This window comes from Mycoplana sp. ABR4_002, from assembly GCF_056159645.1.
The window spans coordinates 2,792,077-2,846,364 of record NZ_JBSWVO010000001.1 but is presented as its reverse complement, the minus strand read 5'-3'; the positions used below and the strand labels follow the sequence as shown (position 1 = coordinate 2,846,364).

At 66.1% G+C, this 54,288-nt stretch carries 56 protein-coding genes (1 of these 56 only partly in view); 28 read left to right on the top strand and 28 right to left on the bottom strand.

Annotation, left to right across the window (positions count from 1 at the left end; genetic code table 11):
* The 4 genes from ACXAGF_RS13635 to ACXAGF_RS13620 form a co-directional block, all read left to right on the top strand.
* Window positions 1-79, top strand: partial view of an accessory factor UbiK family protein gene (locus ACXAGF_RS13635; RefSeq protein WP_475017844.1) — the 3' end only. It extends 182 nt beyond the left edge of the window; the window shows 79 of its 261 coding nt (coding positions 183-261); its start codon lies beyond the left edge, outside the window; it ends in the stop codon at window positions 77-79.
* A gap of 390 nt (window positions 80-469) precedes the next feature.
* Window positions 470-970, top strand: a complete 501-nt coding sequence (locus ACXAGF_RS13630) for a type III secretion system chaperone family protein (protein ID WP_475017843.1) — start codon at window positions 470-472, stop codon at window positions 968-970.
* 2 nt (window positions 971-972) lie between these two features.
* Window positions 973-1,791, top strand: coding sequence for a pyrroline-5-carboxylate reductase (gene proC, locus ACXAGF_RS13625; protein ID WP_475017841.1), 819 nt, complete (start codon window positions 973-975; stop codon window positions 1,789-1,791).
* 91 nt (window positions 1,792-1,882) lie between these two features.
* On the top strand, window positions 1,883-2,224 hold the full coding sequence (locus ACXAGF_RS13620) for a tRNA-binding protein (RefSeq protein WP_475017839.1): 342 nt from the start codon (window positions 1,883-1,885) through the stop codon (window positions 2,222-2,224).
* Between the two features lie 94 nt (window positions 2,225-2,318).
* Here ACXAGF_RS13620 and ACXAGF_RS13615 read toward each other — a convergent pair whose 3' ends face one another.
* Genes ACXAGF_RS13615 through ACXAGF_RS13605 form a run of 3 tightly spaced genes read right to left on the bottom strand, consistent with a single transcriptional unit; the run spans window position 2,319 to window position 4,911 of the window.
* Window positions 2,319-3,704 (bottom strand): ATP-binding protein, encoded by a 1,386-nt coding sequence (locus ACXAGF_RS13615; protein ID WP_475017837.1) that lies wholly within the window; start codon window positions 3,702-3,704, stop codon window positions 2,319-2,321.
* A 44-nt stretch (window positions 3,705-3,748) separates the two neighbouring features.
* Complete coding sequence (locus tag ACXAGF_RS13610) at window positions 3,749-4,450, bottom strand: response regulator (protein WP_475017835.1); 702 nt, start codon at window positions 4,448-4,450, stop codon at window positions 3,749-3,751.
* A 26-nt stretch (window positions 4,451-4,476) separates the two neighbouring features.
* Window positions 4,477-4,911, bottom strand: coding sequence for a MarR family winged helix-turn-helix transcriptional regulator (locus tag ACXAGF_RS13605; RefSeq protein ID WP_475019293.1), 435 nt, complete (start codon window positions 4,909-4,911; stop codon window positions 4,477-4,479).
* A 299-nt stretch (window positions 4,912-5,210) separates the two neighbouring features.
* Here ACXAGF_RS13605 and ACXAGF_RS13600 point away from each other — a divergent pair, with 299 nt between their 5' ends.
* Window positions 5,211-6,086 carry a branched-chain amino acid aminotransferase gene (locus ACXAGF_RS13600; RefSeq protein ID WP_475019292.1) on the top strand — a complete coding sequence of 292 codons (876 nt, stop codon included), beginning with the start codon at window positions 5,211-5,213 and terminating at the stop codon, window positions 6,084-6,086.
* A gap of 43 nt (window positions 6,087-6,129) precedes the next feature.
* On the opposite strand, the gene ACXAGF_RS13595 is transcribed toward ACXAGF_RS13600, so the two are convergent.
* The 3 genes from ACXAGF_RS13595 to hppD all read right to left on the bottom strand — a co-directional run bounded on the left by ACXAGF_RS13595 (window position 6,130) and on the right by hppD (window position 8,167).
* Window positions 6,130-6,465, bottom strand: a complete 336-nt coding sequence (locus ACXAGF_RS13595; RefSeq protein ID WP_475017834.1) for a hypothetical protein — start codon at window positions 6,463-6,465, stop codon at window positions 6,130-6,132.
* 71 nt (window positions 6,466-6,536) lie between these two features.
* Window positions 6,537-6,806, bottom strand: a complete 270-nt coding sequence (locus tag ACXAGF_RS13590; RefSeq protein ID WP_475017830.1) for a hypothetical protein — start codon at window positions 6,804-6,806, stop codon at window positions 6,537-6,539.
* A 251-nt stretch (window positions 6,807-7,057) separates the two neighbouring features.
* Window positions 7,058-8,167, bottom strand: coding sequence for a 4-hydroxyphenylpyruvate dioxygenase (gene hppD / locus ACXAGF_RS13585; protein WP_475017826.1), 1,110 nt, complete (start codon window positions 8,165-8,167; stop codon window positions 7,058-7,060).
* A 94-nt stretch (window positions 8,168-8,261) separates the two neighbouring features.
* Here hppD and ACXAGF_RS13580 point away from each other — a divergent pair, with 94 nt between their 5' ends.
* The 3 genes from ACXAGF_RS13580 to ACXAGF_RS13570 all read left to right on the top strand — a co-directional run bounded on the left by ACXAGF_RS13580 (window position 8,262) and on the right by ACXAGF_RS13570 (window position 9,773).
* Entirely contained in the window at window positions 8,262-8,762 is a 501-nt protein-coding gene (locus ACXAGF_RS13580) for an Lrp/AsnC family transcriptional regulator (protein WP_475017825.1), read from the top strand.
* A gap of 123 nt (window positions 8,763-8,885) precedes the next feature.
* Window positions 8,886-9,014 (top strand): hypothetical protein, encoded by a 129-nt coding sequence (locus ACXAGF_RS13575; RefSeq protein ID WP_475017823.1) that lies wholly within the window; start codon window positions 8,886-8,888, stop codon window positions 9,012-9,014.
* Between the two features lie 117 nt (window positions 9,015-9,131).
* Window positions 9,132-9,773 (top strand): MBL fold metallo-hydrolase, encoded by a 642-nt coding sequence (locus ACXAGF_RS13570; RefSeq protein ID WP_475019291.1) that lies wholly within the window; start codon window positions 9,132-9,134, stop codon window positions 9,771-9,773.
* A gap of 77 nt (window positions 9,774-9,850) precedes the next feature.
* Here ACXAGF_RS13570 and ACXAGF_RS13565 read toward each other — a convergent pair whose 3' ends face one another.
* The 6 genes from ACXAGF_RS13565 to ACXAGF_RS13540 form a co-directional block, all read right to left on the bottom strand.
* A complete protein-coding gene (locus tag ACXAGF_RS13565) occupies window positions 9,851-10,258 on the bottom strand; it encodes a BA14K family protein (protein ID WP_475017821.1) in 408 nt (135 codons plus the stop codon).
* 139 nt (window positions 10,259-10,397) lie between these two features.
* Window positions 10,398-10,613: a cold-shock protein gene (locus ACXAGF_RS13560; RefSeq protein WP_475017819.1), complete on the bottom strand. Its 216-nt coding sequence runs from the start codon at window positions 10,611-10,613 to the stop codon at window positions 10,398-10,400.
* 453 nt (window positions 10,614-11,066) lie between these two features.
* A complete protein-coding gene (locus ACXAGF_RS13555) occupies window positions 11,067-11,966 on the bottom strand; it encodes a DMT family transporter (protein ID WP_475017817.1) in 900 nt (299 codons plus the stop codon).
* Between the two features lie 132 nt (window positions 11,967-12,098).
* On the bottom strand, window positions 12,099-13,259 hold the full coding sequence (locus ACXAGF_RS13550; protein ID WP_475017815.1) for a PQQ-dependent sugar dehydrogenase: 1,161 nt from the start codon (window positions 13,257-13,259) through the stop codon (window positions 12,099-12,101).
* Window positions 13,260-13,356: 97 nt separating this feature from the next.
* Entirely contained in the window at window positions 13,357-13,752 is a 396-nt protein-coding gene (locus tag ACXAGF_RS13545) for a hypothetical protein (RefSeq protein WP_475017813.1), read from the bottom strand.
* A gap of 234 nt (window positions 13,753-13,986) precedes the next feature.
* Window positions 13,987-14,937, bottom strand: coding sequence for an EAL domain-containing protein (locus ACXAGF_RS13540; protein ID WP_475017811.1), 951 nt, complete (start codon window positions 14,935-14,937; stop codon window positions 13,987-13,989).
* A 296-nt stretch (window positions 14,938-15,233) separates the two neighbouring features.
* Between ACXAGF_RS13540 and ACXAGF_RS13535 the strand changes: the two genes are divergently transcribed.
* On the top strand, window positions 15,234-16,436 hold the full coding sequence (locus ACXAGF_RS13535; protein ID WP_475017810.1) for a pyridoxal phosphate-dependent aminotransferase: 1,203 nt from the start codon (window positions 15,234-15,236) through the stop codon (window positions 16,434-16,436).
* A 198-nt stretch (window positions 16,437-16,634) separates the two neighbouring features.
* Here ACXAGF_RS13535 and ACXAGF_RS13530 read toward each other — a convergent pair whose 3' ends face one another.
* The 5 genes from ACXAGF_RS13530 to trxB all read right to left on the bottom strand — a co-directional run bounded on the left by ACXAGF_RS13530 (window position 16,635) and on the right by trxB (window position 21,777).
* On the bottom strand, window positions 16,635-17,579 hold the full coding sequence (locus ACXAGF_RS13530; protein ID WP_475017808.1) for a lytic transglycosylase domain-containing protein: 945 nt from the start codon (window positions 17,577-17,579) through the stop codon (window positions 16,635-16,637).
* Between the two features lie 219 nt (window positions 17,580-17,798).
* Window positions 17,799-18,917, bottom strand: coding sequence for an alkene reductase (locus ACXAGF_RS13525; RefSeq protein WP_475017807.1), 1,119 nt, complete (start codon window positions 18,915-18,917; stop codon window positions 17,799-17,801).
* A 52-nt stretch (window positions 18,918-18,969) separates the two neighbouring features.
* Window positions 18,970-19,263, bottom strand: a complete 294-nt coding sequence (locus ACXAGF_RS13520) for an ArsR/SmtB family transcription factor (protein ID WP_475017805.1) — start codon at window positions 19,261-19,263, stop codon at window positions 18,970-18,972.
* A gap of 524 nt (window positions 19,264-19,787) precedes the next feature.
* A complete protein-coding gene (locus ACXAGF_RS13515; protein ID WP_192246320.1) occupies window positions 19,788-20,684 on the bottom strand; it encodes a LysR family transcriptional regulator VtlR in 897 nt (298 codons plus the stop codon).
* 118 nt (window positions 20,685-20,802) lie between these two features.
* Window positions 20,803-21,777, bottom strand: coding sequence for a thioredoxin-disulfide reductase (gene trxB / locus ACXAGF_RS13510; protein WP_475017803.1), 975 nt, complete (start codon window positions 21,775-21,777; stop codon window positions 20,803-20,805).
* 228 nt (window positions 21,778-22,005) lie between these two features.
* On the opposite strand from trxB, the gene ACXAGF_RS13505 reads away from it, so the two are divergent.
* Window positions 22,006-22,473, top strand: coding sequence for an Lrp/AsnC family transcriptional regulator (locus ACXAGF_RS13505; RefSeq protein WP_475017802.1), 468 nt, complete (start codon window positions 22,006-22,008; stop codon window positions 22,471-22,473).
* Window positions 22,474-22,477: 4 nt separating this feature from the next.
* Window positions 22,478-23,374 carry a glycosyl transferase gene (locus ACXAGF_RS13500; protein WP_475017800.1) on the top strand — a complete coding sequence of 299 codons (897 nt, stop codon included), beginning with the start codon at window positions 22,478-22,480 and terminating at the stop codon, window positions 23,372-23,374.
* 35 nt (window positions 23,375-23,409) lie between these two features.
* Here the strand turns inward: ACXAGF_RS13500 and ACXAGF_RS13495 are convergent, their stop codons facing one another.
* Together ACXAGF_RS13495 and greA are read right to left on the bottom strand one after the other, a co-directional pair.
* On the bottom strand, window positions 23,410-24,486 hold the full coding sequence (locus ACXAGF_RS13495; RefSeq protein ID WP_475017798.1) for a glycosyltransferase family 4 protein: 1,077 nt from the start codon (window positions 24,484-24,486) through the stop codon (window positions 23,410-23,412).
* A gap of 11 nt (window positions 24,487-24,497) precedes the next feature.
* Window positions 24,498-24,974, bottom strand: a complete 477-nt coding sequence (greA, locus tag ACXAGF_RS13490) for a transcription elongation factor GreA (protein ID WP_475019290.1) — start codon at window positions 24,972-24,974, stop codon at window positions 24,498-24,500.
* Between the two features lie 288 nt (window positions 24,975-25,262).
* On the opposite strand from greA, the gene ACXAGF_RS13485 reads away from it, so the two are divergent.
* Entirely contained in the window at window positions 25,263-26,111 is an 849-nt protein-coding gene (locus ACXAGF_RS13485) for a DMT family transporter (RefSeq protein ID WP_475017797.1), read from the top strand.
* Here the strand turns inward: ACXAGF_RS13485 and carB are convergent.
* The 5 genes from carB to ACXAGF_RS13460 all read right to left on the bottom strand — a co-directional run bounded on the left by carB (window position 26,102) and on the right by ACXAGF_RS13460 (window position 32,504).
* The gene (gene carB / locus ACXAGF_RS13480; RefSeq protein ID WP_475017794.1) at window positions 26,102-29,584 is read right to left on the bottom strand and encodes a carbamoyl-phosphate synthase large subunit; all 3,483 of its coding nucleotides are present in this window, start codon (window positions 29,582-29,584) and stop codon (window positions 26,102-26,104) included. The genes ACXAGF_RS13485 and carB overlap by 10 nt on opposite strands.
* 342 nt (window positions 29,585-29,926) lie before the next feature.
* Window positions 29,927-30,445, bottom strand: a complete 519-nt coding sequence (locus tag ACXAGF_RS13475; RefSeq protein WP_475017792.1) for a DoxX family protein — start codon at window positions 30,443-30,445, stop codon at window positions 29,927-29,929.
* Complete coding sequence (locus ACXAGF_RS13470) at window positions 30,435-31,250, bottom strand: HvfC/BufC family peptide modification chaperone (RefSeq protein WP_475017790.1); 816 nt, start codon at window positions 31,248-31,250, stop codon at window positions 30,435-30,437. Before ACXAGF_RS13470 ends, ACXAGF_RS13475 begins: the two co-directional genes overlap by 11 nt.
* A complete protein-coding gene (gene bufB / locus ACXAGF_RS13465) occupies window positions 31,237-32,151 on the bottom strand; it encodes an MNIO family bufferin maturase (protein ID WP_475017788.1) in 915 nt (304 codons plus the stop codon). The genes ACXAGF_RS13470 and bufB overlap by 14 nt, the downstream gene beginning before the upstream one ends.
* A gap of 29 nt (window positions 32,152-32,180) precedes the next feature.
* Complete coding sequence (locus tag ACXAGF_RS13460) at window positions 32,181-32,504, bottom strand: BufA1 family periplasmic bufferin-type metallophore (protein ID WP_475017786.1); 324 nt, start codon at window positions 32,502-32,504, stop codon at window positions 32,181-32,183.
* A 184-nt stretch (window positions 32,505-32,688) separates the two neighbouring features.
* On the opposite strand from ACXAGF_RS13460, the gene ACXAGF_RS13455 reads away from it, so the two are divergent.
* The 3 genes from ACXAGF_RS13455 to ypfJ all read left to right on the top strand — a co-directional run bounded on the left by ACXAGF_RS13455 (window position 32,689) and on the right by ypfJ (window position 34,915).
* Entirely contained in the window at window positions 32,689-33,222 is a 534-nt protein-coding gene (locus tag ACXAGF_RS13455) for a sigma-70 family RNA polymerase sigma factor (RefSeq protein WP_475017784.1), read from the top strand.
* A 2-nt stretch (window positions 33,223-33,224) separates the two neighbouring features.
* Window positions 33,225-33,863, top strand: a complete 639-nt coding sequence (locus ACXAGF_RS13450; protein ID WP_475017782.1) for an NrsF family protein — start codon at window positions 33,225-33,227, stop codon at window positions 33,861-33,863.
* A gap of 119 nt (window positions 33,864-33,982) precedes the next feature.
* The gene (gene ypfJ, locus ACXAGF_RS13445; protein ID WP_475017780.1) at window positions 33,983-34,915 is read left to right on the top strand and encodes a KPN_02809 family neutral zinc metallopeptidase; all 933 of its coding nucleotides are present in this window, start codon (window positions 33,983-33,985) and stop codon (window positions 34,913-34,915) included.
* Between the two features lie 100 nt (window positions 34,916-35,015).
* Here ypfJ and ACXAGF_RS13440 read toward each other — a convergent pair whose 3' ends face one another.
* The gene (locus ACXAGF_RS13440; protein WP_475017778.1) at window positions 35,016-36,014 is read right to left on the bottom strand and encodes an aldo/keto reductase; all 999 of its coding nucleotides are present in this window, start codon (window positions 36,012-36,014) and stop codon (window positions 35,016-35,018) included.
* A 120-nt stretch (window positions 36,015-36,134) separates the two neighbouring features.
* On the opposite strand from ACXAGF_RS13440, the gene ACXAGF_RS13435 reads away from it, so the two are divergent.
* The 3 genes from ACXAGF_RS13435 to ACXAGF_RS13425 all read left to right on the top strand — a co-directional run bounded on the left by ACXAGF_RS13435 (window position 36,135) and on the right by ACXAGF_RS13425 (window position 40,019).
* Window positions 36,135-37,040, top strand: a complete 906-nt coding sequence (locus ACXAGF_RS13435; RefSeq protein ID WP_475017776.1) for a LysR substrate-binding domain-containing protein — start codon at window positions 36,135-36,137, stop codon at window positions 37,038-37,040.
* A 131-nt stretch (window positions 37,041-37,171) separates the two neighbouring features.
* Window positions 37,172-38,422: a TCR/Tet family MFS transporter gene (locus ACXAGF_RS13430; RefSeq protein ID WP_475017774.1), complete on the top strand. Its 1,251-nt coding sequence runs from the start codon at window positions 37,172-37,174 to the stop codon at window positions 38,420-38,422.
* Between the two features lie 184 nt (window positions 38,423-38,606).
* Window positions 38,607-40,019 (top strand): MATE family efflux transporter, encoded by a 1,413-nt coding sequence (locus tag ACXAGF_RS13425; RefSeq protein WP_475017772.1) that lies wholly within the window; start codon window positions 38,607-38,609, stop codon window positions 40,017-40,019.
* Here the strand turns inward: ACXAGF_RS13425 and ACXAGF_RS13420 are convergent.
* Window positions 40,001-40,321, bottom strand: coding sequence for an antibiotic biosynthesis monooxygenase (locus tag ACXAGF_RS13420; RefSeq protein WP_475017770.1), 321 nt, complete (start codon window positions 40,319-40,321; stop codon window positions 40,001-40,003). The genes ACXAGF_RS13425 and ACXAGF_RS13420 overlap by 19 nt on opposite strands.
* Before the next feature lie 210 nt (window positions 40,322-40,531).
* On the opposite strand from ACXAGF_RS13420, the gene ACXAGF_RS13415 reads away from it, so the two are divergent.
* From ACXAGF_RS13415 to ACXAGF_RS13405, 3 genes are read left to right on the top strand one after another with little or no spacing between them, the layout of a single operon-like run.
* On the top strand, window positions 40,532-40,852 hold the full coding sequence (locus tag ACXAGF_RS13415; RefSeq protein ID WP_475017768.1) for a hypothetical protein: 321 nt from the start codon (window positions 40,532-40,534) through the stop codon (window positions 40,850-40,852).
* Window positions 40,853-40,887: 35 nt separating this feature from the next.
* Window positions 40,888-41,610, top strand: a complete 723-nt coding sequence (locus ACXAGF_RS13410) for a hypothetical protein (protein WP_475017766.1) — start codon at window positions 40,888-40,890, stop codon at window positions 41,608-41,610.
* 13 nt (window positions 41,611-41,623) lie between these two features.
* Window positions 41,624-41,971, top strand: coding sequence for an SH3 domain-containing protein (locus ACXAGF_RS13405; protein WP_475017764.1), 348 nt, complete (start codon window positions 41,624-41,626; stop codon window positions 41,969-41,971).
* 11 nt (window positions 41,972-41,982) lie between these two features.
* Here ACXAGF_RS13405 and carA read toward each other — a convergent pair whose 3' ends face one another.
* Window positions 41,983-43,191 (bottom strand): glutamine-hydrolyzing carbamoyl-phosphate synthase small subunit, encoded by a 1,209-nt coding sequence (gene carA / locus ACXAGF_RS13400; protein WP_475019289.1) that lies wholly within the window; start codon window positions 43,189-43,191, stop codon window positions 41,983-41,985.
* Between the two features lie 339 nt (window positions 43,192-43,530).
* Here carA and ACXAGF_RS13395 point away from each other — a divergent pair, with 339 nt between their 5' ends.
* Together ACXAGF_RS13395 and ACXAGF_RS13390 are read left to right on the top strand one after the other, a co-directional pair.
* Complete coding sequence (locus ACXAGF_RS13395; protein WP_475017762.1) at window positions 43,531-43,980, top strand: GatB/YqeY domain-containing protein; 450 nt, start codon at window positions 43,531-43,533, stop codon at window positions 43,978-43,980.
* Between the two features lie 45 nt (window positions 43,981-44,025).
* Window positions 44,026-44,358 carry a hypothetical protein gene (locus ACXAGF_RS13390; RefSeq protein ID WP_475017760.1) on the top strand — a complete coding sequence of 111 codons (333 nt, stop codon included), beginning with the start codon at window positions 44,026-44,028 and terminating at the stop codon, window positions 44,356-44,358.
* Here ACXAGF_RS13390 and ACXAGF_RS13385 read toward each other — a convergent pair.
* Window positions 44,334-45,245: a hypothetical protein gene (locus tag ACXAGF_RS13385; RefSeq protein WP_475017758.1), complete on the bottom strand. Its 912-nt coding sequence runs from the start codon at window positions 45,243-45,245 to the stop codon at window positions 44,334-44,336. The two genes, ACXAGF_RS13390 and ACXAGF_RS13385, sit on opposite strands and share 25 nt — an antisense overlap.
* A 201-nt stretch (window positions 45,246-45,446) precedes the next feature.
* Between ACXAGF_RS13385 and dnaG the strand changes: the two genes are divergently transcribed.
* From dnaG to rpoD, 5 genes are all read left to right on the top strand, one after another.
* Window positions 45,447-47,444, top strand: coding sequence for a DNA primase (dnaG, locus tag ACXAGF_RS13380; RefSeq protein WP_475017757.1), 1,998 nt, complete (start codon window positions 45,447-45,449; stop codon window positions 47,442-47,444).
* Window positions 47,445-47,575: 131 nt separating this feature from the next.
* The gene (gene recQ / locus ACXAGF_RS13375) at window positions 47,576-49,444 is read left to right on the top strand and encodes a DNA helicase RecQ (RefSeq protein WP_475017755.1); all 1,869 of its coding nucleotides are present in this window, start codon (window positions 47,576-47,578) and stop codon (window positions 49,442-49,444) included.
* 124 nt (window positions 49,445-49,568) lie between these two features.
* The gene (locus tag ACXAGF_RS13370; protein ID WP_475017753.1) at window positions 49,569-50,756 is read left to right on the top strand and encodes a glycine C-acetyltransferase; all 1,188 of its coding nucleotides are present in this window, start codon (window positions 49,569-49,571) and stop codon (window positions 50,754-50,756) included.
* Between the two features lie 33 nt (window positions 50,757-50,789).
* A complete protein-coding gene (tdh, locus tag ACXAGF_RS13365; RefSeq protein WP_475017752.1) occupies window positions 50,790-51,824 on the top strand; it encodes an L-threonine 3-dehydrogenase in 1,035 nt (344 codons plus the stop codon).
* 399 nt (window positions 51,825-52,223) lie between these two features.
* Complete coding sequence (rpoD, locus tag ACXAGF_RS13360; protein ID WP_475017750.1) at window positions 52,224-54,281, top strand: RNA polymerase sigma factor RpoD; 2,058 nt, start codon at window positions 52,224-52,226, stop codon at window positions 54,279-54,281.
* Window positions 54,282-54,288: the final 7 nt, after the last annotated feature.

Sequence of the window (54,288 nt, the reverse complement as noted above, 5' to 3'; positions counted from 1 at the left end):
GATGGCGCGCGAGGAAAACGACGCGCTGCGCAAGCGCGTCGAGGCGCTCGAGGAGCGCCTTGCCGCGCAGCCGAAATAGGCCCCATCGGTTTTCCAGGTCACGTTACGGGAGGCCGGCGCGATCCGTTTCGCGGCCGGCCTCTTTTTTCGACATGTTTTTTGGCCCTGTGGACATCGTTAAAAAAGCCTTATCGCAGAGTCGGTTAAGGTGCCGGGCTGAATCGTTTTGACAACCGCTGTCCACAACGACTGCGACAAAATCGGCCTCGGGGGCTGGTGTCGGGACTCTGCCATTATAGACTGATTTTAAATGATGATTCGAGTTCGCAACGCCAGCTTGGGGCAGGGTTAGTAAGTCAGGCTGCTGGCGGTATCGAGCAATCATTCAGTGATGTTTCCGGGTTGGGTTGCTGCATCCGTGTCGTGCGTGATCGCGATGACGTGCGCCTGCCGGGCGAGAGGGTGACGGATGAGCCTGATGGAATTGGAAATCGCACGCCAGTCGAACCCGGTCGACATGATCGAGTTCGTCGCGGCGAACAACGACTGGTCGTTCGAGCGTTCCGGCGAGGATGAAATCGCCATGACGGTCGAAGGGCAGTGGGCCGACTACCATGTCTCCTTCTCGTGGATGGAGGAATTCGAGGCGCTGCACCTTGCCTGCGCCTTCGACATCAAGGTGCCCGAAAGTCGGGTTAACGAGGTCATCCGGTTGCTGTCGCATGTCAACGGCCAGGTGCTGATGGGGCACTTCGACCTGTGGCGGCACGAGGATGTGGTGATCTTTCGCCAGTCGTTGCTGCTGGCCGGCGGTGCCGAGCCGACCAACAGGCAGGTGGAAGTGCTGCTGTCGAGCGCGCTGGAAACCTGCGAGGCCTATTTCCAGGCATTCCAGTTTGTCGTCTGGTCGGGTATGGAAGCGCAGGCCGCGGTCGACGCGGTGATGTTCGAGACAGTCGGAGAAGCCTAGTCATGAGCACGGATTCCGCCGGCCCCATCGTCCTTGTCGGCGCCGGCAACATGGGCGGCGCCATGCTCGCCGGCTGGCTCAAGAGCGGTGTCGCCGGCTCGTCCGTGCTTGTTCTCGATCCCGGCCCGTCGGCGGCCATGCAGGCGGTGATGGCCGCCAACGGTGTGCGCCACGAGACGGTCGCCCCGGCGGGCCTCAAGGCCGGCGTCATCTTCGTCGCGGTCAAGCCGCAGGTGATGGACGCGGTGCTGCCGCCACTGAAGGGCCTGATCGGCCAGGACACGGTCGTCGTGTCGGTGGCGGCGGGCAAGACGATCGCCAATCTCGAGGCCCATCTCGGACCGGCGGCGATGGTGCGCGCGATGCCGAACACACCGGCAATGATCGGCCGTGGCGTCACCGGCGCCTATGCCAATACCGGCGTAAGCGCGGCCCAGCGCGACCAGGTGCACGCCCTGCTGAAGGTCAGCGGTCCGGTCGAATGGGTCGCCGCCGAGGCCGACATCGACGCCGTCACGGCGCTGTCGGGCAGCGGCCCGGCCTATGTCTTCTATCTCGTCGAGTGCATGGCCGAGGCAGGTCGCAAGGCCGGCCTGCAGGCGGACCTCGCCATGCGTCTCGCACGAGAAACCGTCTCGGGGGCTGGTGAACTGTTGCACCGGTCCCCCGATGACGCCGCGAAACTACGCCAGAACGTGACCTCGCCGGGCGGCACCACAGCCGCGGCGCTGGCGGTGCTGATGGCCGATGACGGCATGCAGCCGCTGTTCGATCGCGCCATCGCCGCAGCGCGCAAGCGCGCCGAGGAACTCGCGGGGTAAAGCGGGCGACCGCCCGATCGTCGGAGCCCGCAACGTCAATTCAATCCTGCGCGTCCGAAGGGGCGCGCACTTCGCATTTGTGGGGTACCTGATGTCTGAGACCATTTCCTATGCCGATTTCGAGCGGGTCGACATTCGCGTCGGCACCATCGTCGAGGCGAGCGAGTTTCCCGAAGCGCGCAAGCCGGCCTACAAGCTGGTGATCGATTTCGGCCCAGAGATCGGATTGAAGAAATCGTCGGCGCAGATCACCGTCCATTACGCGCCGGAACGGCTGGTCGGACGCCAGGTGCTGGCTGTCGTCAATTTCCCGCCACGGCAGATCGGGCCGGTTCGCTCCGAGGTGCTGACGCTGGGCTTCACCGACGAAGGCGGGGCGATCGTGCTCGCCGCCACCGAACGGCCCGTTCCGAACGGCGCAAGGCTGCACTAGGCGGCCCGGACAAGCGTTCGCAGTCCGCTGCTGCACGCTTTGACAACGGCCGGTGCGGGCCAAACGGTCCGCATCTCCGGCGCCAGCCCGATCCTCAGGCGGGAATTCGCACCGTCGCCCGCAGGCCGCCCAGCGGGCTGTCGGACAGCGTTACGTTGCCGCCGTGGCTGCGGGCGATGTCGCGCGCGATCGCGAGCCCCAGACCGGTGCCGGAGGCATCGAGGTTGCGCGCCTCGTCGAGCCGGAAGAACGGCTTGAAGACGTCGTCGCGCGAGCGCTCGGGAATGCCGGGGCCGTCGTCGTCGACCACGATCGTCAGCCACTTGGCGCTGTGGCGCGCCTGGAGATGGACCTTGCTGGCGTAGCGCAGCGCGTTCGAGACGATGTTGCCGACGAGGCGGGCGAAGGCGTTGGGACGCACCAGCACCTCGTCGTCGCCCTCGATCTCGCTGCTCAGTTCCTTGTTGTGCAACTCCGCTTCCATCCCGAACTTGTCGAACAGCTCGCTCAGCCGCAATTGGCCGACGTCCTCCTCCGACTCGCCACGGGCGAAGGAGAGATAGCCCTCCAGCATGTTCTGCATGTCCTCGACGTCGCTGTTGAGGCCCTCGAGGTCGGCATTCTTGCCGGCGAGCGCAAGCTGCAGCTTGAAGCGGGTGAGGATCGTGCGCAGGTCGTGGCTGACGCCGCTCAGCATGGCCGTGCGCTGCTCCATCTGACGTTCGATGCGCTCGCGCATCAGCATGAAGGCAAGGCCGGCCCGGCGCACTTCGTCGGCGCCGCGCGGGGCGAAGTCCTCGGGCGTCTTCTGCCCCTTGCCAAAGCTCTCGGCCGCATGCGCCAGCGCCAGGATCGGCCGGATCTGGCCGCGCAGGAACAGGATCGAGATCGTCAGCAGCACCAGCGAGGTGACCACCATCCAGACGAGGAAGATGTGGGTGTTGGAGGCATAGGTGTGGCTGCGGCGGGCATAGACCCGCAGGATCGTGTCCTTGTCCATCTGGATGCGGATCTCGACAAGGTTGCTGTCGCCGAGCGTGTCGATCCAGAACGGCCGCTTGATCTGCTTGGTGATCTGTTCGCTGAGGATCTGGTCGAGGATGTTGAAGAACGGCTTCGGTCGCGGCGGGGGCAGCTGGTTACCCTTTTCGATCGCGACGTTGAGGTCCATCCGCTCGCGGGCGATGCGGACGATCTCGGCATTGGCGCTGGAGTCCGGGAAGGTGTCGGCGAGGTCGATGATCGCGGCGATGTTGCGGGTGACCGCCATCGACAGGCGCTCGGTCACGAGCTGCCAGTGGCGCTCCATGAAGACGGAGGCGACGACCGACTGCAGCAGCACCATCGGGATGATGATGATCAGCAGCGAACGCGCGTAGAGGCCGGTCGGCAGCTGCCGGCGCAGCCACTTGGCGACCCGCCTCCAGCCGGTCGCCGGCGTCCGCTCGATCTCGCGCTTGAAGGTTTCGAAAGTCGTCATGTCGGCTTGCGCCCGTCTCTTTCCCGGTGACGGCTCCCCCGTCGTCAGTCCGTACTGAGCCTATATCCGATCCCGCGCACCGTCTGCAACCAGACCGGGTTGGTCGGGTCGTCCTCGATCTTGCGGCGCAGCCGGTTGATTTGCACGTCGATCGTCCGCTCGCCGACGTCGGTCTCCTCGCCGATCAGTTCGTGGCGCGGGATGGTTTCGCCGGCGCGCAGGGAGAACAGCAGCATGATTTCCTGCTCGCGGTCGGTGAGGCGGATCGGGTCGCCGCCGCGCTTCAGTTCCTTGCGCACGATAGAGAAGGTGTATGGCCCGAACATGACCTGCTCGATCTTCGGCCCCTGCGGCTGGGCGTTGCGCTTGAGGATGTTGTTGACGCGCAGGACCAGCTCGCGCGGCTCGAACGGCTTGGCGAGGTAATCGTCCGCCCCGGCCTCGAGGCCCTCGATGCGGGCGGTCGATTCGGTCAGAGCGGTCAGCATGATGATCGGCACGGTGCGGATGGCGCGCAGACTCTCGGTCAGCTGCAGCCCGCTTTCGCCGGGCATCATCACGTCCATGATGATCAGGTCGAAATCCAGGCCCTGGAGCTTGCGGCGCGCCTCGTCGGCGTCGCCGGCCACCGTGACCCGGAAGCCCTCGCCGGTGAGGTACCGGCTCAGGAGCTCGCGGATGCGCTTGTCGTCATCGACGATCAGGAGATGGGCGGCGTCGTCGGAGAGCCTCTCGTGTGTGGTCATCGCGGATCAATCCTGCTTGCACCGTGTCAATCGCCGCGCGCGTTCTGCATGCCGGCGAGGAAGCGCGTCACCGCCTTGCGGTCGTCCGCGGTCATGCCATCGAATGCGCGCGCAATGCGCTCTTGTTGTGGCTGCGCCAGCGCCAGCGCCAGCTCGCGGCCGGCACGGGTCGGGTAGAGCTTGCGCTGCCGCCTGTCCTGCGGGCCCGCCACCTGGCGAATATAGCCCGAATCGATGAGCTGTTTCAAAACCCGCGCAAGGCTTTGCTTGGTGATCTTCAACGTGTCGAGCAGATCGGCTACGGTCATGCCGGGCTCGCGGTTGACGAAATGGACGACGCGGTGGTGCGCGCGGCCGAAGCCGCTCTTCTCCAGGATCGCGTCCGGATCGGAGATGAAGTCGCGATAGGCGAAGAAAAACCCCTCGATGACCTCGAAGTCGATGCCGCCCTCGTCGGTCAGCGGCTGATCGAAGAACTCGACGGCGCTCTTTCGTTCCGGCGTCTGTCGTCCCACGCGGCACGTTCCTTTCGTAGCCTCGGCGCTGCGCGCAATATTCGCAAAAATACGTCAGTATTATTGACATATTTTTGCACGCTTGTTACGGCGTGTCCACACGTGCCGATCAGCCGATGCCGTGTCCGGCGGTCCGGTCCGCAGCGTGATTGGCACCCAGCTGCATGCAGTCTCACGTCCATTCTGGTTAGACCGTATCGGGCGAAAGAATCAACATCAAGAAGCGCTTCGGCGCCGGAGGAAGCATCATGGCGGTTCCCTTTGACCAAATGGAAGGGCAGATCTGGTATAACGGCGAGTTCGTGGATTGGAAGGACGCAAAGATCCATGTGCTGACCCACGGCCTGCACTATGCGAGCGCGGTGTTCGAGGGCGAGCGGGCCTATGGCGGACGCATCTTCAAGCTGACCGAGCACAGCCAGCGCCTGCATCGCTCGGCCGACATCCTCGGCTTCAAGATCCCCTACAGCGTCGACGAACTGGATGGCGCCTGCATCGAACTCCTGAAGCGGCAGGGCTTTTCCGAGGCCTATGTCCGGCCGGTCGCCTGGCGCGGATCGGAAATGATGGGCGTCTCGGCCCAGAAGAACCGCATCAACGTCGCGATCGCCATCTGGCAGTGGGGCAGCTATTTCGATCCGGCGGAGAAGCTGAAGGGTATCCGGCTCGACATCGCCGAGTACCGCCGGCCGGATCCGCGGACCGCGCCGTGCGAATCCAAGGCCGCCGGCCTCTACATGATCTGCACGATCTCCAAGCACGCCGCCGAGGCGAAGGGCTATGCCGACGCGATGATGCTCGACTATCGCGGGCAGGTGGCCGAGGCGACCGGCGCCAACATCTTCTTCGTCAGGGACGGCGTCATCCACACGCCGACGCCGGACTGCTTCCTCAACGGCATCACCCGCCAGACGGTGATCGAACTGGCCGGACGGCGCGGCTACCAGGTGGTTGAGCGGGCGATCATGCCGGAGGAGCTGTCAGGCTTCAGCGAGTGCTTCCTGACCGGCTCGGCGGCCGAGGTCACGCCGGTCTCCGAGATCGGACCGTACCGCTTCACGCCGTCGACCGTCTGCGAGACGCTGATGAACGACTACATGAAGGAAGTGGCCGCCGCTTAGGCCGGCCGGTAGCGGCGGTGACAAACGGCACCGCCGCATCTCACTAGGTCAGGCTGATCAGAACCGGCAACCACACTCGCCAGTTGAGCAGGGCGGTTGCGATCGTCAGGGAGCCCGTGGCCACGAGCGCAAAGATGTTCAAAGCTAGCAGTATTGCGCACAGGGCCGCCACCGCGCGTCCGCGAAACCGTGCCCAGAGCCAAATGTTGAAGCCCTGAATGACCAGCCATGCAGACAGGGCGGCCGACAGACGAATAGGCAGAGGCCACCAGAAGCCGGCCATGCCGGAGAACGTGCGAACGAGCGGCAGCACGGCAAGGGGAAGCATCAAGTTGACTGCCAGCAAGGCGGCGGCAATCTGAAGTTTGCGATCGGCCAACAAAGTCATCCCGAAGCTGGGTCGCCTGAAGAGAAGGGGCGGCGCTCTGCCGCCCGTTCCCGATTCGTAGATCAGGCCTGCTTGCGCCCCATGACGATGCCGGCGAGCGCCTGCAGCACGCCGCCGCCGATCAGGCCGCCGAGGCCATTCGCGACAAGGTTCGACAGGCCGGCCTCGCCGCCGAGCGCCTGCAGCAGCAGGCCACCGCCGACGCCGCCGATGGCGCCGACGATCGTGCGGACGATCACGCTGACGGCCTGCTGCTTCAAGATGGCGCCGACGGCATTGCCTCCGATCGCGCCGCTGATGAGCTGAGTGATGAGTGGCGTCAATGCTTCCATGTGCACTCCCCCAATGGTCGCGCCGGAAGCGCGTCCCACGCCCCCGGCCGTGACACGTGAACCTGGCGGCCGTGCATCCGTCGCGGCCGAATCGCCAGGGCCGAGACTCTCGACCGGGCCAGCGTGGTTGCCGCAATGGCATCTGTCAATTTCGCCGGGAGGTTGCCCACCGGAACCTGTGCTGCAACGCAAAAGCGGCCCGAAGCCGGGCCGCCGAAACCGTCCGGCCGTTGAACGGCCGACGCCGCACCCTATTCGGCCGCGTCGCTGAACACGCCGCGGCGGATCTGGTCTTCCTCGATCGACTCGAACAGCGCCTTGAAGTTGCCCTCGCCGAAACCCTCGTCGCCCTTGCGCTGGATGAACTCGAAGAAGATCGGGCCGATCACGGTCTTGGAGAAGATCTGCAGCAGGATCTTCGTCATGCCGCCGTCCACCACGCCTTCGCCATCGATCAGGATGCCATGTTTCCTTAGGCGCTCGATCGGCTCCTCATGGCCGCTCACGCGCTCCTGCGACCTCTCGTAATAGGTATCCGGCGGTCCGGGCATGAAGCGCAGCCCGTTTCCGGCCAGCTTGTCGGTGGCGTCGTAGATCTCGTCCGTGCCGACCGCAATGTGCTGAATGCCTTCGCCGTTGTACTTGCGCAGATATTCCTCGATCTGGCTCTTGTCGTCGGTCGACTCGTTCAGCGGGATGCGGATCTTGCCACAGGGCGAGGTGATGGCGCGCGAGACCAGCCCGCTCATCTTTCCGGCGATGTCAAAGAAGTGGATCTGGCGGAAATTGAAAAGCTCCCGGTAGAAGGCCCACCACTTGTCCATGTTTCCGCGGAAGACGTTGTGGGTGAGGTGGTCGAGATAGTAGAATCCGACGCCGACCGGCTTGGGATCGCGCGCGCCGAGCCATTCGAACTCGGCGTCATAGGCCGATCCCTTCTCCCCGTAGCAGTCGACGAAATAGAGCAGCGAGCCGCCGATGCCGACGATCGCCGGGGCGTCGATGCACTTGTCAGTGCCGGTATACTCCTCCGCGCCCATCGACACGGCATGCTTCAGGGCGTGTGCGGCATCGACGACGCGCCAGGCCATGGAGGGGGCGCAGGGACCGTGCTTTTCGACGAAGCGATCGGCGAAGGAGCCCTTCTCGGCGTTGAGAATGTAGTTGATGTCACCCTGACGCCAGACCGAGATGTCCTTGCTCCGGTGCCTGGCGACCCGGACATAGCCCATCTTCGCGAACAGCTCCGCCAGCTTCTCCGGCTCGGGGTGGGCGAACTCGACGAACTCGAAGCCGTCCGTGCCGGCCGGGTTCGTGGTCGTGATCTCGGCTGGCGGTGCATCATGCGGGAAAGGTCCCATGGCGTTCTCCTCCGGAGGTGTATTCGAGCGTGATGCAAGTATGCACCGCATTCGCCGCACGATGTTTGCATAAAGAGTGCCGATCGGTTCATATATGACCAAATCATGCGAAGTTCATGTCTTTGGAGGGAAAATCGTGCATCTGGATGCCTTCGACCGGAAATTGCTGGCGCTGCTGCAGCAGGACGCGCGGCTGACGAACAACGAGCTGTCCGAGCGCATCAACCTGTCGCCGTCGCAATGCTCGCGGCGGCGGGCACGGCTGGAGGACGAGGGCATCATCCGTGCCTACCGCGCAGAACTGGACCGCGAGAAGCTGGACCTCGGCATCGTCATCATCGTCACGGTGACCCTCGCAACCCACAATCGTGACAACGCGCAGCGCTTCGCCCGTCTGATCTCGCACCTTCCGGAAGTTCTGGAGGCGTTCGCCCTGACCGGCGAGATGGACTACATCATCAAGGTCGTCGTGCCCAACCTCAAGGCGCTGTCGGCCTTCGTCAACGACGTGCTGCTGCCGCACGAGTCGGTCTCGCACGTGAAGACAGCAATCGTGCTTGATACGCTCAAGGAGACCACGGCGCTGCCGGTGTAGGCGGATCGTCAGCGAATAGATCGCAGCGTCCGTCCGTGTTCCCGAAGGAACAGAACAGCGGGATGCGCCGTTGTAGGGTGCAAGTGTGCAACCGAACCGGCCATCGGGCCCGAGGGAAGTACAATGCCGAACAAGACACTTGCCGACACGGCCACCGTAGCAACCCGCCTGCGTGCCGTTGTGTACACCTACGTTGCCGCCAACATCGCGGTCACGGCGCTGCTGCTTTCCACCGTGGCACCGATGCCGTAACCCGGCCCGCGGAGTTCTTCCGTTTCGTTCGGTTTTCGACCGGCGAAGCGTGGCGCCGGGGCGCGCGAGGCTCTATAAGCGGAGCTGCGAGCAATTCCCAGCGAGGACTTCATGGCCATGCTTCAGGCGGGAATCATCCCCGTCACCCCTTTCCAGCAGAACTGCACGATCCTGTTTGACAGCGACACCAAGGAGGGCGTTGTCGTCGACCCCGGCGGCGACGTCGACACCATTCTCGATGTGGTGAAGCAGAACGGCATCGTGCTGAAGGCGATCTGGCTCACCCACGGGCACATCGATCACGCCGGCGGGGCGAAGGAACTGAAGGAGGCGCTCGGCCTCGAGATCGTCGGCCCGCACAAGGACGATCTGCCGCTGCTGGAGCGGCTGGAGACCCAGGCGGAAAAGTTCGGCGTTCCGATGAAGGCGCAAAACGTCGTGCCGGATCGTTGGCTGCAGGACGGCGACCGCGTTCGCTTCGGCGATCACGAGTTCGAGGTCTACCACACGCCCGGCCATGCGCCCGGCCACGTCATCTACTTCAACCGTGCGCAGAACTTCGCCCATCTCGGCGACGTGCTGTTTCGCGGTTCCGTCGGCCGCACCGACCTGCCCGGTGGCAGCGAGAGGGTGCTGCTGGAATCGATCCGCGACAAGGTGCTGCCGCTCGGCGACGACGTCGGCTTCATCTGCGGGCACGGACCGGGCGGCAAGATCGGCGAGGAGCGCCTGACCAACCCGTTCCTGCGTGGCATCTAGCCGCCATCTTCGTCCGCCAAATCGAAAGGCGGACGGGATGGTCCCGTCCGCCGTCATGTCGCTATTGGGTGGTCGGTTCAGCCAGCGACGCAGAAGTGGTCGCGGCCGTCATAGCCTCGGAAGGTGCCCGAGCGCGGGTTGAACGAGCGGTAGGTGTCCGCGCAGAAGCGGTACCATTCCGGGCTCCACGGCTCGTAGCTGCCGACCACGACGGGGCGGCGGTAGACCCGGCGGACCGGATAGTAGTCCGGCTCGACGTAGACCCGACGTGGCGCGGGCGCGTAGTAGGCGTTGTTGTTGGCGATCGCCGTGCCGACGATCACGCCGGCGGCGAGGCCCGCTGCGCCGGCAACCCAGGCGTCGCTGTTGTTGTTGCGGTGCTTGTGGTGCCGATAGTAGCGGTCGCCGGCCTCGGCCGTGGCAAAGGTGGTCAGCGGGGTCGCAACGACCGCTGCTGCCAGGACAACTGTTCGCAAGAAGTTCATTTTTGTGTGTCCCTCGTGTCGGCCGGATCGTCGGCCTCTGATGTTCGAGAGACTAGGGTCCGCTGGCTGAATGCGGCCTGAACAAAAAAGAACCCGGCACGAATGCCGGGTTTGCATTGCTCGATCTGCCGGGAGCGCCTCAGCCGGCGATCTGCAGGTTGACCGCCTTCGGTCCCTTGCCGCGACGATCGGGTTCGGTCTCGAAGCTTACTTTCTGGTTCTCAGAAAGGCCGCTCAGGCCGGAAGCCTGTACGGCGGAGATATGTACGAAGATGTCCGCACCACCGCTATCGGGCTTGATAAACCCGAAGCCCTTTTCGGTGTTGAAGAATTTTACAGTGCCAGTTTCGGCCATGCGTCAGGTCCTTTTCTCTCTGCCCGATAGTTTGGCGGCGGGCAGCATTTCCGGTTTGCCCCGAGGGGCGTGAGGCAGGCAGTTCCGATGTGAGGAAAGGGTCCTGTTTTACCGCAGCCAGCCACCTGGCGTCCCGCGGGACGCATCAGCACGGCTGCCCGGAATTTTTCTCGCGTCTCCGGCGCGCTATTATTCAAGGTCTTCCCATGTTCGCAAATTGCCCGAACAGCGGAAGATTGCTGTGTTTGTATTGAATTGGCAAGCAAAAGTTTCAATCTGCTCATATGGCCGCTGACATTAGCCAATTTTCGGGCGGATGCCGAAAAAGGTTGCAGCATTCCGGGACAGATTCAGGGCTATTGTACGATTTATATTGAGGAATCCGGAGCCTATAGCCAAGCGCGGGCGCTGATACAGGCCGAGCGGTCATTTGCATGTTCAGCAACGCGCCGATCAGGCGGTGGCAGTCCGCCGTTCCTTCCGGTTTTGCAGTTCGGGCACCAGTTCCGTCGCCAGCATGGCGACGAAGATGATGGCGCATCCGGCATAGCCGGCCGAGCTGATGCTCTCGCCAAGCAGGACCACGCCGAAGAGTGCCGCAAACAGCGCCTCGCTTGACAGGAAGATCGCCGCCTGCGGCGCGGTCGTATAGCGCTGGGCAATGTTCTGGCAGATGAAGGCGAGCCCGCTCGAGAAGAAGCCGGCATAGAGGATCTCGGGGAGCGCGCCCTCGATTGCGGCAAGGCTGACCGGCTCGACCAGCGCGCCGACGGCGCAGCCGAGCACGGCGCAGACCGCGAACTGCACGACCGACAGGGCCAGCGGACGGCCGGAGCGGCCGGCAAAGGCGCCGACGCAGATCATCTGGACCGACCAGAGCAGCGCGCACAGGATTGTGAGCAGATCCCCGCTCGTCAGGGCCGCGAACGCCCCGCCGCTGAGAAGGAAGATGCCGCCGGTGGCCATCGCCGCGGCCGGCCAGATGATCCAGTGCGGCTGCCTGCGCAGCACCACGGTCGTCAGGATCGGCGTAAAGACGACGTAGAGGCCGGTCAGGAAGCCCGAATTGGTCACCGAGGTGGTCAACAGCCCGACCTGCTGCGAGGCCGCCGCGGCAAACAGCGCCACGCCCGTGACGAGGAAGCCCAAACCGTCGCCGCGCCGAACCGGCGCAGCGGAGCGCTTCCTTTCGGCCAGCGCAAAGGGCAGGGCGACCAGCGTCGCCACGGCGAACCGCAGGCCGATGAACCAGATCGGCCCCAGCGTCTCCATCGCCGTCGACTGGGCGATGAAGCCCGCTCCCCAGATGGCACCGGCGAGCAACAGAAGGACGTTCGCCTGGAGACGCGACATGACAGACCTCGAACGGGAAGAAATGCGAGGGCCGACCGTTAGCAGGTGCGCGATTTCCGGGCAAGCCCCGGCGGATCTTGCCGGGCCAGGGGCGATCGCGACCAGACGCTGGGGTGCAGGCTGGCCGGTCGGCTACTGCGACGAGGGGGCCCGGTGGACGCGCAGCAACTGACCGTCGTCCTCGTCCGTCACCAGCAGCACCGAGCCGTCGGGGGCCACCTTGACGTCGCGCAGGCGGCCGAAGTCGCCGTCGAACAGCCGCTCCTCGCCGAGGACGGCGCCGGTCTCGTCGCGTTCGAGGCGCACCAGCATCTGGTATTTCAGCGCCGCGACCAGAAGGTCGCCGTCCCATTCGGGGAACATCGCGCCGCGATAGACGGCGATCGCGCCGGGGGCGATGGACGGGTCCCAGTAGTAGGCCGGTTGCTCGTATCCCTCCTTGCTGGTGCCTTCGCCGATTTCGGCGCCCGAGTAGTCCTTGCCGTAGGTGATCACCGGCCAGCCGTAGTTGCGGCCGGGCAGGGGATAGTTGACCTCGTCGCCGCCGCGCGCGCCATGCTCGACGGTGACGAGCCTGCCGTCCCTGGGGTCGATGGCGATGCCTTGCGGATTTCGATGGCCCTTCGACCAGATCTCCGGCAACCCGCCGCTGTCGCCGGCGTGAGGGTTGCTGCCGGGGATGCCGCCATCGGGACCGATGTGCAGGACCGAGCCCGCATGATCCCGAGGATTTTGCGCACGGTCGCGCTCGCCCCGGTCTCCGATGCCGAAAAACAGGCTGCCGTCCGGCGCGATGGCGATGCGGGAGCCGAAGTGTTGGCCCCTGCCGGTGAACCTGCTCATGGCAAAGATGCGCTGGACCTCCTCCAGGCTCTGCTCGTCGGCTGAAAGCCTGGCGCGGGCGACGGCGGTTCCGGCGCCCTCGCGGCCGGGCGCGCTATAGGTCAGGTACAGCGTTCGGCTGGTGGCGAAATCCGGCGCCAGCGCAACGTCGAGAAGGCCGCCCTGGCCGCGGGCGGCCACGCGCGGGACGCCCCTGATCGGGGCGGAGAGGTTACCGTTGCGGATGATGCGCAACGTACCCGGCCGCTCGGTGACAATGTAGGCGCCATCCGGCAGCACTTCGACGGACCAGGGATGGTTGAGGCCCGTGGCCACAGGCTCGACCCAAAGGAGCACCTTCTGGCTCGGATGTTCCTTCGTCTCCGCCAGTCCGGGCGACGGTAGCAGCAGCCACGCCAAGGCCGCAGCTTTCGCACCGCTCGGCAGTCTCGATAAAACGCCAGTCCACATGTCGTTCTCCCACTGCGCCATACCTGAAGTGGGAGGCATGCGTTTTCAAGAGGTCTGTCGTTCGTGGTGCCATGCCTCGCGAAAACGTGTACGCCGGTCAGGCCTCGCTGCGCCAGGGCGCCGGCGCGTCACTTCGCTCGTCGCTGCCGGCGAGCAACTGGCTCACCCCTGCCACCGTGACCAGCGACGCCAGTGCGATCCCCGCTGCTAGCCGCCGGTCCACCGACGCGTCGCCGGCGGACGCCGTCTTCGTGGCATGGGTGACGGTCGGGTCGAGAGCCCGGCCGCCGTGATCGAGGTCGAGCACGATCGGCGTCGCTCCGATCTCGCCCTCAAGGATCATGCGGCCGTGATCGAAAGGTTGGGCATGGGCCGTGTTCAGCAGGCCGACGATCATCAGGACGCAGGCTGCCAGCGCCGTTGCCGTGATGTACAGGACGGCACGGCGATCCCGCCGCCGGTCGTTCCTGGCCTTCTCGTCGTCGAAAAACATCTCCCGCTCCCTTGTCTCACTCCGTCCGGCTTGGCGCCTTGTCGGGGTAAAAGGCACGCCGATGGCGGCGCGACGGGGACCGAAATGCGGCACCGGCCGACAGTTGTTGTGGTGAAATCGTGGCGGTTGCAGAAAAATATCTTAGGCGCGGATTTGATCGAATAGATCAATCGTCCCGGACGTTTAGCAATCTGGCCGTGCCGGGGTCCCGCGAGCTTTTCTGGGACGCCGGCGTCATCTGCTGCCGCGCGGCGCAGTGCGCAAGGTGCTGGCGCCCGACACACCCTCCAGGGCGAGCCGGGCGGCGCGGATCGCGTCTGCCGGCGTCGCCGGCATCGGACCGGGCGATCGCCGCGCCGGTGTTGGCGAAAACGCGCGATCGAGTGCGGAAAGCCTGGTCTCCGCCTGGGCCAGAAGATCGCCCTGCATCAGCGGCAGCCCGATCTCGCGGCACAATTCCACCTGGCGGGGCGAGGCGATGCCCGGGACGATGGGACGGATCCCCTCACGCTCGAACCGGGCGACGATCACCCGCAAGAGGGCGGTCCCGGCCGTGCTGCCGGCGAAGCGCTGCACCCAGTGCGGATCGAATTTCAGCAGGCCCGGACGCAGGCGCGACTGCCGCTCGAGATCGCCTTCAGTCGCCGAATAGCCGTCGATCGCCACGAGAAAGCCTGCTTCGCGCAGTTGCGCGGCGAACCGCGTGGCCAGCGCCGGGTCCGCATCGGGGACCTCGGCGATCGCGCAGGCGATCCGCGCCGGGGGCAGATTCGCTTCCCGCGCGGCATGGCACATGCGATCGACTTCGCGGCTCGCCGTGGAAGAGAAGCCGAACAGTCCCGGCCGAGCGTTCACCAACAGCACCACGTCTCTGCTGGCCAACGCACCGGCGTTGAGAATGTGCAGGCTGCGGCACAGGCTGTCTTGCAACGCGCGGTCGGCTCCAGCTTCCGGCGCCAGGACTTCGCACGGGTCGACGGGACGGCCGTCCTGGCTGGCGCGCAGGCAGCCCTCGACGGCTTCGAGTTCGAGCACGCCTTCGGCGGTTTCGCGCAGGATCGGCTGGAACGCGGATTGCAGCAGGTAGGATCCGAGGACGGCCGATACGCTGCCGTCGGCATTCCGGGAGAGGTGGGTGAATATGCTGTCTGTCATGTGGTCTTCCGAAGCGCCCGGCGGTGCCACCGGACGTGTTTCGACTGTAGCGTCGCAGCGGTGAATCGGGATTTAAGGAGACCGCTAGAATGCCGACCGACCGATCATTCGCCGGCACTTCGGCCGATCTTTCGGAGCGTCGTCCATTCCTGATGGTGATGGCGTCGATGAAACCTTTTCATGTTGGCCGCGATTGAAGGCCCGGGCATGCTTTTTTAGGTGCCGAGCCTTGCAAGACCGGCACGTTTTGGCCATAGACCTAGCGCCTTGGGACCCCGACGGCCCATGGTGCCACGCCGTCCTTGAACCCGAACTGGAACCCGACCATGGCCTTTCTTGCCGATGCCCTTTCCCGTGTGAAGCCCTCCGCCACCATCGCTGTCTCGCAGAAGGCACGCGACCTGAAAGCCAAGGGTCGCGACGTCATAGGCCTCGGGGCGGGCGAGCCGGATTTCGACACGCCGCTCAACATCAAGCAGGCCGCGATCGAAGCGATCAACCGGGGCGAGACGAAGTACACGCCCGTTGCCGGCATTCCGGAACTGCGCGAGGCGATCGTCAAGAAATTCAAGCGCGAGAACAACCTCGACTACACGCCCGCCCAGGTGATCGTCGGCACCGGCGGAAAGCAGATTCTTTTCAACGCCTTCATGGCGACGCTGAATCCGGGTGATGAAGTCGTCATCCCGGCTCCCTACTGGGTGTCCTATCCGGAGATGGTGGCGCTGTGCGGCGGCACGCCGGTATTCGTGCCGACCACGCAGGCGAACAGCTTCAAGCTGACGCCGGCGGACCTCGACCGGGCGATCACGCCGAAGACGAAGTGGCTTGTGTTCAACTCGCCGTCGAATCCGTCCGGCGCGGCCTATTCGCAGGAGGAACTGAAGGCGCTCACCGATGTGCTGCTGAAGCACCCGCATGTCTGGATCCTGACCGACGACATGTACGAGCACCTGACCTATGGCGACTTCAAGTTCGCGACCCCGGCCGAGATCGAGCCACGGCTTTACGAGCGCACGCTGACCATGAACGGCGTCTCGAAGGCCTACGCGATGACCGGCTGGCGCATCGGCTACGCCGCCGGCCCGCTCAACCTGATCAAGGCGATGGACATGATCCAGGGGCAGCAGACCTCGGGCGCCTGCTCGATCGCCCAGTGGGCGGCCGTCGAGGCGCTGAACGGCACCCAGGACTTCATTCCGCAGAACAAGAAGGTCTTCGAGGCCCGTCGCGATCTCGTCGTCTCCATGCTGAACCAGGCCAAGGGCATCGAGTGCCCGTCGCCGGAAGGCGCGTTCTATGTCTATCCCTCGTGCAAGGGGCTGATCGGCAAGACCGCACCGTCGGGCAAGGTGATCGAGACCGACGAGGACTTCGTCTCCGAGCTTCTCGAGGCAGAGGGCGTCGCGGTCGTCCACGGCTCGGCCTTCGGCCTCGGGCCGAACTTCCGCATCTCCTACGCGACCTCCGAGGCCCTGCTCGAGGAGGCCTGCAAGCGCATCCAGCGCTTCTGCGCCGCCTGCAAGTAGGCGTCCGAACTCTAGCTCCGTCTTCCGGGCCCGCCGGCAACGGCGGGTCTCTTGCCGCCCGATGGGCTTCGCAATTTGATTCAAGGCGCTGTGGGCCGGATTCCGATACTCACCGCAAGTCATTGAATTGTCTGTCCTGGCATTCCGGCCCGGAGCGCAGGTGACGCCGGCCGCGGGGCAGGCCGGTGGCAATGGCCGTCAATTCCGGAACACGATGCAGGCGCCGCCATGGCTGCGGATCCGGTTGCAGAGAGCGTCGGCTTCCTTGCGCGTTTCGCGACCGATGCGGGCGGCGTAGCGCGGCCGGTGCCCGAAGCCGGGATTATGCTCGCGGCGGATATAGGGCTTCTCGCTGTTAAGTGGTGCCGGCAGCCGCTCCACGGCCATCATGAACATCTTGTAGGCGGCCGGCTTGCTGAAGTGGGCGGCAAGCTGGACGCCCCACGGCGCCCAGTTCTCCTCTTGCGGCAGAGAGACTTCCTTCAGCCGGCGGGTGTCGGCCAGCGCGATGCAGGCCTGGAGAAACGGCTTTTCCTTGTCGAGCGCGATGTCGAGCTGCACGGGCGGCGTCTCCTTCCACTCCTCCGCGGAATGGGCGGTGATGGCCATGACATAGGCCCGCGTCTCGAAGGGCAGGCGGCCCGTCGCCAGGAAGGTGGAGAGACTGCCTTCGCCGGCGTTGTAGGCGGCGGCCGCCAGTCCCAGGTTGCCGAAGCGCCGGCGCAGGTCGGCCAGATATTCGGCGGACTTCTCCAGCGACTGCAGGGCGTGGAAACTGTTTTTCAGCCCGCGCAAGCGCGCCGTGCCGGGCATGAACTGGGCGATCCCCTCGGCGCCCTTCGGGCTGACGGCGTCGGGCCGGAACAGGCTCTCGCGCCATATCAGACGCGCGAAATAGCCCGGGGGAAGGCTATGGGCCCGCGCAAAGCCCTCGATGGCGGTGCAGATGTCGCGTCCGTAGGTTTCCGGGCGCACGCACAGCCGCGTGCCGTCGCCGAGCTCGGCGTCGTACAGGCAGGGGGGAGGGGCGCGCCATTCGGGCTGGCTGTGGGCGGGCGAGGACGGGAAGAAGCCGAGCAGCGCCGCTGCCGTGGCGGAGAGAAGCTGGCTTGAGCGTAGTGACCGCCTTCTGCCTGCGAACATCCGTCATCCCCCGCTCCGTCTCCGCACAGCATCCTTGATACCATCGAACGGGCGAGGGGCGAAAGCCGATCGCGCTTCCCGCTGCGCAGCCATCGGAAAGTCCGGGACGTTCGACCAAGGCCAAATCCGTATCCGACCCTCTCCCCGCAAGCGGGGAGAGGGAGACGAGGCGCTGCGGCGGACCTGGGCCGCTTGCGCCCCGCAGCCACCCGACCGGGATCAGGCGACGTTGCCGAGGACCGGATAGTCGGTGTAGCCGGTCGCTCCGCCGCCGTAGAAGGTGGCCTGATCCGGCGTGTTCAGCGGCGCATTCTCGCGCAGACGCTCGACAAGGTCCGGGTTGGCGATGAACAGCTTGCCGAAGGCGACGAGGTCGGCGTGGCCGCTTTCGACGGCCCTGATGGCCAGTTCGCGGTCATAGCCGTTGTTGACCATCCAGGCAGCCTTGCCGCCCTTGGCCCGGTAGGCGTTCTTCAGTGCGCCATAGTCGAACGCAACGGGTCCCTGCTGATGGTCGCGCGCACCCCCGGTCGCCCCCTCGACCACATGAACGTAGGCGAGATCGTTTGGCAGGCCGGCGACCACGTGGTTGAAGAGCGGCTGCGGCTCGGGGTCGGAGGCGTCGTTGGAGGGGGTCACCGGTGAAAGGCGGATGGCCGTGCGTCCGGCGCCGATCTCGCCGGTGACCGCTGCGACGACCTCGAACAGGAAACGTGCCCGGTTCCCGATCGAACCGCCATAGGCGTCGGTGCGCCGGTTGCTGCCGGAGCGCAGGAACTGGTCGATCAGGTAGCCATTGGCGGCGTGGATCTCGACGCCGTCGAAGCCGGCGTCGATCGCCGCGCGCGCCGCCTTGCGATAATCCTCGACGATGCCGGCGATTTCGGAGGCCTCGAGCGCGCGGGGCTCGGAGGTCGGGGCAAAGCCGCCGGTGCCGTCCTCGTTGACCAGATAGGTCTTGGACTTTGCGGTGATCGCGGACGGCGCCACCGGCTGGCCGCCGCCGGGCTGCAGGCTGGTGTGCGAGATGCGGCCGACATGCCACATCTGCACGACGATCTTGCCGCCGGCCCGATGGACGGCGTCGGTGACCTCGCGCCATCCGGCCAGTGCCTCGGGCGTGTAGAGGCCCGGGACATCCGAATAGCCCTGGCCCTGGTGGGAGACCGGCGTTGCCTCGGTGATCAGCAGTCCGGCGCTGGCGCGCTGCTCGTAGTAGGCCACGTTCATCGTGTTCGGCACGGCGCGCGGCGAGCGGTTGCGGGTCAGCGGCGCCATGACGATTCGGCTATTCAGGGTGAGGTCGCCGGTGGTGATGGGGTCGAAAAGGGTAGGCATGGGAAGTCCTTTGCCGGTTTGGAAGGAGACCGGTCCCGGGGGAGGCGGGGGGTCAGAGCGTGGTGTTGAGGTGCCGGAGGAACGCGGCGATATTTTCCTCGTTGCGCTTGTAGAAGATCCATTGGCCGACGCGCCTTGTGCTGACGAGGCCGGCCCTCTGCAGCGTGGCAAGATGTGCCGAGACCGTCGACTGCGACAGCCCGCAGCGCTCGAACTGGCTGGCGCAAACCCCCATGTCGAGCGGATGTTCCTGCCCGCTGAAGTGCAGCTCCGGCTCGCGCAGCCATTGCAGGATCTGCACCCGCACCGGGTGCGCCAACGCCTTGAGGATATCGTCAGCTTCCATCGAGCACCTCGCTTCGTTGTATCGCGATACATCGATATATAAATCGCATCTGGCCGAATTACAAGTTCACAAGGCCGTGAGCTCCGGCTCGTGGCGATGGGTAAAAAAAAGGGCCTCGAGTGACGACCCGGGCCCTATAGGTGTGAAGGTAAAACCTCCAGAGGGGAACAGCCGATGCGGCGGCACTGGGAGGAGAAAGACCGCCAGATGCATCGACTGAAATGGATATGGGGCGGCCCGCGACGGCTTTCAAGGGAGCAGATTGCCGCATCGGTGGGCGTAATGGGAAAAATTTAGTCAGGTAAAAAAAGAGGGCCGCAAGACGAACTTGGGCCCTTTATAGTTTTGAAGGTAAAAACCTCCAGAGGGGAACAGCTGCTGCGGTGGCACTGGGAGGAAAAAGCCACCATAGATGCATCAGCTGCGTGCGATATGCTGGTTTTTTGAGCATACATCAATCATTTAATGTGCATGCCAGCCATGCAGTTTGCGCACGCCTGCACGGGAGGGTCGCGCGCGCGCCGTCAGAAGTTCCAGTTGCGCGCCTTCGAGACGATAAAGTCGCGGAAGACCTTCAGCTTTGCTGCGTTCTTCATTTCGTGCGGATAGCAGAAATAAGTGTCGAACGAGGGGACGTCGGCATTGGTGACGAGCTGCAGCAGGCCCGGATCGCGGCCGACGATGTAGTCCGGCAGCATGGCGATGCCGATACCGAGCAGGCAGGCGCGCTTGATCGAGGTCAGGCTGTTGATCTGCAGCACCGACGGACGCGGATTGTCGGAATCGCGGCCGGCGATCTGCAGCCAGTTCACGTCAAGCAGGTAGTTGGGCGCGGGCTCGCCGAAGGTGATGATCTTGTGATGGTCGAGGTCGTCGATCGACTGCGGTTCGCCATAGCGGTTGATGTAGGAGGGAGCCGCATAGACATGCATGTGCACGGTGAACAGCTTGCGCTGGATCAGGTCCGACTGCTGCGGCTCGCGTAGCCGGATCGCACAGTCGGCGTGACGCATGTTGACGTCCAGTTCCTCGTTGTCCAGCAGGAGCTGGACCTGCATGTCGGGATAGAGCGCGAGGAACTCCTGGACCTTGTCGGTAAGCCAGCCCTGGCCGAGACCGACGGTCGTCGTGATCCTGAGCTTGCCGCTCGGCTTTTCCGTCGTCTCGGTCAGTTGCACCCGCACGCTTTCGAGCTTCATCAGAACCTCGTGCGCGGTGCGATAAAGGATTTCCCCCTGTTCGGTCAGGATCAGGCCGCGGGCGTGGCGGTGGAACAGCTTGATGCCGACATCCTGCTCGAGCGCACTCACCTGGCGGCTGATGGCGGACTGCGACAGGTGCAACTTGTCGGCCGCGTGTGTGAACGAGCCGGCCTCGGCCGCGGCATGGAATATCCGCAGCTTGTCCCAGTCGAGCGCCATGTTATCCCCCATAAGTCCTCAAGGCGGGGAGCCGATGGCTACCCGCCTGCTGCTGATGATCACTGTTCCCACGCCCGCAGGTGCGGGCCGGGTGCCCGCCCCGCGATGCTGGCGGCTTCTATTCGGCCGCAATTGCGACGGGCATATGCCCTGAAAGGTAGCGTTCGGCTTCCAGCGCGGCCATGCAGCCCATTCCGGCCGCGGTCACCGCCTGGCGGTAGATGTCGTCGGTGACGTCGCCGGCCGCGAAGACGCCCGGCACGTCGGTCGCGGTCGAGTCGGCCGCGGTCCAAAGGTAGCCGTTCGACTTCTGCTTCAGCTTGCCGGCGAAGAGCTCCACCGCCGGCGCATGGCCGATGGCGACGAAGACGCCGTCGGTCGCCATGTCGGTCGTGGCGCCGGTCTTGGTGTTGCGCAGGCGCACGCCGGTGAGCGAGGCGGGCATCGGCGGCTTGGCCTCGGTGCCGAGATACTCCACCACCTCGTGGTCCCAGACCACCTTGACATTGGCCTTGGCGAACAGGCGTTCCTGCAGGATCTTCTCCGCGCGGAAGGCGTCGCGGCGATGCACGACGGTCACGGACCTGGCAAGGTTGGCGAGATAGAGAGCCTCCTCGACCGCCGAGTTGCCGCCGCCGACCACGATCACGTCCTTGTTCCGATAGAAGAAGCCGTCGCAGGTGGCGCAAGCCGAAACACCGAACCCCTGGAACGTGTGCTCGCTCTCGATGCCGAGCCACTTGGCCTTGGCGCCGGTGGCGATGATCAGCGAATCCGCCGTCCAGACGTTGCCGCTGTCGGTCTCGACGCGGAAGGGACGGACGTCGAGGTCGACCGACGTGACCAGGTCGTTGACGATCTCCGCGCCGACGTGCTCGGCCTGCTTGAGCATCTGGTCCATCATCCACGGGCCCTGCACCGGTTCGGCATAGCCCGGATAATTCTCCACGTCCGTGGTGATCATCAACTGGCCGCCCTGCTCCAGGCCGGCGATGAGCACCGGCTCCAGCAGGGCGCGCGCGGAATAGATGGCGGCGGTGTAGCCGGCCGGGCCGGAACCGATGATCAGGACCTTGACGTGACGGGCAGTCATGCACTGCACTCCTTAGCATGGCGCGCCGACGGGTGACAGTTGCGGCGGGCGGTCTCGAATTCGAACCCCATTTATGAGTTGAGCCTCATCATATTCAAGGGCGGGGCGGCATTTGCCAACAGGAAGGCCGCAGGGCGTGACATTTTTGTTCCGAACCCTGCAACTATCTTACGCGAGGCGGCCGTTTCTGGTAATGCGCGCCTTTTACGACAGGACAGGACGCCAACCGTGTTTCGCGCCGAGCTCGACGCCATCGATATCAAGATTCTCAAAGAACTGCAGGCCGACGGTCGCATGACCAATGTGGAGCTCGCCGCCAAGGCCGGCATCTCCGCCCCGCCATGCCTGCGGCGGGTGCGCAAGCTCGAGGAGGCGGGCATCATCGAGGGCTATCACGCGATGTTGAACGCCCCCGCGCTCGGTTTTGACCTCGTCGCCTTCTGCATGGTCGGGCTCAAGCACCAGTCGGAGGCGAACCTGAAGGCGTTCGCTGCCGCGACGGCACAGTGGCCGCTCGTGCGCCAGGCCTGGATGGTGTCCGGCGACAGCGACTTCCTGCTCCATTGCGTCGCCGAGAACCTGACCCGGTTCCAGGACTTCGTCATCGAGGTGCTGACCGCCAACGAGCACGTCGACACCGTCCGCACCATGCTGACGATCCGCCAGGTGAAGAAGCTCGGCCTGGTGGAGATATGAGGCGATGGCCGACCGCCCGCTCATCCGCTCCATCATCGGGCGCGGCCTGCGCCTCTTGCTCGGAGGCTCCCGCGCCCATGCGCAGGATGCGTTTCCCGGGCTGAAGATCCGCCAGTCGCCGGAAGGACAGGCGGTGTTCTACCGCGGCCGCCGTGTGGCAAGGCTAGAGCCTGCCGGGGCCCTGCGCACCGTCTCGGGCGGAGCGGCCTTTGTCGTCGGTTCCGGCCCCTCGGTCGCCGCGGCCGACTTCTCGCGGCTGCCGCCCGGCAGCGCGATCCTGCTCAACGGCGCCATTCACCTCGTCGCCGAGCAGATCGGCCGGCCGCTGGCCGTAGCCATCGAGGACGAGCGGTTCGTCTGGCGTCACTTCGCGCTGATGCGGGCAAAGATCGCACCCGGCCAGTTGTGCTTTTTCTCGGTGGCTGTCCTGCGCGCGATCTGCGAACACGATCCGATCTGGCTTTCGGACAAGCGCACCGTGCTGATCGACAACATCGCCAAGCCGTACGGGCTGCCGCGGCGCAAGCACGCGCAACTGGCCGCGCTCGACTTCCTCCGCTTCGACGCGACCGGCGCCTTCGGTTTTTCGCTGGATCCGGACCGCGGTGTTTTCCAGGGCGGATCGGTTGCCGTTTCCGCCCTGCAGTTCGCCGTGGCGGCGCGGCCGAAGAGGATCGGCTTCATCGGCGTCGACATTCGCAACGCCAGCGAGCCGCGCTTCTACGAAACGGCCGGAAAGACGGCCTTTTCCGGGATCGCCAGGGCAGAGGCCCGCATCCTCGGCAACCTCGCGCTCGGGCGGGCAGTTGCGCTCGAGCAGGGAATGGAGGTCGTGAATCACGCGCCGGCCTCGGCGCTCGCCGACGCGGGCTTTCCCTTCGATGACCGGCTGATCCGTTAAGGCCCGTCGCGCCATCGGCAACGCGGCTGTGCCGGCTAGGCGCGCAGCAGCCGCCGATAGATCTCGCCCACGGCCGTTGCTTCCTTTCGCAGGTCGAACGCCGCGCGCACGTGCTGGAGGGCCCTTTCGCCATGCGCAAGGGCGCGGGCGGGGTCGGAGAGGTAGCGCTCGACCGCCTTGGTCAGCGCGGCACCGTCGCCGGCTGGCACGACCAGGCCCGTCTCGCCCTCGATCGTCATCTCCGCATAGGCGCCGGCGTCGGAGGTGACCACCGCCGTCTGCGAGGCCATCGCCTCCAGTGGCGTCAGCCCGAACCCTTCGTTACGGGAGGGGGCGACATAGAGCGTCAGGCGCCGGTACCACGGCCTGATGTCGTCCACCTCGCCGAGGAAGACGATGCGGTCGGAGAGGCCGGCGGCGGCAATGTCGGCCTTCAGCGCGTCGGCAAAGGCCCTGTGCTCGGGGGTGGTGCGGCCGGAGATCACCGCGGTCCAGTCGGGGTGGCGTGGCAGGAGTTCGATCATCGACCGCACGAAGAGATCGGTGCCCTTCTGGTGGCGCACGCGGCCGAAGCAGCCGACGAGGTACTTGCCCGGCAAGCCGGTCGATACCAGGCTGTCGTCGGGCCCAGGTGGGTGAAAGCGCTCCAGGTCGACGCCGTGCTGGATGACGGTGTGCGGCACCTCGAGGAAGGAGCCGGAGCGGGTGCTGGTGGCGATGACCGCGTCCATCCTGCGGATCAGCAGCTTCGTGTAGCGGCTGTGCCTGCGCTGCGCGGCGGAGGTGAACAGAAGCCTCAGCGGCATGCGCAGCACGTCGCGCAGAACGATGGCCGGCAACATCTCGGTGTTGCGCCGGGCGTGCCAGACGCGTCGGGTGCCGCCGGCCGGCGGTCGCCACAGCGACAGCAGGTCGCGAAAGCGGATGCGGGGCAGGTCGGCCGGCAGGCCGGGGCCGAGCGTCGCCACGCGCTGACCGAGCGCACGCTGCATCGGCACCAGTTGCACGATGGTGGAGGTCACGCCCGAGAGGCGCCGCTTGAAGTTCGGCGCGATGACGTCGACATCGGCGATGTCGACGTCGGCTTCGGCCTTGTGCGGGGAGGCGGTCATGCGCGGGGCTGTCAGCCCCAGGTGACGGCGAGGATCTCGTAGGCCTTGGAGCCGCCGGGGGCGTTGACCTCGATCGAATCGCCGACTTCCTTGCCGATCAGCGCGCGGGCGATCGGCGAGGAAATGGAGATGCGGCCGGCCTTCACGTCGGCTTCCTGGTCGCCGACGATCTGGTAGGTCTTCTCCTCCTCGGTGTCCTCGTCGACGAGTTTCACCTTGGCGCCGAACTTGATCTTGTCGCCCGACATCTTCGAAAGGTCGATTACCTCCGCACGCGCGACGAGATCCTCGAGTTCGCCGATCCGGCCCTCGTTGTGGCTCTGCGCTTCCTTGGCGGCGTGGTATTCGGCATTTTCCGACAGGTCGCCGTGCGAGCGCGCCTCGGAAATTGCTTCGATGATTCGCGGGCGCTCCTCCTGCTGGCGCCAGCGCAGTTCTTCCTGCAGCTTGACGAATCCGCCCTGCGTCATCGGTACCTTTTCGACCATTTTCATCTGTCCTTCCACTCGCGTTGTCCTGCATCCGGCAGGCGTGCACGCAAAATAAAACGGTTTCCGGGGCGCTAACCCCGGAACCCGCAGAACTGTTCGAACGGCGCTTATAGCAGAAAGCGCCGCTGAAAAGCCAGATTATTCGCGCGCGCCTGGAAGTTGCTCGCTGGCGTGGCCGGGCGAACTCCCTGAGCCGTGAGGAGCACGTGTTGACAGTGCGGCGAGCGGTGAAAATACTGTCGGCGCGCGGCACTCGATGCTGCCTTGCTGCCGGGGTGGAGGCGCATGCACCTGACATCGTTGCTGACCTTGGCGGCCATGATCGCCTTCGCCGCGAATTCGCTGCTGGCCCGAATGGCGCTCGGCTCGGGCTCGATCGACGCCGGCAGCTACACCACGATCCGCATGGTGGCCGGGGCGGTGTTTCTCTTCGCCCTGGTGCGGCCCTCGCTGTCCGCCAAGGGCGGTGGCCGGTTGCCGGGAACCTGGCCGGCGGCGGCCGCGCTCTTCACCTATGCGCTGGCGTTCTCGCTTGCCTATTTGCTGCTCGGCGCCGCGACCGGCGCACTCATCCTGTTTGCCGCGGTCCAGGCGACGATGCTGGCCTGGAGCATCTTCTCCGGCGTCCGCCCGAACCGGCTGGAACTGATCGGTCTCGCAGTCGCGCTGTCGGGCTTCATCTACCTGCTGCTTCCGGGCGTCGGGACACCCGATCCGCTGGGCAGCCTGCTGATGATCGCTGCCGGTGGTGCATGGGGGATCTACAGCCTGCTCGGGCGCGGCTCACGCAATCCGCTGCAGGAGACGGCCGGCAACTTCGTGCGGTCCGTCGCCTTCTGCGTGCCGGTCGCCGCCGTCGCCGCCGTCGACGGCCATGTCAGCCTGTCGGGGGCGGCGCTCGCGGCGACCTCCGGGGCGGTGGCTTCCGGCCTCGGCTACGCCGTCTGGTACCGGGCGCTGCCGAAGCTTCGCACCATCACAGCGGCAGTGGTGCAGCTGAGCGTGCCGGTGATCGCGGCCGCCGGTGCCATTGCACTGCTGGACGAGGCGCTGACCTTGCGCTTCGTCGCGGCCGCCGTTCTCACGCTCGGCGGCATCGCCGTTGCGGTCCTGGCCCGCGCCCGTCAGAAATAGCTCTGCAGGGGGTGAACCTCGAGCTGGCCTTCCTTGAGCGCCTTGATGGCCTCGGCGGCGGCGACGGCGCCGGCCAGAGTCGTGTAGTACGGCACCTTCTGCATCAGCGCGGCGCGGCGCAGCGACTTGGAGTCGGAGATCGCCTTCGACCCGTCCGTCGTGTTGATGACGAGTTGAACCTGGCGGTTGCGGATCGCGTCCTCGATGTGCGGCCGGCCTTCCTGCACCTTGTTGACCTTCGTCGCCTCGATGCCGTGCTCGGCGAGGAAGCGCGCCGTGCCCGAGGTCGCGAGCACCTGGAAGCCGATCGCCGTCAGCGTGCGCACCGCCGGCAGCACCCGTTCCTTGTCCTCGTCGCGGACGGAGACGAACACCGCACCGTCGCGCGGCAGGTCGACATTGGCGCCGAGCTGCGACTTGGCGAAAGCCAGCGGGAAGCTCCTGTCGAGACCCATCACCTCGCCGGTGGAGCGCATCTCCGGGCCGAGCAGCGTGTCGACGCCGGGGAAGCGGGCGAACGGGAACACCGCTTCCTTGACCGCAATGTGCTTCAGGTTGCGAGGATCCGGCTTGCGGCCGTAGGCCGCGATCGCCGCGTCGAGCTTCTCGCCGGCCATGACGCGGGCGGCGATCTTGGCGATCGGCGCGCCGATGGTCTTGGCGACGAAGGGCACCGTGCGCGAGGCACGCGGGTTCACCTCCAGCACGTAGATCGTGCCGTCCTTGATGGCGTACTGGACATTCATCAGGCCGCCGACGTTGAGCGCCTTGGCCAGTGCCTTGGTCTGGCGCTCCAGTTCGTCGACCATCTCGGAAGAAAGGGTCCGCACCGGCAACGAGCAGGCGGAGTCGCCGGAATGGATGCCGGCCTCCTCGATATGCTCCATGATGCCCGAGACGAAGACCTCATCGCCGTCACACAGCGCATCGACGTCGACCTCGACGGCGTTGGTCAGGTAGCTGTCGAACAGTAGCGGGTTCTTGCCGAGCAGCGTGTTGATCTGGCCGGTCTTGTCGTTCGGGTAGCGCTGCTTGATGTCCTCGGGCACCAGGCCCGGCACGGTGTCGAGCAGGTAGGTCTGCAGCATCGATTCCGAATGGATGATCTGCATGGCGCGGCCGCCGAGCACGTAGGACGGGCGGACAACCAGCGGGAAGCCGATCTCGGCGGCGACGAGGCGGGCCTGCTCGACCGAATAGGCGATGCCGTTGTTCGGCTGGGTCAGGTCGAGCTTCTGCAGGAGCTTCTGGAAGCGGTCGCGATCCTCGGCCAGGTCGATCGCGTCCGGCGCGGTGCCGAGGATCGGGATGCCGTTCTTCTCCAGCGCCTCGGCGAGCTTCAGCGGCGTCTGGCCACCGAACTGAACGATAACGCCGACGAGCGTGCCGTTGGTCTGCTCGGCCTTGAGGATTTCGATGACGTCCTCCGCGGTCAGCGGCTCGAAGTAGAGGCGGTCGGAGGTATCGTAGTCGGTCGAGACGGTTTCCGGGTTGCAATTGACCATGATCGCCTCGTAGCCGGCGTCCTTCAGCGCGAAGGCGGCATGGCAGCAGCAGTAGTCGAACTCGATGCCCTGGCCGATCCGGTTCGGGCCGCCGCCGAGGATGACGACCTTCTTGCGGTCGGAAATACCTGCCTCCGAGCGTGTCTGGCCGGCAAACGGCTGCTCGTAGGTCGAGTACATGTAGGCGGTCGGCGAGGCGAACTCGGCGGCGCAGGTGTCGATGCGCTTGAATACCGGCCGAACGTCGAGGCCGTTGCGCAGTTCCGCCACTTCCTTCGGCCGCTTGCCGGAGAGTGTGGCAAGGCGCGCGTCGGAAAAGCCCATCGCCTTCAGCATGCGCAGGTTCTGCGCATCGTTCGGCAGTCCGTGCTCGCGGATGCGCGCCTCCATGTCGACGATCGCCTTGAACTGGGCGATGAACCAGGGATCGATCCTGGAGGCCTCGTGCACCTCCTCGGCGGTGAAGCCCATGCGCAGCGCCTGCGCCACCATGCGCAACCGGTCGGGGGTGGGGGTGGAGATCGCCGCGCGCACGGCATTCTTGCCGTCGCCTTCGTCGAAGCCGGGGATCTCGATCTCGTCGAGACCGGTCAGGCCCGTCTCCAGGCCACGCAGCGCCTTCTGCAGCGATTCGGCGAAGGTGCGGCCGATCGCCATGACTTCGCCGACCGACTTCATCGCGGTCGTCAGCGTCGGCTCGGCGCCGGGGAATTTTTCGAAGGCGAAACGCGGAATCTTGGTGACGACGTAGTCGATCGACGGCTCGAACGACGCCGGGGTCGCGCCGCCGGTGATGTCGTTCTCCAATTCGTCGAGGGTGTAGCCGATGGCGAGCTTGGCGGCCACCTTGGCGATCGGGAAGCCGGTGGCCTTGGATGCCAGCGCCGAGGAGCGCGACACGCGCGGGTTCATCTCGATGACGACGAGGCGGCCGTTCTTCGGGTTGACGGCGAACTGCACGTTCGAGCCGCCGGTCTCGACCCCGATCTCGCGCAGCACCGCGATCGAGGCGTTGCGCATGATCTGGTATTCCTTGTCGGTCAGCGTCAGCGCCGGCGCCACCGTGATCGAGTCACCGGTGTGGACGCCCATCGGGTCGATGTTCTCGATCGAGCAGATGATGATGCAGTTGTCCGCCCTGTCGCGGACGACCTCCATCTCGTACTCCTTCCAGCCGAGCACGCTCTCCTCGATCAGGACCTCCGTCGTCGGCGAGGCGTCGAGGCCGCCGGAGACGATGTCGAAGAACTCGGAACGGTTGTAGGCGATGCCGCCGCCGGTGCCGCCGAGGGTGAAGGAGGGGCGGATGATGGCGGGCAGGCCGATTTCGTCGAGCGCGGTCGCGGCAATCGCCATGGCATGGCTCATGTAGCGCTGCTTGCGGTCCGTCTCGCCGAGGTTCCACTGATTTTCCAGCGCGTCCAGCGCCTTGTCGAGAGCGTCGCCGGACAGCTCGCCCTTGAGCTTGGTCCGTTCGGCCTCGTGGATCTTGCGGTCCGCGTCCTTGATCTCGGTCGCGTTCGCCAGCATCGAGCGCGGCGTCTCCAGCCCGATCTTCGCCATCGCCTCGCGGAACAGCGCGCGGTCCTCGGCCTTGTCGATCGCCTCCGGCTTGGCGCCGATCATCTCGACGTTGTAGCGGTCCAGCACGCCCATGCGCTTCAGCGACAGCGCCGTGTTCAGTGCCGTCTGGCCGCCCATGGTCGGAAGCAGCGCGTCCGGGCGTTCCTTGGCGATGATCTTGGCGACCACTTCCGGCGTGATCGGTTCGATGTAGGTCGCGTCGGCCAGGCCCGGATCGGTCATGATCGTCGCCGGGTTGGAGTTGACGAGGATGACCCGGTAGCCTTCCTCCTTGAGCGCCTTGCAGGCCTGCGTGCCGGAGTAGTCGAACTCGCACGCCTGCCCGATAACGATCGGCCCCGCGCCGATGATGAGGATCGATTTGATGTCGTGGCGCTTGGGCATGGCTCTATCCGTTTTCTGCCTGCGCGAAAAACCGGCCAGGGTGGGAGGGTCACCGGCCGGGGCGCGAAAGCTTGGTCTTTAAAGGCTAGAAGCGGCTTATAGGCAAATGCTGGCCCAAGCGAAACCCCGAAAATGTACCGGGGCGCAGAATCTACACTGTCTTTCGCCAGTGCCGCGCGAGAAGCTTTTCGGCATGTCGAGCGACCCGATCGGGAGGCAGGCCGTCCCCAATTGTGATCCCGCCCGATGTGGTTCCGCGCTGCCGGGACCGGTTCGGGGCGGACGGGATGGCGGTGTACGAGAAGCCATCGCCGCCGCCGATCCGGACGGCGCGGTCGGGGCCTATCTCTGCGGCGCGCCGGGCTCGTGCCGGTTGAGGCCGGCGAGGTGGTCGAGCGACAACCGTCCCGGTCCCCAGGCCATCACCCCCAGCGCCATTGCCGCCCAGGTCAGGTGGATCGGCCAGCCGTCCGGCACGGTCAACTGGATGACGATGGTCATCGCCAGCAGGCCGAGGGCGGCAGCCCGGGTGGCAAGCCCCAGCACCAGCAGGACGGGGAAGACAATCTCCGCCATGCCCGACAGGAAGGCGAAGGTGGCGGGCGACGGGAACGGGTAGGGACCGCCCGGAAGGTGCAGCTTGAACTCGGAGGAAAACAGCAGGATCGCGGTGTCGTTCAGTTGCAGGAAGCCGTCCCATTTATTGATTCCCGAGCGCCAGAAGGGCACCGCCAGCGCAAACCGCAGGGCGAACTGCGAGAGCGACGGCGGGGTCAGGTGGCCGATGATCGCAAGGGCGCGCCCGAGGCGCCCGGCGAGGCCGGCGTCGGCGGACCGTGCCGGCATGGGTTCAGATTGCATCTTGCGCTCCCTTCGTCGAAATTCCTGTGAATGCGCCGGCCTGGATCGTGCCGGCAATGGCGGCAGCCAGGTTGAAGTCGGGTTGGACGGCCAGTGCCCGTTCCACCGCGCGGCCGAGCGTGTCGCCGGAAAGCAGGCTTGCGAGCATGGCGGCGGCGCTGGCCGAGATCCGGCGCGCCTCCACGCTCAGGTCCGGACGGGTCACCAGCGTGCACTCCGGCTCCGCCGTCTCGATCCGCCCGACCGGTGCATCGCTGCGGTTGGCGGAAAAGATGCTGTAGGCCGGATGGTCCGAAACCAGCAGGCGGGTGGCAGGGTGGGTGCGGAAGCATAGTCCGTCCAGTTCCTCCGGTGCCACGTCGGACAGCGTTTCTCGCGCCAGCACCGGCTCGTCGGCGGCGTGGTAGGCGTCGAGCCAGGCCCGCTCGATGCGGGCGACGTCGGCGAGCCAGGGCATGGCGCGGGCGTATTCGTATCGGCCGATGAAGGCCGGGAAATCGTGGCCGTATTCAAATAGCAGCGGCGATGTCGGTGGCGTTTCGCGAATGTGGAACCGCGCCATGGCGCGGAAGAAGTCCGGCCCGGTGATCCGCCGTACGGCCGGAAACGTGGCCGCCAGCGCCTCGATCAGACTGACGGTGACATTGTTGCGATAGACGTTGAAGCGCGCCGTCGCCGGCCCGCCGCCGGGTGCGGCCACCGCCGCCGGGGCGGCCCGGTCCGGGGCGAGCAGGCAGGCGGCGAAGTGCTCGGCGTAGCCGGCGCGGTCGGGTGCCTTGTTGGCGTTGTCGCTAGACCGCCGCACGGCGCAGCCCTCCCTCGCCGGCGTGGCGGTCGAGGATCGCCTGGGCGGCCGCCGCTTCCCGCGTCAGCGTCGGCCAGTCGGGAATGTCGCTGTCCCATTCGACCAGGGTGGGGATCGGGCCGGTCCGGCCGATGACGAGGTCGTACAGTTTCCAGACGGCGTCGCAGACCGGACCGTCGTGGCTGTCGATCAGCAGCGGCTTGCCGTCGTCATCGCTTTGCTCCTTGTGGCCGGCCAGATGGATCTCGCCGACCCGGTCGAGCGGATAGTCGGCGAGATAGTCGAGCGCCGAGGTGCCGAGGTTGGTGGCCGAGACGAAGACGTTGTTGACGTCGAGCAGCAGGCCGCATCCCGTTCGCATCGCCAACGCGCGGATGAACTCGGTCTCCGCCATCGTCGATTCGGTGAAGACGAGGTAGCTGGACGGATTTTCCAGGAGGATCGGTCGCCCGATCGCCTCCTGCACCTCGTCGATGTGGTCGGCAACGTGTTGCAGCGTCTGCCCGGTGTAGGGCAGGGGCAGAAGGTCGTTGAAGTAGGTCGTCTCGTGCGTGGACCAGGCCAGATGCTCGGAAACGAGCGCCGGCTCATAGCGGTCGATCAGCGCCTTGAAGCGCGCCAGATGTGTCTTGTCCAGCGGGCGCGGCCCTCCGATCGACATGCAGACGCCGTGGACCGACAGAGGGTAGTCCTCGCGGATACGGGCGAGCACCCTGTGCGGCGGCCCACCCGGCCCCATGTAGTTTTCGGCATGGACCTCGAAGAAGCCGTGCCGGTGCTCCTGCAGCATGATGGCGGCCAGGTGCTCGGGCTTGAAACTCGTCCCCGCCTGACCGTCGGCAAGATAACGCGGAAAGCGAAGGGCCTCATGCCCGATGGCGCGATCGTTTGGTCCCAACATGACTTCCTCCGCTTTCCGCGCGCCCACTATTAGGATGGAATATCGCGGTCGAGGGCCTCCATCGAGCCCTTGCGGCCGTCGGGCAGCTCCATGGTGGTGCAGGTGCCGCCGTCGACGAACTTCCAGGCGTTGCCCTGATAGTCGACGGTCGAGGTGCCCTGGCAGGTCGTGCCGGGGCCAGCCGCGCAGTCATTCTGCCCAGCCATCGCCACGCCGAAGCACTTTTCCTTGCCGGCATCCATGGCGGCCTTCGCCTCGGTCTCGGACAACGGCGCGGCGAACGCCATGGATGAGAGCGCCGATGCGACGGCGGTGGCCAGCACCGCGGTGCCTACTGCTGAACGTGTTCTCATGTCGTCTTCTCCAGAACGGTTTTCGAAGTGCGTCACTGCGCACATGGTCTTTTTCGCCGGTGGCAGCCTTGCGTTACACTTCCCGTGAACACGACTTCGTGATTACTGTTGGCGGCGCGAGACAAATACCTTGCGCGGCCTGTAACGGATGGCCGCTTGCGGGCGAACAGACAGGAGAAGCGTCTTGGACAGGAGGGAGGACCGCAGTCTCGAGCGATTGCTCGTTGCGGCGATCGCGGGCGACGAGCGCGCCTACTTCGACTTCCTCGAGGCTGTGGCGAAGCTCGTGCGCGGCTGGCTCAGGCGCAAGGCGGTGCAGGGCGGGCTGGATGTGGAGGATGTCGTGCAGGAGACCCTGCTGGCCATCCACCTGAAACGGCATACCTGGCGCAGTGCGGAACCGGTCCGACCCTGGATCTTCGCCATCGCCAACCACAAGCTGATCGACGCGTTCCGCCGGCAGGGACGCCAGCCGATCGCCGACAGTCCGGCGCTGGAAGAGGTCGAGGCGAACCAGCCGGAGGTCTTGCAGAGCTGGGAGATCGACCGGGCGCTGAACTTGTTGACTCCGGGGCAGCGATCGGTGGTCACGGCGATCTCGATCGAGGGCAGCTCGATCCAGGAGACCGCGCGGGACCTGGGAATGAACGAAACGGCCGTGCGGGTCGCCCTGCATCGTGGTTTGACGGCGATCGCCAGGCGTTTCGGAAGGACGTAAGGATGGAAACGAGCGAACTGATCAAGGCACTTGCGGCGGACACGCGGCGAACCGGGCTGCCGATGAAGGAGGCCTGGCTCGTGGCGTTGGCGGTTGCGGTGCTGGCGGCGGCGACCCTGTTCTTCGTCCTTCTCGGGCCGCGCGCCGACGCTGCGGCCTCGCTCCAGAGCGCGCGCTTCACCTTCAAGTTCGTCTTCACCATCGCGCTGGCCGTCGCCGCGCTGCGCCTTGGTGCGGCCATCGCCCGGCCGGGCAGCAGCCTGCGCCCCGCCGTGATCGGATTGCTTGCCGTTGCCGCCCTGCTGGGACTCTCGGTCCTGTTCGAGCTGGCCGCGACGCCGGCCGACAGCTGGACCGCCCGGGCCATCGGCACCAACAGCATGGTGTGCCTGACCTTCGTCCCGTTGATGGGACTGGCGCCGCTAGCCGCCCTGCTCGTGGCGATGCGCCACGGCGCGCCGTCCCATCCGACCGCGTGCGGCGCGATCGCGGGGGTTCTGGCCGGCGGGATCTCGGCTGCGTTCTATGCCGCCCATTGCCCGGATGATTCACCTCTGTTCGTGGCCGTCTGGTATCCGCTGGCCATCGCCATACTGGCGAGCGTGGGCGCGGTGGCCGGTCGCCTCGTGCTGCGGTGGTGAGGCCGCGACGGCGCGGGGCGCGCAACTCGGATTGAAACCGCCTTGTCCTGACCTATAACTATTGCCGAGGAACGAAATCGCCCTTCGGGCGTTCCAGCCGCACAATCGAGGGAACGATCATGGAGTGGAAGGGCCGCCGTCAATCCAGCAATGTCGAGGATCAGCGCGGCCGCGGCGGGCTCGGCAGCAGCCCATTCGGCCGCGGCGGTGGCTTGCGCATCCCGATGGGCGGCGGGCGGCGTGCCGGTGGAGGGCTGAGCTTCGGCACGATCCTGTTCCTCGTCGCGCTCTATTTCATCTTCCGGGCGATGGGCATCGACCTGCTCCAAGGCTTCGGCGGCAGCGGCGGCCAGGTCAATCTGCCGGGCTTCGAGCAGACCGAAAGCGCCAGCCGGGCGAACTCGCCGAGGCAGGAGGAGACCAAGCAATTCATGGCGACGGTGCTCGCCGAGACCGAGGATGTCTGGAACGGCATTTTCCAGGCGAGCGGCGTGCAGTACGACGAGCCGAAACTCGTGCTGTTCTCCAATTCGATCAGTTCGGCCTGCGGCTTCGCTTCGGCTGCGACCGGACCATTCTATTGCCCCGGCGACCGCAAGGTCTATCTCGACATGGGTTTCTTCGACGAGCTGGCGAGCCGTTTCGACGCCGCCGGCGACTTCGCCCAGGCCTATGTCGTCGCCCATGAGGTCGGCCATCACGTGCAGAACCTGACCGGCGTGCTGCCGAAATTCAATCGTGCCCGTCAGCAGATGAGCGAGGCCGAGGCCAATCAGATGTCGATCCGGGTCGAACTGCAGGCCGACTGCTATGCCGGCATCTGGGGCAAGTACACCGAACAGAAGGGCCTGCTGGAGACCGGCGACCTGCAGGAAGCGCTGAACGCCGCCGTGCAGATCGGCGACGATGCGATCCAGAAGCGCATGCAGGGCTACGTCGTGCCGGAGAGCTTCAACCACGGCACTTCGGAGCAGCGCATGCGCTGGTTCAAGCGCGGCTTCGATAGTGGCCGGGTGCAGGACTGCGATACCTTCAGCGTCGACAATCCGTGATCCCGCAAGCGGGGGAAGGAGCGGCGGGGACACCGCCGCTGCCTGTGTTGCCGGCGGCAGCCGAGCCGACGCCGGCGCTTGTCGCGAGAGCCGCTTTCGCTCAGTGCCGGCGCTCGCTGTCCATGTGCGCCAACTGCGCCTCGGGGTAGCGGGCGCCGGCGGCGGCGTCCTTCGGCACGGCCCGTTCGATCGCGGCGAGATCGGCGGGCGAGAGCGAGAGTTCGATCGCGCCGAGCGCCTCCGCCAGCCGGTCGCGCCGCCGCGCCCCGATCAGGGGGACGATGTCCTGTCCCTGCGCCGCCACCCAGGCGATCGCCACTTGCGCCACCGTCGCGCCCGTCGACTGCGCGATCTGCCGCAGCGCGTCCACCAGTTCGAGGTTGCGCTCGACGTTGCCGTCCTGAAAGCGGGGGCTGTGGGTGCGGAAATCGCCGGCGCCGGTCGAGCCTTTCTGCCAGTGGCCGCTGATCAGCCCGCGCGACAGCACGCCATAGGCGGTGACGCCGATGCCGAGATCGCGGCAGGCGGGCAGGATCTCGTCCTCGATGCCGCGCGAGATCAACGAGTACTCGATCTGCAGGTCCGCGATCGGATGGACCGCGGCCGCGCGGCGGATCGTCTCCACGCCGACCTCGGACAGGCCGATGTGGCGCACGTAGCCCGCCTTGACGAGCTCCGCGATCGTGCCGACCGTGTCCTCGATCGGCACCGCCGGATCGAGGCGCGACGGCCGGTAGATGTCGATGTGGTCGACGCCGAGCCGCTGCAGCGAGTAGGCGACGAAGTTGCGGATGGCGGCGGGGCGGGAGTCATAGCCGCTCCATCCGCCGGCGGGGTCGCGCAGAGCGCCGAACTTGACGCTGATGACCGCCTGTTCGCGTTTGCCGCCCTTCAGCGCCTCGCCGATCAGCATCTCGTTGTGGCCCATGCCGTAGAAGTCGCCGGTGTCGATCAGCGTGACGCCGGCGTCGAGGGCGGCATGGATCGTGGCGATGCCTTCGGCGCGGTCCGACGGGCCATACATGCCCGACATGCCCATGCAGCCAAGGCCAAGTGCGGAGACTTCGGGACCGGTCTTTCCAAGTCGGTGGCGCTGCATCTGTTTTCTCCTTTTCTCAGCTCCGCCGAACCTCGCCCGGCGTTGTCGGACTGTTTTACGGCAGGTGCCTTTGTGCGATAATCCACTCTTCGTTGAACGGGTTGTACGGAAATTAGCACAATGAACGATTTGCCGCTTGGCGATCTCGATGCTTTTACCGCGGTCGCGCGCGAGCGCAGCTTCCGCGCCGCCGCCCGCCGGCGCGGCGTGTCGCCCTCCGCACTCAGCGCCGCGCTGCGGCGGCTCGAGGAACGGCTGGGGGTGCGCCTGCTCAACCGCACGACGCGCAGCGTCACGCCCACCGAGGCCGGGCTGCGGCTGATGGAGCGCCTCGCGCCGGCGCTGGGCGAGATCTCGTCGGCACTGGACCAGCTGGAGAGTTCGCGCGACAGTCCTGCGGGAACCCTGCGGCTGAACGTGCCGACGATCATCGCCCGCACGGTGTTGCCGGACATCGCGGCCCGCTTCCTCGCGGCCCATCCCAAGATCACGCTTGAAGTCGTCGCCGAGGACAGCTTCATCGACGTGCTCGCCGCCGGCTACGATGCCGGCGTCCGCTACGACGAACGACTCGAGCGCGACATGATCGCGATCCCGATCGGGCCGCGGCGCCAGCGCTACGTCACCGCGGCCGCGCCCGCCTATATCGAGCGCCACGGTGTTCCGGCGCGGCCGGAGGAGTTGCTTGAGCACAGCTGCATCCGCCACCGCTTCGTCAGCGGCCATGCGCATGGCTGGGAGTTCGAGGGCGAGGGCAGGGAGGTGACGATCAGCCCATCCGGGCCGATCGTCGCCAACTCGCTCGACCTCGAGCTTGCCGCCGCGGTCGCCGGCCTCGGCATCATCCATACCTTCGAGGAGCCGCTGCTGGCGGCGCTTGAGACCGGCGCGCTGGTTCGTATCCTAGCCGACTGGTCGCCGGCGTTCTCCGGACCGTTCCTCTACTATGCCGGGCGCAGGCACATGCCGGCCCCGCTGCGGGCTTTCGTCGACTTCGTCAAGCGCGACCGGCGCGGGGCGGGCTGAACGGACCGCAATCCATCAATTCTTGAGGTCGTGGCATCACGAAAATTGCGATGTTCACGCATTGTTTCGCCACCCGTTCTGGAATATGAGAGCCTGTCGAAGTTTCGCGCCGTCACGCGCGGAGGGTCCCGATGAGCGATGGAAGAGACGTGCGCCGGGGCCTTGCCCTTGTCTTCATGATCATGTTTCTCGACGTGATCGGCATCGCCATCATCATGCCGGTGCTGCCCAGCTACCTGAAGGAATTGACCGGGGACGACATCAGTGCTGCGGCCGTCGACGGCGGTTGGCTGCTGCTTGTCTACTCGGCCATGCAGTTCCTGTTCGCGCCGCTGGTCGGCAACCTGTCCGACCGGTTCGGGCGCCGGCCGGTGCTGTTGATCTCGGTCTTCACCTTTGCGGTCGACAACCTGATCTGCGCGCTGGCCACGAGTTTCTGGATGCTGTTCGTCGGCAGGGTGCTCGCCGGCATCAGCGGCGCGAGCTACGGAACCGCCGCCGCCTACATCGCCGACGTTAGCACCGACGAGACGCGGGCGAAGAACTTCGGCCTGATCGGCATCGCCTTCGGCACCGGCTTTGCGCTCGGGCCGGTGATCGGCGGCGTGCTCGGCGAGTTCGGCCCGCGCGTTCCCTTCTATGGCGCGGCCCTGCTGGCCGGCCTCAACTTCGCGGTGGCGTGGGTGCTGTTGCCCGAAAGCCTTGGCGTGCAGCATCGCCGCCGCTTCGAGATCGCCCGGTCCAACCCGCTCGGCGCGCTGAGGCAGATGCGCAACTATCCCGGCATCCTGTGGGTGCTGCTCGTCTTCTTCTGCTACTGGCTGGCCCATGCGGTCTATCCGGCCGTCTGGTCCTTCGTCAGCGCCTATCGCTACGGCTGGTCGGAGGGGCAGATCGGCCTGTCGCTCGGCGTCTATGGCGTCATGGCGGCGCTCGTGATGGGCTTCGTCCTGCCGCGCGTGGTGCCGGTGCTCGGCGAGTGGCGGACCGCGGCGCTCGGTCTTTCCTTTGCCGCGCTCGGGCTTGCGGGCTACGCCGCCGCCTGGCAGGGCTGGATGGTCTATGTGGTGATCGTGCTCACGGCCATCGAAGGTCTCGCCGACCCGCCGTTGCGCTCGATCGCCTCCGCCAGGGTGCCGCCTTCGGCGCAAGGGGAACTCCAGGGCGCGCTGTCGAGCCTGTCCAGCCTCACCACCATCGTCGGACCGCTGATCTTCGCGCAGATGTTCGGGCACTTCACCGGTCCGGCCGCGCCGGTAACGTTCGCGGGCGCCCCCTATGGTCTCGCCGCCGCCATTCTCTTGATCGGCGTCGGCGTGTTCGTGTTGCGGGTCCGTGTCCGGGCGGGGGCGGGCGCGGTCGCGGCGGAGGCGGCAACCTGAGGCATCGTTGGTCCGAGCAGGCCCGAAAAGCGCGGTCCTGTTCGTCTTTTTCCAATTTTTGCGGGCAAGTCGGGGCATATCCGGCCGCGGCAACGCCTTTTTGATGATTGGATCAATTCTATTCGATTGATCGCGGCGCGCCGATGTGGTCGGCAGACGTCCGAAAGGTAGCAGGACCATGCACATGACCGCGATGCGCGCAAACAACAGCTGGGCGTCCCACATCAGGGCGACGCTGGCCCTCGGCATCCCGCTGATCGGCGCTCAGCTCGCCCAGCTCGGCATCCACACGACCGATGTCGTCATCCTCGGCCAGCTCGGGGCTGCGCACCTGGCGGCGATCGTGCTGGCCGGCCAGTTCTTCTTCACCATCTTCATCTTCGGCTCGGGCTTCGCAACCGCGGTGATCCCGATGGTGGCGCAGGCCTATGGCCGGGGCGACGTGGTTTCGGTGCGCCGTTCTGTGCGCATGGGCATCTGGGTGGTGCTGCTCTACTCGCTGCTGACGATCCCGGTGTTTGTCCAGGCCGAGCAGATCCTGTTGCTGGCGGGCCAGACGCCGGAGGTCGCCGCCCTCGCGAACGAATACCTGTCGGTCGCCCACTGGGGACTACCGCCGGCGCTGCTGTTCATGGCGTTGCGCGGCCTCGTCAGCGCGCATGGCCGGGCCGGGGTGATCCTGGCGATCACCTTGGTCATCCTCGTCGTCAACGCCTTCTTCGCCTATGCGCTGGTGCTTGGCCGCTTCGGCCTGCCGGCGCTCGGCATCCGCGGCGCCGGCATCGTTTCCTTCGGCGTGAACGTGCTGTCGTTCGTCCTGATCGTCGCCTATGTGCAGAGCCGGCCCGAACTGCGTCGCTACGAGCTGTTTGTCCGCTTCTGGCGCGCCGACTGGCCGGCCTTCTTCGAGGTGCTGCACCTCGGCGTGCCGATCAGCCTGACGGTGCTTGCCGAAGTCAGCCTGTTCACCGTCGCCTCGCTGCTGATGGGATCAATCGGCACGATCGAGCTGGCTGCCCACGGCATTGCGCTGCAGCTCGCCTCGATCGCCTTCATGTTTCCCTACGGCCTGGCGCAGGCGGCGACCGTGCGCGTCGGCGTCGCGCATGGCCGCGGTGACTACCAGGGCGTCGTGCGCGCCTCGTTGACCGTGGCGGCGGTGGCCACGGCGATTGCGGTGACGGGCGGCCTGCTTTTCGCGGCAATGCCGACCCGCCTTGCCGGCATCTTCCTCGACCGCCGCTCGGCCGAAGCCGCCGAGGTCCTCGCCTATGCCGGCCCGCTGGTGGTGATCGCCGGCATCTTCCAACTGGTCGACGGGCTGCAGGCGATTGCCGCCGGCCTCCTGCGCGGGCTGAAGGACACGCGCGTGCCGATGATCATGGCGCTGATCGCCTATTGGCCGATCGGCTTCGGCTGCGCCTGGGGGCTGGGCTTTCCGCTCGGCCTCGGCGGCATCGGCGTCTGGCTCGGCTTTCTGTTCGGGCTTGCCGCCGCCGCCGTCATGCTGTGCTGGCGCTACTACGTGCTGCTTCGGCGGGAGGGAAGGCCTGATCCCGGGCTCAAACTCGACGAGCGCTATTCCGCGACGGGCTGATAAAGCCCGATGTCGGCGCGGATGCCGAGCCGCGCCATTGCTTCGGCCGGGTTGAAGCCGGCCGCGCGATGCGCCTCGGCGACGGCGGCCTTGGCGTTCTCGATCGCCTTCGGGTCCGACCATCGCGCGATGGTAACGATGTTGAATGCGCCGGGCCCCGCCGTCTGCTCCAGCACCGTGTGCTCGAGAAAACCGCGTTGTCTGCGCAGGACCGCGTCGGTGCTGCGGACGTATCTCAGGAACTCCGCGCGCACCGCGCCGGGCACCACGAATTTGTCCACGCGATAGATCGTGCCGTCCATGTCTCTCTCCGTCTCCCGGTCGTTGGTCTGGCGCCTGCGTAGCACCTCAACCTAACTCGAGGTCAAGCGGCCCGAATCCGTCGCCGGATTTCGGCGGGGTCGGCGTTTCCTCTGGCGGCTTGGGCTGGTAGCATGCGGCCGCGGCCGCCGGGGATTGCCTGCCCGATTGCGCCCACGCTGAACGGACCATGCCAAAGCCGGGGGACGTCAATGCGAGAAACGAACACGGCCTGTCTTGCTGCCGCGCTTCTCTTGGGGCTTTCCGGGTGCTCGGAAACCTCCTCCGGAGGAAGCACCGCTGCGCCAGCTGCCTCCCTGCGAACGGGCAGCGCGGCGGACGAGAGCGCCTGCGAGGTCGCCGTGCGTCGCGAGACGAACAATCCCGACGTCGTCATCCTCGACTCCGATTTCTCGCAGGCCGCTACCGAGGTCATACTCGGTGTGGGGCCGCAGCGCGCCAGGTGGCGCTGTCTGGTGTCGGGCGGGCGGGTCAGCGATGTGACCTCGCTGACAGACGAGGGCGCCCTCTAGGCACCAAACCCCAGTGAACCGCAGGAGAAGCGATGATGCCGTTCATTCCCATGCCCAGGATCATCTTTCTGGCCGCAAGCCTCTGGACACCGTCGCTTCCGACCCAGGCCCAGACGGTCTCCGAGGTGCATTTCCAGAAGGGCCACAGTTCGACGGATGTCAGCGGCTCGGTTACCGGACATCAGTATGCCGACTACATACTCGGCGCCAACGGCGGCCAGACCATGCGAGTCTCTATGGAGATTGGCAGCACCAACGGCAATGGGACCGCCTACTTCAATATCCTTCCCCCCGGCAGCGACGGCATGGCGATCTTCACCGGTTCGATGGAGACCGAGAGGCGCGCGGAGGTACGGCTTCCCGAGAGTGGTGACTACACCGTGCGCGTCTATCTCATGGGAAACGACAGGGACACGGACAAGTCCGTCGAGTTCACTCTGAAGGTCGCCGTCACCGGCAAGGCACAAGACCACCAGGCCGCCGGCGGCAACGAAGCATCCATGCTCGATTCCTGCCGTTCCTATGCGTCCGGCCACCTGCGCATTCCGGCCGGTATCATCAATGTCACGTACGAAGGAAGACGGACGGACGGCACCCATGCGGTGAACGGCGATTCCGAGACAGAGCCGCCGTTGACCTTCCAGTGCTCGTTCGCTCCCGATGGCCAGCGCATCGCCCAGTTTACGCTGAACGCGCCGGCGGGGTGCCCGGTGGACGTATCTGAGGCGGATCGTTACCGGTATCCCGACTGCACCTGATGTGGAGGTCTGCATGACGAAGGCGAGGCATGCCCGGCGGTCGGGTTGCCTTTTCGGCATCGCCGCCATGCTGCTGTGGCCGGCCTTGGATGCGGGGGCGACGACGGGGCCGGGATGCCTGGTCGTTGTCAATGTCTCGGCCGGCGATGCGCTGAACCTTCGCCGCCATCCTTCCGCGTCGGCGACGATTGTCGATACGCTTGTGCCGGGGCGGCACGGAGTCCTTCACCTGGACGCGCCGTGCGAGCCGCCTTCTGTGGCCTGGGGCCGGCGCTGGTGCCCGGTCACGCATTACGGCGGCGACCGGGTCACGCGGGGCTGGGTCAAGGCCCGTTTCGTGCGCGACAGCGAGTGCCCGTAAGGTCCGGACGGTCAGGCTCGCTCGGGAATCGCTTCCTCACCCTTGCGCTCGCGCACGAGGTTGATGAAGCGGCGGAAAAGATAGTGGCTGTCCTGGGGACCCGGCGAAGCCTCCGGGTGATGCTGCACCGAGAACACCGGCTTGCCGACGATCCGCAGGCCGCAGTTCGTGCCGTCGAACAGCGACACGTGCGTCTCTTCCACACCTTCCGGCAGCGAGTCGGAGGCCACCGCGAAGCCATGGTTCATCGAGACGATCTCGACCTTGCCGGTGGTATGGTCCTTGACCGGATGGTTCGCGCCGTGATGGCCCTGGTGCATTTTCTCGGTCCTGGCGCCGACGGCGAGGCCGAGCATCTGATGGCCGAGGCAGATGCCGAACATGGGGATGCCGGTGCGGATCAGGTCGCGGATCACCGGCACGGCGTATTCGCCGGTCGCCGCCGGGTCGCCCGGGCCGTTGGACAGGAAGACGCCGTCCGGCTTCTGCGCCAGCACCTGTTCGGTGCCCGAGGTCGCGGGCATGACGGTGACCTTGCAGCCGAGCCCGGCGAACAGGCGCAGAATGTTGCGCTTCACGCCGAAGTCGAGCGCGACGATATGGTGCGTCTCTGCGCCCTCTGAGAGGGCGTCGTAGCCCTCGTTCCACACCCAGGGGGCCTCACTCCAGCGCGAGGACTGGCCGGACGAGGCGGACTTGGCGAGGTCGAGGCCCTCCAGGCCGCTCCAGGCCTTGGCTTCGGCCTTCAGCGCCTCGATGTCGAAAACGCCTGCGGGATCGTGGGCGATGACCGCGTTCGGAGCACCGTGCTCGCGGATCCAGGCGGTCAGCGCGCGCGTGTCGATGCCGCAGAGGCCGATGATGCCGCGCGCCTTCAGCCACTGGTCGAGGTGCCGGGCGGCGCGGTAGTTGGAAGGATCGGTGATGTCGGCCTTGAAGATCACGCCGACGGCACCGTGGCGGGCGGCTGGCGTCAGATCCTCGATGTCCTCGTCGTTGGTGCCGACATTGCCGATGTGGGGGAAGGTGAAGGTGACGATCTGGCCGAGGTAGGATGGGTCGGTCAGGATTTCCTCGTAGCCGGTCAGCGCGGTGTTGAAGCAGACCTCGGCCTGAACCTTGCCGGTGGCGCCGATGCCCTTGCCTTCGATCACGGTGCCGTCGGCGAGGACGAGCAGGGCGGTCGGCTTCTCGGTGGTCCAGGGGGCGGTCGAGGTCATGGTCATCCCTTTTCCGGCGCGCCGACCGGCTCGCCTTGAAGTGCGCCGGGTCAACCGCCATTTAATGTCGCGAACATGGGCGCGCGGAAGTTCCGCGGTGATGCCACCACATGCAAATTTCGTGCAGGTGCCGGAAAATAGACAAAGCACTCCCCGCGGTCAATCGCTCCCTGTGAATTGATTGGAAATATAAATCCAGTCAATTCAAAGTGTTAGGCAATCGATTTGATTGTTTCGACATTGCTGGTCTATGAGAGCCCACGAACAAGAAGACAAACAGGATCGAAATGCGCCCCGCCAGGACCGGCTGCGGGCCGCTCGGTCCGGCGGAGATATATGATGCGCGAGCAACTCGCAGAATGCCTCAAGAATGCGCTTAAGGCCAAGGACATGCGCCGCATTTCGACGGTGCGCCTGATCCAGGCCGCGATCAAGGACCGGGACATCGCCAACCGCGGCGCCGGCAAGGATCCTGTCGACGACGACGGCATCAAGCAGATCCTGGCGAAAATGATCAAGCAGCGCGAAGAATCGGCGCGCATCTACGACGAGAACGGCCGTCCCGAGCTTGCGGCGAAGGAGCGCGAGGAAATCACCGTGATCAACGGCTTCCTGCCGGAGCAGCTCTCGGAGGAGAAGGTCAAGGAACTGTGCGCGAAAGTGGTCAGCGAGACCGGAGCGCACGGCCTGCGCGACATGGGCAAGTGCATGAACGCGCTGAAGGAACTCTATCCGGGGCAGATGGACTTCGCCAAGGCGTCCGGCGTGGTCAAGGATCTGCTGAAGTAACCGCCGGACGGCTTCCGGCCGCCATGGCCGCGCGGGGAGCCTGCCATGCGCATCGTTCTGACATTCGCACTGGTTGCCCTTGCGGGAACGGCGGCGGCGCATGACGCGCCGAGCGGCTGGCGGTACGACCCGCTCTGTTGCAACGGCGACTCACACCAGGGCGACTGCCAGGCGATCGCCGCTTCGACGGTAAAGGCCGTCGAGGGCGGCTACGTCGTGACGCTGGCGCCGGGCGACCATCGGCTCGCCACCCGGCGCCACGTCTTTTTCCTGTCGAAGTGGCTCACGCGGCGCTCGCAGGATGGCGAGTATCACCTCTGCCTCTTCCCCAACGAAGATACGCCCTGGTGCTTCTATGCCCCCGACATGGGGTTCTGACGGAGCCCGACGGCGCCCGGTTGCGCGCCGATCGCCTCGTGATAGGCGGTATCCACCAGGGCGTGCTTGTCGGCCTGGTATTGCCAGTACTGCTGCAGGAGCCGGCGGGAAATCCACATCGGGCTCTCGCCGCGCTTGCCGCACCAGCCGATATCGCCGGCCTCGGCGGCCTTGCCGAACAGGCGCGCCACGTGGGTGCGCGAGATCGCGAAGCGGCGCGCCACCTCGCTGATTGACAGCGTGCCGGTCAGCAGACGGTCGCCCTCAAGGCCGGAGCCGTCCTCGCCCGGCTCGATCGAGGCGATCAGCAGGTCCAGGATCAGCCCGCCGAAGTTGGCCCAGGTGAAGAGATCGAAGGTCGGCCCCTGGTGGCGGACGCCGGGCGCGTCGAGCACGCGGGCGGCGATGCAGGGCTGGATGCGGTACAGAAGCGAGGGATCGGCGCGATAGACGTCGGCGCGGTTGCCGCCGTCGATGCCGTCGATGCCGGCCAGATGCAGTTCCAGCCATTGCGACATCGCCTGGTCGGGCAGCTCGGTGGGGATCAGCGGCTTCCGGCGGCGGTCCTCGTGCCCCTCGGCGACGCGCACGAGCCCGTTGGCGAGCAGTTCCTGGATGAACTGCGCGGCGGTGTTCTTGCTGGCCACGTTCTTTTCGGTCATCAGGCTGATGAAGCGCGCGGTGTAGAAGCTGCCGGCGGGGTCCTCCGGATCGCGCGTGCAGGCAAGCGCAAACGCCGCATGGCTCATCAGCCAGCGCTGCTGCGAGGAGAACAAGCCGGCGAGGGGCGGGTTGTCGTCGAAAATGTCCAGTAGGACCTGGGCGCCGTGCCGGAATGTGAGGAAAAAACGGAGATCGTTGGCAAGGGCGCGTGGGTCGATCGGCATGTCGGTCCTTCTGCGGTCGGGGCCCTGGATACATCCCCCGAGCGCAACGCCACTGTCAATTTAGCTGGTGATCACATTCGCGTTGGTCGTATGCAATTGTCATCGCCGGGCCAACGACGAGATCGATGTTGTGGCGTTCCGCCGTTCCAACCATTATAGAGCCCAGTTCGCCGGTCGGCGGCGACGGAGACGATACCTCACATGCGCTTTTCCCCATCCTTCCTGGACGAGATCCGCGATCGCGTGCCGATATCGGCCGTGATCGGCCGCCGTGTCACCTGGGACCGGAAAAAGACGAACGTCTCGCGCGGCGACTACTGGGCGTGCTGCCCGTTTCATGGCGAAAAGTCGCCGAGCTTCCACTGCGAGGACCGCAAGGGCCGATATCATTGCTTTGGCTGCGGCGTCTCGGGTGACCATTTCCGCTTCGTGACGGAGCTGGAAGGGCTGAGCTTTCCAGAGGCCGTGCAGCAGATGGCGGACATGGCCGGCCTTGCCATGCCCCAGCCCGACGCCCAGGCCGAACGCCGGGAGCGGGAGCGGACCTCGCTACTCGACGTCATGGAGATGGCGACCCTCTATTTCCAGGAACAGCTGCAGTCGGCAGCCGGTGCCCGGGCCCGCGCCTACCTGCGCGACCGCGGCCTGAGCGGCCGCACCATCGAAACCTTCAGGCTCGGCTATGCGACCGAGGGCCGCAACGCGCTGAAGGAGCATCTGGCCGGGAAGGGCGTGCCGAAGGAGCAGATCGAAGCCTGCGGCCTGGTCGTGCACGGACCGGAGATCCCGGTCTCCTATGACCGCTTCCGGGACCGCATCATGTTTCCGATCCTGTCGTCGCGGGAAAGGGTGATCGCCTTTGGCGGACGGGCGATGTCGCCGGACGCGCCGGCGAAGTACGTCAATTCCAACGAGACCGAATTGTTCCACAAGGGCCAGGTGCTCTACAACTTCGCCCGCGCGCGCAAGGCGGCGCAGGGGGCCGGGCGCGGCGCCAACGGCGAGGAGAGCGCCGCCGGCACGATCATCGCCGTCGAGGGCTACATGGACGTGATCGCCTTGCACCAGGCAGGCATCGAGAACGCGGTCGCCCCGCTCGGCACGGCGCTGACCGAGAACCAGCTCGAGCTGTTGTGGAAAATGACGCCGCAGCCGATCCTCTGCTTCGATGGCGACGGTGCCGGCATTCGCGCGGCCAACCGCGCCGCGGAACTGGCGCTGCCATATATCAAGCCCGGCCGAACGGTCCGCTTCGCGCTCCTGCCCGACGGCAAGGACCCGGACGATCTGGTCCGCCACGAGGGGCGCGCGCCGTTCGACAAGGTGCTGGCGAGCGCCCGGCCGCTGGCGGAGATGATCTGGAACCGCGAGGCCGGCGGCGGCAGCTACGACACGCCGGAAAGCCGCGCGGAGCTCGAGGCACGGCTCCGGCAACTGGTTGCGGTGATCGCCGACGAAAACGTCCGGCGGCACTACCAGCAGGACATGCGCGACCGGCTCAACGCGTTCTTCCAGCCGGCCACGCGGCAAGGCGGGGACCGGCGCGGCTTCGGCGGACGGCAGGCCCGCGCTCCCGGCGGGCGGGCGGGCGGCGGCCAGACGGCCGTTCCCAACGCGATTTCCCAGGGGCTGGCGCGATCGACGCTGGTGCGGGGCGCGCAGGAACTGCCGGCCCTGCGCGAGACCGCCCTGGCGCTGACCATCGTCAACCACCCGCAGATCCTGTTCGAGGAGTATGACGAGGTGGCGGCGATCGAGTTCGACAATCGCGACCTGCAGCGCTTCTGGTCCGCGGTGCTGGGGATTGCCGCTGCGATGGGCGACCGGCTGGCGCGTGACCGGCTGCTCGAGGAGCTGGAGGCCGCCGACTTCGCCGCGATGCTGAAGGCGATGGACCAGCAGGTGCGCAATGCCCGCCTCTGGACCGCCACCGAGGAGGCGGCGGCGGCGGATGCGCGCGAGAGCTACCTGCAGGCGCTGGCGCTGCACAAGCGCACGCGCGCGCTCCTGTGGCAGCGGCGCGAACTGGAGCGGGAACTCGCCGAGGCCACCGAAGAGGGCGACGGCGAGCGTGTCCAGCAGATCCTGCGCGCGCTGCAGGAGGTGCAGATGGAAACGAAGCGGCTGGAGAACCAGGAGGCGATCATCGACGGGTTCGGCGTGATGTCCGGCCGTGTGAAAGGGCCGGCGAAGGGGTAGGGCGGCAGCGAATATCTTGCATCGCGCCGCCCGCCGGAATGCGGCTGGCGCGAGCGAACCGGCATCCACCGGCCGGCTTGCATCCTTCGGGCAGATGCCGATGATGCCCGCACGATTCCCGAAAGAGACCGATGACGCCATCCGAAAGACCCGCGCCCTATTCGACTGAACAGCCATTCGCCGGCGGCCGCGCACCGCTTGACGTGCTCAAGCGCGTCTATGGCTACGATGCCTTTCGCGGCAAGCAGCAGGCGGTGGTCGAGCACGTGGCGGCGGGCGGCGACGCGGTCGTGCTGTTTCCCACCGGGGCGGGCAAGTCGCTCTGCTTTCAGATCCCGGCGCTCTGCCGCGACGGCGTCGGCATCGTCGTCTCGCCGCTGATCGCGCTGATGCGCGACCAGGTGGAGGCGCTGAAGCAGCTCGGCGTACGCGCCGCGGCGCTGAACTCATCGCTTTCGCGGGAGGAGGCGGTCGCGGTCATGCGCGCGGTCCGCTCGAACGAGCTCGACCTGCTCTATGTGACGCCCGAGCGCATCGTCACCGATGGCTTCGCCGACCTGATCGCCCAGGCGCGCATTGCGCTCTTCGCCATCGACGAGGCCCATTGCGTCTCGCAATGGGGCCATGATTTCCGACCCGAATACCGGGCGCTGGACTGCCTCGCGGAGCGCTATCCCGGGGTGCCGCGGGTCGCGTTGACGGCGACCGCCGACCCGCATACCCGCGACGACATCATCGCGCGGCTGGCGCTGAACACGGCGAAGGTCTTCACCACCTCGTTCGACCGGCCGAACATCGCCTACGATATCGTCGAGCGCGACCAGCCGCGCCAGCAGCTGCTGCGCTTCCTGTCGCGCCACAAGGGCGCGAGCGGGATCGTCTACTGCCTGTCGCGGGCCAAGGTGGAAGACACGGCCGAGTGGCTGGAAAAGCAGGGGATCAGGGCGCTGCCCTATCACGCCGGGCTGGAGCGGGCGGTGCGCGACGCGCATCAGGATGCCTTCCTGAAGGAGGAGAACCTCTGCCTCGTCGCCACCGTCGCCTTCGGCATGGGCATTGACAAGCCGGACGTGCGCTACGTCGCTCATCTCGACCTGCCGGGGTCGGTAGAGGCCTATTACCAGGAAACCGGACGGGCGGGGCGCGACGGCCTGCCGTCCGAGGTGTGGATGGCGTACGGGATGGCCGACGTGATGCAGCGCCGGCGCATGATCGACGAGGGCGAGGCGGCCGAGGAAATCAAGCGGGTCGAGCGCGCCAAGCTGAACGCGCTGCTTGCCATCTGCGAGACCGCCGCCTGCCGCCGGCAGGCGATCCTGGCCCATTTCGGCGAGACCCATCCCGGCGGGTGCGGCAATTGCGATACCTGCAGAAGCCCGGTCGAGACCTGGGACGGGACCGAGGCCGCGATCACGGCACTTGCCGCCGTCTACCGCACCGGCGAGCGCTTCGGCACCGGCCACGTCATCGACGTGCTGTTGGGGACGGTCAACGAAAAGACCGAGCGGTTCGGGCATGTCGACATGCCGGTCTTCGGCGCCGGGAAGGACATTCCCGGCCGCACCTGGCAATCGGTCTTCCGCCAGCTTCTCGCCGCCGGGCTGGTGCGCATCGACCACGGCGCCTACGGCGCGATGAAGCTGGAACCGGAGGCCCGCTCGGTCTTTCGTCGCGAGCGGCAGGTGCGCTTCCGCAAGGATCGCCCGGCCGCCGGCAAGGGTGCCAGGGGACAAAGGACGGCGAGCGCGCGCGAGCGCTCCGCGCTGGCCGGGTCCGACCTCGAGCTGTTCGAGCGGCTGCGTGCCGAGCGTCTCTCCATCGCCCGAGACCTCGACGTGCCGCCCTATGTCGTCTTCCCCGACGCCACGCTGATCGCACTGGCGAAGGAACGGCCGGGCGACTGGGAGGAACTGCTCGACATCCAAGGCATCGGCCAGAGCAAGCGCGAGCGGTTCGGCAAGGCGTTCCTGGCCGTGATCGAGGCCTTTGCCGAAGGATGACGCGGTTTGATCCGCCGGCACTGGCGGGATCTTCGGGAGAAGATCCTGCCGCGCTCTTTCCCGGCTGCATGTCAACGATCGGCATGATAGAAGGCAGCCACAAAATCTCCGGGAGCCCCGATCCATGACCACCGCCTTTCTGTCCCACCTGCGCACCGAACTCGAAGGCCTGAAGGCCGCCGGCCTCTACAAGTCCGAACGCGTCATCACCTCCAAGCAGGCCGGCGAGATCGAGGTCGCCTCCGGCGCGCGCGTGCTGAACTTCTGCGCCAACAACTACCTCGGCCTGGCCGACAACGAGGAACTGGCCGAAGCCGCCAAGAAGGCGCTCGACCGCTACGGCTATGGCATGGCCTCGGTCCGCTTCATCTGCGGCACGCAGGAGGAGCACAAGCAGCTCGAGGCCCGCATCTCGTCCTTCCTCGGCATGGAGGACACGATCCTCTATTCCTCCTGCTTTGATGCCAATGGCGGCCTGTTCGAGACCCTGCTTTCGGAGGAAGACGCGATCATCTCCGACGCCTTGAACCATGCCTCCATCATCGACGGCGTGCGGCTGTCGAAGGCGAGGCGCTTCCGCTACGCCAACAACGACATGGCCGCTCTGGAGGAAGAACTGAAGAAGGCCGAGGGCAGCCGCTTCAAGCTGATCGCCACCGACGGTGTCTTCTCGATGGACGGCATCATCGCCAACCTTGAGGGCGTGTGCGATCTCGCCGAGAAGTACGGCGCGATGGTGATGGTGGACGACAGCCACGCCGTCGGCTTCGTCGGCGCGCATGGCCGCGGTTCGGCCGAACATTGCGGCGTCGAGGGCCGGGTCGATATCATCACCGGCACGCTCGGCAAGGCGCTCGGCGGGGCCTCCGGCGGCTACACCTCGGCAAGGGCCGAGGTGATCGACTGGCTGCGGCAGCGCTCGCGACCCTATCTCTTTTCCAACACGCTGGCCCCGGTCATCGCCGCGGCCTCGCTGAAGGTCTTCGACCTGATCGACAACGGCGACGCATTGCGCGCGCGCCTCTACGCCAACTCCGACCTGTTCCGCCGCGAGATGGGGAAGCTCGGCTTCACGCTGGCCGGGGAGGGGCACCCGATCATCCCGGTCATGCTCGGCGATGCGGCGCTCGCCCAGGAGATGGCGGCGCGGATGCTGGAGAAGGGGGTCTATGTGATCGGCTTCTCCTTCCCCGTCGTGCCGCGCGGCCAGGCCCGCATCCGCACCCAGATGTCGGCCGCGCACAGCGAGGCCGACGTCAGGAAGGCGATCGCCGTCTTCGCCGAGGTGGGACGTGAACTGGGCGTGATTTAAAGAGTCTTGTGAGTCGCTTGCGGAGATTTCGTCATGTCCAACATGATGCGTGCACTGGTCAAATCGAAGCCGGAGGCCGGCCTGTGGATGGAAAAGGTCCCGGTCCCCGAGGTCGGGCCGAACGACGTGCTGATCAAGGTGAAGAAGTCGGCGATCTGCGGTACCGACGTGCACATCTGGAACTGGGACCAGTGGGCGCAGAAGACCATTCCCGTGCCGATGGTCGTCGGCCACGAGTTCGTCGGCGAGATCGCCGAGGTTGGCTCGGCGGTGACCAAGTACCACGTCGGCGAGCGGGTCTCGGGCGAGGGCCACATCGTCTGCGGCAAGTGCCGCAACTGCCGCGCCGGCCGCGGCCATCTCTGCCACTATACCAAGGGCGTCGGCGTCAACCGGCCGGGCTCGTTCGGCGAATTTGTCTGCATCCCCGAGCATAATGTCGTCGCCATTCCCGACGACGTTCCGGACGAGGTGGCGGCGATCTTCGACCCCTTCGGCAATGCCGTGCACACCGCGCTGTCTTTCGATCTCGTCGGCGAGGACGTGCTCGTCACCGGCGCCGGGCCGATCGGCATCATGGGGGCGATGGTCGCCCAGCGCGCCGGCGCCCGCAAGGTGGTGATCACCGACATCAATCCGCTGCGGCTCGAACTCGCCCGCCAATGCGGCATCGAGCATGTCGTCGATGCGTCGAAGGAAAGGCTCGAGGACGTGATGGCCGAAATCGGCATGAAGGAAGGCTTCGACGTCGGCCTCGAAATGTCCGGCGCGCCGCCGGCGTTCCGCTCGATGATCGACACGATGAACAACGGCGGCAAGATCGCCATCCTCGGCATCGCCCCGGAGGGCTTCGGCATCGACTGGAACAAGGTGATCTTCAAGATGCTGACGCTGAAGGGCATCTATGGCCGGGAGATGTTCGAGACCTGGTACAAGATGATCGCCTTCGTCCAGGGCGGGCTCGACGTCTCCAAGATCATCACCCACCGCATCGGCATCGACGAGTTCCGCGACGGCTTCGAGGCGATGCGCTCCGGCAATTCCGGCAAGGTGGTGATGGATTGGTAGGGCGGCTGAGGGGCGGGCGCGAATCAGCGGGAAGCCGGCCCCTTGTCTTTTCCTCCACCATACCTACATCTTGTGCACACCCGCAACCGGCGCCCTTGGCTTTGAAGACCCGAATCAGAGGGTTTTCAGGGTTTTTTGGCGGAAAAGCTTGACGGAACCAAAAAATCTGGGAATCACCATTGCTGGCACAGGTGAGATGGGTAAGGCGGATCGGGAAGACATGTCAATCATGTTGCCAAGGCAGCATGTCCGCGGCCTTCGAAGCCGAGGCGTGGTTCATCAGGACTCAAGTTTCATTCCGGTAGGTAAGTGAAACGATTGGCAGGGCGTCGCCCAAGGCTGGCGCCGGCACAATCTGCAGCAGCACGAATCTGGGTACCCCAGGAAAGCGAAGAGTAAATGGCGACTAAGGTCAAAGAAAACGAAGAAGCCGAAACCGAACGCGAAGGTGCACCGGACGGCCCGCTTCTGGACCTTTCCGATGACGCCGTCAAGAAAATGATCAAGGCCGCCAAGAAGCGCGGCTACGTCACCATGGACGAACTCAACTCGGTTCTGCCGTCGGAGGAAGTCACCTCCGAGCAGATCGAGGACACCATGGCCATGCTCTCCGACATGGGCATCAACGTCATCGAGGACGAGGATGCCGAGGAGGCCCAGGGCGGCGGTGACGACGACGGCGACGACGACAGCGAGAGCGAGGGCGGCGAACTGGCCGCGTCCGGCGGCACGGCCCTGGCGACCGCCAAGAAGAAGGAACCGACCGACCGTACCGACGACCCGGTGCGCATGTACCTGCGCGAGATGGGCTCGGTCGAACTGCTGTCGCGCGAGGGCGAAATCGCCATCGCCAAGCGCATCGAGGCCGGCCGCGAGACCATGATCGCCGGCCTGTGCGAGAGCCCGCTGACCTTCCAGGCGCTGATCATCTGGCGCGACGAGCTGAACGAGGGCCAGACGCTGCTGCGCGAGATCATCGATCTCGAGACGACCTATTCCGGCCCCGAGGCCAAGGCGGCGCCGCAGTTCCAGAGCCCGGAGAAGATCGAGGCCGATCGCAAGGCGGCCGAGGAGAAGGAAAAGGCAAAGAAGGCGCGCTCGTCGGCGGCCAACGACGACGACATTACCAATGTCGGCGGCGATGTGCCGGCGCCGGAGGAAGAGGAAGAGGACGACGACGAGTCGAACCTGTCGCTCGCCGCGATGGAGGCCGAGCTCCGCCCGCAGGTGATGGCGACGCTCGACAACATCGCCGAGACCTACAAGAAGCTGCGCAAGCTGCAGGACCAACAGGTGGAGGCGCGCCTTGCCGCTACCGGAACGCTGTCGCCGGCCCAGGAGCGCCGCTACAAGGAACTGAAGGACGAGCTGATCACGGCAGTGAAGTCGCTGTCGCTCAACCAGAACCGCGTCGACAGCCTGGTCGAGCAACTCTACGACATCAACAAGCGGCTCGTGCAGAACGAGGGCCGGCTGCTGCGGCTGGCCGAGAGCTACGGCGTCAAGCGTGACTCCTTCCTCGAGCAGTACAACGGCGCCGAACTCGATCCGAACTGGATGAAGTCGATCGGCAACCTCGCCGCGCGCGGCTGGAAGGAATTCGCCCGCAACGAGAACGCGACGATCCGCGACATTCGCCAGGAGATCCAGAATCTCGCGACCGAGACCGGCATCTCGATCTCGGAGTTCCGCCGCATCGTGCACATGGTGCAGAAGGGCGAGCGCGAGGCCCGGATCGCCAAGAAGGAAATGGTGGAGGCGAACCTGCGCCTCGTCATCTCGATCGCCAAGAAGTACACCAACCGCGGCCTGCAGTTCCTCGACCTGATCCAGGAAGGCAACATCGGCCTGATGAAGGCGGTCGACAAGTTCGAGTACCGCCGCGGCTACAAGTTCTCCACCTATGCGACGTGGTGGATCCGGCAGGCGATCACCCGCTCGATCGCCGACCAGGCCCGCACGATCCGCATCCCGGTGCACATGATCGAGACGATCAACAAGATCGTCCGCACCTCGCGCCAGATGCTGCACGAGATCGGCCGCGAGCCGACGCCGGAGGAACTGGCCGAGAAGCTCGCCATGCCGCTGGAGAAGGTGCGCAAGGTGCTGAAGATCGCCAAGGAGCCGATCTCGCTCGAAACCCCGGTGGGCGACGAGGAGGATTCGCACCTCGGCGATTTCATCGAGGACAAGAACGCGCTGCTGCCGATCGACGCCGCGATCCAGGCCAACCTGCGCGAGACCACCACCCGCGTCCTCGCCTCGCTGACGCCGCGCGAGGAGCGCGTGCTGCGCATGCGCTTCGGCATCGGCATGAACACCGACCACACGCTGGAAGAGGTCGGCCAGCAGTTCTCGGTCACCCGCGAGCGCATCCGCCAGATCGAGGCGAAGGCGCTGCGCAAGCTCAAGCACCCGAGCCGGTCGCGCAAACTGCGCTCGTTCCTCGACAGCTGACCGGGTC

What these genes read in the sequence shown, in the direction of transcription:
- ACXAGF_RS13450 (WP_475017782.1), top strand. Translation starts at nt 33,225, where the DNA reads ATGGAAACGAGCGAACTGATCAAGGCACTTGCGGCGGACACGCGGCGA.
- ACXAGF_RS13550 (WP_475017815.1), bottom strand. Translation starts at nt 13,259, where the DNA reads ATGTGGACTGGCGTTTTATCGAGACTGCCGAGCGGTGCGAAAGCTGCG.
- ACXAGF_RS13575 (WP_475017823.1), top strand. Translation starts at nt 8,886, where the DNA reads ATGCCGAACAAGACACTTGCCGACACGGCCACCGTAGCAACCCGCCTG.
- ACXAGF_RS13590 (WP_475017830.1), bottom strand. Translation starts at nt 6,806, where the DNA reads ATGGAAGCATTGACGCCACTCATCACTCAGCTCATCAGCGGCGCGATC.
- rpoD (WP_475017750.1), top strand. Translation starts at nt 52,224, where the DNA reads ATGGCGACTAAGGTCAAAGAAAACGAAGAAGCCGAAACCGAACGCGAA.
- proC (WP_475017841.1), top strand. Translation starts at nt 973, where the DNA reads ATGAGCACGGATTCCGCCGGCCCCATCGTCCTTGTCGGCGCCGGCAAC.
- ACXAGF_RS13580 (WP_475017825.1), top strand. Translation starts at nt 8,262, where the DNA reads ATGACCAAATCATGCGAAGTTCATGTCTTTGGAGGGAAAATCGTGCAT.
- ACXAGF_RS13430 (WP_475017774.1), top strand. Translation starts at nt 37,172, where the DNA reads ATGAGCGATGGAAGAGACGTGCGCCGGGGCCTTGCCCTTGTCTTCATG.
- greA (WP_475019290.1), bottom strand. Translation starts at nt 24,974, where the DNA reads ATGGTCGAAAAGGTACCGATGACGCAGGGCGGATTCGTCAAGCTGCAG.
- ACXAGF_RS13395 (WP_475017762.1), top strand. Translation starts at nt 43,531, where the DNA reads ATGCGCGAGCAACTCGCAGAATGCCTCAAGAATGCGCTTAAGGCCAAG.
- ACXAGF_RS13435 (WP_475017776.1), top strand. Translation starts at nt 36,135, where the DNA reads ATGAACGATTTGCCGCTTGGCGATCTCGATGCTTTTACCGCGGTCGCG.
- ACXAGF_RS13460 (WP_475017786.1), bottom strand. Translation starts at nt 32,504, where the DNA reads ATGAGAACACGTTCAGCAGTAGGCACCGCGGTGCTGGCCACCGCCGTC.
- ACXAGF_RS13565 (WP_475017821.1), bottom strand. Translation starts at nt 10,258, where the DNA reads ATGAACTTCTTGCGAACAGTTGTCCTGGCAGCAGCGGTCGTTGCGACC.
- ACXAGF_RS13525 (WP_475017807.1), bottom strand. Translation starts at nt 18,917, where the DNA reads ATGCCTACCCTTTTCGACCCCATCACCACCGGCGACCTCACCCTGAAT.
- dnaG (WP_475017757.1), top strand. Translation starts at nt 45,447, where the DNA reads ATGCGCTTTTCCCCATCCTTCCTGGACGAGATCCGCGATCGCGTGCCG.
- ACXAGF_RS13535 (WP_475017810.1), top strand. Translation starts at nt 15,234, where the DNA reads ATGGCCTTTCTTGCCGATGCCCTTTCCCGTGTGAAGCCCTCCGCCACC.
- bufB (WP_475017788.1), bottom strand. Translation starts at nt 32,151, where the DNA reads ATGTTGGGACCAAACGATCGCGCCATCGGGCATGAGGCCCTTCGCTTT.
- tdh (WP_475017752.1), top strand. Translation starts at nt 50,790, where the DNA reads ATGTCCAACATGATGCGTGCACTGGTCAAATCGAAGCCGGAGGCCGGC.
- ACXAGF_RS13520 (WP_475017805.1), bottom strand. Translation starts at nt 19,263, where the DNA reads ATGGAAGCTGACGATATCCTCAAGGCGTTGGCGCACCCGGTGCGGGTG.
- ACXAGF_RS13555 (WP_475017817.1), bottom strand. Translation starts at nt 11,966, where the DNA reads ATGTCGCGTCTCCAGGCGAACGTCCTTCTGTTGCTCGCCGGTGCCATC.
- ACXAGF_RS13485 (WP_475017797.1), top strand. Translation starts at nt 25,263, where the DNA reads ATGCACCTGACATCGTTGCTGACCTTGGCGGCCATGATCGCCTTCGCC.
- ACXAGF_RS13560 (WP_475017819.1), bottom strand. Translation starts at nt 10,613, where the DNA reads ATGGCCGAAACTGGCACTGTAAAATTCTTCAACACCGAAAAGGGCTTC.
- ACXAGF_RS13390 (WP_475017760.1), top strand. Translation starts at nt 44,026, where the DNA reads ATGCGCATCGTTCTGACATTCGCACTGGTTGCCCTTGCGGGAACGGCG.
- hppD (WP_475017826.1), bottom strand. Translation starts at nt 8,167, where the DNA reads ATGGGACCTTTCCCGCATGATGCACCGCCAGCCGAGATCACGACCACG.
- carB (WP_475017794.1), bottom strand. Translation starts at nt 29,584, where the DNA reads ATGCCCAAGCGCCACGACATCAAATCGATCCTCATCATCGGCGCGGGG.
- ACXAGF_RS13405 (WP_475017764.1), top strand. Translation starts at nt 41,624, where the DNA reads ATGACGAAGGCGAGGCATGCCCGGCGGTCGGGTTGCCTTTTCGGCATC.
- ACXAGF_RS13495 (WP_475017798.1), bottom strand. Translation starts at nt 24,486, where the DNA reads ATGACCGCCTCCCCGCACAAGGCCGAAGCCGACGTCGACATCGCCGAT.
- ACXAGF_RS13475 (WP_475017792.1), bottom strand. Translation starts at nt 30,445, where the DNA reads ATGCAATCTGAACCCATGCCGGCACGGTCCGCCGACGCCGGCCTCGCC.
- ACXAGF_RS13415 (WP_475017768.1), top strand. Translation starts at nt 40,532, where the DNA reads ATGCGAGAAACGAACACGGCCTGTCTTGCTGCCGCGCTTCTCTTGGGG.
- ACXAGF_RS13425 (WP_475017772.1), top strand. Translation starts at nt 38,607, where the DNA reads ATGACCGCGATGCGCGCAAACAACAGCTGGGCGTCCCACATCAGGGCG.
- ypfJ (WP_475017780.1), top strand. Translation starts at nt 33,983, where the DNA reads ATGGAGTGGAAGGGCCGCCGTCAATCCAGCAATGTCGAGGATCAGCGC.
- ACXAGF_RS13610 (WP_475017835.1), bottom strand. Translation starts at nt 4,450, where the DNA reads ATGACCACACACGAGAGGCTCTCCGACGACGCCGCCCATCTCCTGATC.
- ACXAGF_RS13620 (WP_475017839.1), top strand. Translation starts at nt 1,883, where the DNA reads ATGTCTGAGACCATTTCCTATGCCGATTTCGAGCGGGTCGACATTCGC.
- trxB (WP_475017803.1), bottom strand. Translation starts at nt 21,777, where the DNA reads ATGACTGCCCGTCACGTCAAGGTCCTGATCATCGGTTCCGGCCCGGCC.
- ACXAGF_RS13615 (WP_475017837.1), bottom strand. Translation starts at nt 3,704, where the DNA reads ATGACGACTTTCGAAACCTTCAAGCGCGAGATCGAGCGGACGCCGGCG.
- ACXAGF_RS13515 (WP_192246320.1), bottom strand. Translation starts at nt 20,684, where the DNA reads ATGGCGCTCGACTGGGACAAGCTGCGGATATTCCATGCCGCGGCCGAG.
- ACXAGF_RS13500 (WP_475017800.1), top strand. Translation starts at nt 22,478, where the DNA reads ATGGCCGACCGCCCGCTCATCCGCTCCATCATCGGGCGCGGCCTGCGC.
- recQ (WP_475017755.1), top strand. Translation starts at nt 47,576, where the DNA reads ATGACGCCATCCGAAAGACCCGCGCCCTATTCGACTGAACAGCCATTC.
- ACXAGF_RS13410 (WP_475017766.1), top strand. Translation starts at nt 40,888, where the DNA reads ATGCCGTTCATTCCCATGCCCAGGATCATCTTTCTGGCCGCAAGCCTC.
- ACXAGF_RS13440 (WP_475017778.1), bottom strand. Translation starts at nt 36,014, where the DNA reads ATGCAGCGCCACCGACTTGGAAAGACCGGTCCCGAAGTCTCCGCACTT.
- ACXAGF_RS13370 (WP_475017753.1), top strand. Translation starts at nt 49,569, where the DNA reads ATGACCACCGCCTTTCTGTCCCACCTGCGCACCGAACTCGAAGGCCTG.
- ACXAGF_RS13420 (WP_475017770.1), bottom strand. Translation starts at nt 40,321, where the DNA reads ATGGACGGCACGATCTATCGCGTGGACAAATTCGTGGTGCCCGGCGCG.
- ACXAGF_RS13385 (WP_475017758.1), bottom strand. Translation starts at nt 45,245, where the DNA reads ATGCCGATCGACCCACGCGCCCTTGCCAACGATCTCCGTTTTTTCCTC.
- carA (WP_475019289.1), bottom strand. Translation starts at nt 43,191, where the DNA reads ATGACCTCGACCGCCCCCTGGACCACCGAGAAGCCGACCGCCCTGCTC.
- ACXAGF_RS13570 (WP_475019291.1), top strand. Translation starts at nt 9,132, where the DNA reads ATGCTTCAGGCGGGAATCATCCCCGTCACCCCTTTCCAGCAGAACTGC.
- ACXAGF_RS13530 (WP_475017808.1), bottom strand. Translation starts at nt 17,579, where the DNA reads ATGTTCGCAGGCAGAAGGCGGTCACTACGCTCAAGCCAGCTTCTCTCC.
- ACXAGF_RS13630 (WP_475017843.1), top strand. Translation starts at nt 470, where the DNA reads ATGAGCCTGATGGAATTGGAAATCGCACGCCAGTCGAACCCGGTCGAC.
- ACXAGF_RS13545 (WP_475017813.1), bottom strand. Translation starts at nt 13,752, where the DNA reads ATGTTTTTCGACGACGAGAAGGCCAGGAACGACCGGCGGCGGGATCGC.